This window comes from Thermoleptolyngbya sp. M55_K2018_002 (assembly GCF_015295965.1).
In the GTDB taxonomy this organism is placed as follows: Bacteria; Cyanobacteriota; Cyanobacteriia; order Elainellales; family Elainellaceae; genus Thermoleptolyngbya; species Thermoleptolyngbya sichuanensis.
This window is the reverse complement of sequence record NZ_DVEA01000368.1, coordinates 1-42,530: the sequence shown is the minus strand read 5'-3', so window position 1 is coordinate 42,530 and position 42,530 is coordinate 1. Positions and strand designations below refer to the sequence as shown.

The following is a 42,530-nucleotide window of genomic DNA, read 5'->3' as shown; positions in this document are numbered from 1 at the left end:
ATGACAAAGCGGGGCGCAAGCTGATCGGCGTTTGCGCGACGGATGTGGTGCTGCCAGAAGAGTTTCGCATGTTTTTGCGGAATCTCCAGATCGGCAAAACGGGGCAGGCTTTCATCATGGATCGCAGCGGCAACCTGATTTCCAACTCCATCGACGAGCCGCTCATGCTGGGCGAAGGGCAGGATGCCAAGCTTTTGCCCGCAACGGCGAGTAAGGATCGGCTGGTGCGCGAAACGGCAACTTACCTGACACGGCGGTTTGGCGGGTTTGATGCCAGCGCGATCGCCCAGCCCCAGCGGCTAGATTTTTCGCTCGATGGGCAGCGTCAGTTTCTTGAAGTGGTGCCGTTTCGCGACGGCTACGGGCTAGACTGGCTGATTGTCGTTGTCGTGCCAGAGTCAGACTTTATGGCCCAGATCGATGCCAACACACGCAACACCGGGCTGCTCTGTCTGGGGGCATTGGGGGCATCGATCCTGGGCAGCATCCTCACGGCTCGCTGGATCACCGGCCCAATCCTGCGCGTCACCCAGGCCACAGCGGGTATTGCCGAGGGCAACTGGGGACAGCCCGTTGAACCCATCGGCTCGATTACCGAAATTCAAACCCTGGCCAACACGTTTACCCGCATGAGCCACCAGCTCAAGGATTCCTTCGAGGCGCTGCGCCAGAGCGAAGCCACCAACCGCGCCATCGTCACGGCGATTCCCGACTTGCTGATGCGGGTCAGCGGGGATGGAACCTACATCGACATTGTGGGGGGCGATCGCCTGCTGCAAGTCTACGGCAATGAGCAGTTTGTGCCTGGTTCCAACGTGACGGATTCGCTGCCGAGGGCGATCGCCGAAACTCGCCTCAAGTATATTCAGCAGGCCCTTACGACCGGGCGGCTTCAGGTCTACGAACAGCAAATCGAGGTCAATGGCAAACGGCAGGATGAAGAAGTCCGCATTGCCGTCTTGGGACAAGATGAAGTGCTGATTATGGTGCGCGATATCACTGCTCGTAAACGAGTAGAAGAATCGCTTCGCATTGCCGAAGAAAAATATCGCAGCATTTATGAAAACGCCGTCGAGGGTATTTTTCAGTCCACAACCGATGGGCGATATATTAACGTCAACCCAGCCATGGCCCGCCTCTATGGGTATGATTCATCCGAAGATATGGTGAATTCAGTAAAGGACATTTCGACCCAAATCTATGTCCAGCCAGAGCGTCGCCAAGCCTTCAAAACAGCGCTAGAAATCACCGACCAGATTGAAGCGTTTACTTACCAGAGCTATCAAAAAGATGGGACGATGATCTGGGTGGAGGAAAGCACTAGAGCCGTGCGAGATCCACAAGGAAACATCCTTTATTACGAAGGCATTGTGCAGGACATTACCGAGCGAAAGCGCTGGGAAGAAGAGATTCGCCGCCACCTAGAAGAACTGCAAATTGAAATCGATCAAAGCCGCCGCGCAACGGAAGTAGAAATGATAACCCGCAGCAACTATTTTCAGGAAATTCAGGAAGAAATTTCAGGCTTTGATCTGGATCAATTCTGGAGCTAGTGACCCTATCCGCAGAGCTTGAAGTCCCTAAGCCGGTAGGCATAATCAGACATAATCACGTAACTAACCAACAGGATGCGTGAGCGCTAGCGCAGTGCATCGAAAGCCTCAAAGGGAGCGAATTACGTCTACGCCCACCAGCATCCCAGTAATTCGTCCATCCGACTACAGCTATGTTCTACAGTGCAGCCATCTGATTACAGCTATTTGCTTGGAACGACGGAATTGAGGTAAGCGCTAAGCGCAGTTAGCTTGGGTAGTGCCTTGGTAAGCAGACTGTGGCACGATATCTACACCATGTATTTCAACATCCGTTGCACCAGAAACATTGAGAGAGGCACAGCGAATTTGATGGAGCAATTGCTGGCTGGAAAGCTTACCCGAAAGCATCACCACGGTTCCTCGCTGGCGCACCGTCAGGTTTTGCAAATCTTCGTAGCTAAACTGCTGTTCCAATACTTGCGTGACGCGATTTGCAAGTCCGTTATAGTCGTACTCACCATCGATTCCAACCCGCTCTGGTGGAATCGTTTTGAAGAGAGAATGAGTCGTGTCTTTGGCAGATGAATGGGTGTTCATTCCGGTAGATTCAACGAATGACAAAGCTCCTGAAATCATAAATGCACGTCCTTGTTTATGATTTTCAGCTAGCGAACTGGGGGCTAGCTACGTTTCTGCTGAATCTTCTCGTTAGATTCACTTAATCTGAAATTATGTGAAGCCTAACATAAAGCTTAAGCAGGTGTAACTACTGAGAATCCGCCCGTTGGCCGATCTTTTACGTGTAAACACTTAGGCTGGCTGCAAAAGATACAAAGCACAGATTAAGCAGTCCGGAAGATACGGTCAGCCTTGAGGGGTAAAACCCCTTAATTCCCTCAAATATAACAATCTAAGATGTCTGCTACATCAGGGTTTTAGCCGATTCAGCCAGCTTCCTGAAAAATTCATCGTTTATTGACCCGGAAATACACAGCTACTAGCCAAGCTAAATGAGTCTTTCTACTCATTTCTACTCAGGGGTTGAAACTTGCTTAGGATACCTGCCAGAGCCTGATTGTGCCGTCTCGTCCAGCGCTGGCGAGACGCTTCTCGGACAGAAATGCGACGCTCTCCACCGCAGCCGTGTGTCCTGTGAGAGTCGCTTGCAGCGCCCCCGTTTCTAGACTCCAGATTTTAACCGTAGTGTCGTGGCTGGCGGTAGACAGCAGGCGGGCGGATGGGTTGCAAGAGAGGGCCGTAATCGGCAATAGATGGCCGGTCAGGTTGTAGCGCAGCCCGCCCGCGTGCAGGTTTCGCAGCTTAAGCGACATATCCCAACTGCCGCTGAGGACGGTGCTGCTTTGCGCCGTAGCCGACTCTGGCGGTAGGGCGATCGCACTCACTTGGGCCCCGTGCCCCGATAGGGTTCGCAGCAGTTCTCGCGTGCCAGTATGCCAAATTTTTACCGCGCCCTCTGCGCCACCGCTGACCAGAATCGGCTGCTGCGGGTGGAGAGCGATCGCCTCTACTGCCGCTTTGTGGCTGCTGAAGGTGGCGATCGCCTCGCCGGTGTGGGGCAGCCATTGGCGAATTGTTTTGTCGCGGCTGGCACTGTAGAGAGTGCTATCGGGGGCAAAGGCGATTGCCGTCACTACGTCTGTATGGCCCGCCAGCGTCCGCGTCTGCGTGCCGGCCTGCCAGTCCCAGAGCTTAATAGTGCGGTCAAAGCCGCCGCTGGCCAGCGTATCGCCCAGGGGACTCACCGCCACCGTCGTCACGACCACCCCTGGCTCCTCAAACATCCAGAGCGCCTCGCCGCGATCGCAGTCCCACACCACTAGTCGCCCATTATTGCCGCCGCTAAACAGTAGATCTCGACCAGGGAGGGGGGCGATCGCATTCACCCCAGCCCCCGCCTCCAGCGTCCCCACACAGCGCCAGTGGCTTTCGGGTTCGGGTTTTAGGCTGACCCTGGTTCCCGGACTGCCGACCCCCGATTCCTGATTCCGAATGCCAAGCACGTCCATCACCGCAGCGGCCGAAGAAAAGCGATCGCCCAAGCTCGTGGCCAGCATTTTGTCCAAGACCTGGGCCAGGGTATCGCTGACCGTACCCGCCACCGACCGCCAGTGCCACAGCCCCCGCACGCCATCAAATAGCTCAAACGGACTCAGCCCCGTCAAAAGCTGAATGCAGGTTACACCCAAGCTGTATAAATCGCTGGCGTAGGTTGCCTGGCCCATCAGTTGCTCTGGTGCGGCATACTCGGCGCTGCCCATGAGGGTTCCCGGACGGGCCAGGGCGGATTGGGTAAGGCGTTTGGCTGCGCCAAAATCAACCAAGACGAGGGATTTTGGATTTTGGATTTTGGATTTTGGATTTTGGATTTTGGAGGGTTGCAGCCAGCCCGTTAGCTCTGGTGCGTCTGTTAGTGCCCAACTGGTGACATCGAGTTCTGCCTGCTGCCCGCCGCTGGAGGGCTGCCCTTTGCGAATCAGGTTTGTGGGCTTGATGTCTCGATGGATAATCTGGTGGTCGTGGAGAAATTGCAGGAGGGGCAAGATCTCAGCTAGCAGGGCGCGAATTTGGGATTCGTCGAAGCTGCCGTTTTGGGTCATTTCCTGCGACAGGTTGCGCCCTTCGACAAATTCCTGCACCAGAAATTGGGCATCTTCTCGCTCGAAATAGGCGTAGAGGTCGGGAATTTGGGGATGGCTGCTGAGTTCGTCGAGTCGCGCGGTTTCTTGTCGAAATCGTTCTTCGCCAGTTTGGTTTTGAAAGCGCTTGATGATGCAGCGGTTGTCGGTAATTTTGTGGGTATCTAGCCCCAAAAAGGTGCGGCTCGATTCGCCATTGCCCAGGGGTTGATAGGCCCGATAGCGATCGCCCAGCAGCAGCCGCGCCCCACAGGTCTGACAAAAGCGATGGCTCTGGGGATTGGCGGGCTTGGGACAGCGGGGGTTGAGGCAATACATGGGGGCAATACCGCTTTTGGATTTTAGTATTGACGATTTTGGATTGCCAATCTGCTAAGACTCTTTCTGCACTTTGCGCCCCCGGCTGCGCGACCGCAGTGGCAGAGAGAGAGAATGTCCTCGCAGGGCGATCGCCCGCTGCAAGTGTTCGGTCAGGGGCGCATCCTTGGCAAGCTGGAGCTGGCGGGCAGTCTGGGCGATCGCCCGAATCTCGCCACCGGATACGGCAAGCTGCTTGGCCAGCGCCTCCCAGTCGATGGGGCTGCTTTGCGGAAACAGTTCTGTTTGCTGCCAAAGCTGCCAGCGCTGGGCCGCGTCGGGCATGGCAAACGAGAGAACCAGACGAAGCTGGCGTTGCCAGGGCAGGGCGATCGCCTCGGCGTGGGGCAGGCTGAATAGGGTCAGCGTTCCATCTTCTTGCCGGAGGGAGAGCAGGCGGGAGATTTCTGAAGGGGCGATCGCCGCTGACCGTCGCAGCCAAAGCTGGGCCGATTTCACCAGCAGCAGCGGCGGACGGGTAGACTCGATGTCTTGCAGCAGCAGTGGAAAGTCGGCCGGGTTGACCTGGGACAGATCGACCGTTGCCAAGGGCTGCCCCAGCGTGTGGGCGATCGCCTCGGCAGCAAGGGTTTTGCCGACCCCTGAGGGCCCAGCCAGTACGGCGACGGGCCCGCTGGCGGTCGGGGAGACGGCAGCGGCGCTGGCCAGATCACAGAGCGATCGCAGCCGCTCGACCAGCGATTCTGGCAATACCAGCGCATCCCACGGCACGTCCGTCCGGCGGAGGGTCAAAAACGACTCGACGGCGGCAGGTTGCAGCAGGCGGTCCAGCACCGCCGCCTGGGGCTGTTCGTCTAGCAAAAAGCTGACCAGGGGAGCCGCCAGCCGCAGCGATTGGTTGAGCAGGGTGTCGGTGTTGCGCGGGTGTCGCTCCAGCAGTCCCAACTTTAGCAGGGGTGCGTCATCCAGCAGGCGCGATCGCCCGACTCGCCATTCCTGGTCATTGCGACACAGCAGTTGCAGCGCCAGGTTCACCGTGGGCAGGTCAGACACGGCAGACTCTTCACCCTGCAAAAAGCGATATAGACGGGCGTAGCGGCGGTTCACCTCTGGGGCGATCGCCAGCAAAATCACCTGCTTTTCAAACAGCGAAAGCTGGAGGCGATCGCACAACATCGGCAGCCCCAGCAAAACGCCGCGGGCCTCCGTCGCCCGGATGCGTCCTTCAAGCTGCTGCTGATAGCCGGGTCGGGGTGTGGTTACCGCTGTCGTCGCAGGCGGCTGGCGATATTCGTCGTAGCAAATCTTGCCGTCCAGCGAAATCACGCCCTGCCACCAGTGGCTTGTCACTCGGTCTGCCCGCGACTGGGCCACCCGGTCGATTTCTTTGGCTTCCTTTTTTTGTCGCGCCACCGCCACCATCAACATCCGCTCTAGCCAGCCTAGCTCGGTTTTCAGATAGCTCCAGTTGTCGGCAAATCCGGCGGATGCTCCCGTGGGTGGCTCTGGTAATGACTCGGTAAGGGGTTCTGCGGACATGAGAAGGTTAATGGGTTAGGGATAATGACTCCGCAAGGCTGATGCGAAGAGGGTGGGGGTTGGAACATCAGGCGGGGTGCATCAGGGTTGTAAAAGCGAGCGGTGCTAATCCAACGGATGGATGACCCGTCAACAGGCTTTCCTCAAAATCTCCTGTAATCTCAATCTCCTTCTAAATCTCCTTCAAAAGGAGGATTTTGATCCACTGGCTCTTTTTCCTGAACGCTCACATTGTTTTGAGACTGTTTTGAGATTGTTTTGAGAAAGCGCTAGCTCAAGGCGAAATCCAGGGTTCCAAGTGGCTCCACCCCCAAAACACTAACCTGTAGTATTCCCACTCAGAAACTGTCGTCAACCTTGAGGAATAATGAAGCGCGATCGCCCGATTGGATGAACCGCCGTGATCTGGGAAACTCAGTATGTTGACGGTATGAATCCGTGAAATTAATGGTAAGAATAGAAGAGACAAGTCCTGTTTCTGAAGGACTGCTCAGTGACCTCAAGTAAGCAGTTCTATAGCCGCGCTAGAGGACGATTCAGTGACCAGCAAATGGGGAGTTTCTACCAGCGGTTCAATTTGTTTTGGGTCGATATCCGGTCTGTGTCGATATCCGGGCTGCGTCTGGTCTGTGCCTGTTTCAGGTTGGTGCATGTTGTGATTTGCTTTGTGGCTCTCCGCTGCCCAGCTTCAGGTTCTACTCTGTTCCCTGTTTCACATCAACTAATCCTCAAAGACATCCTATGTTTGAAGTTGGTGCCCTGGTGCTCTGGCTTTCTTTGTTTACGGTTCTACCCTGTCTGACCAGCCATCAAAAACCGAATCCGCCTCGCTAGGTCGCTGGGCGATCGCCCGATCCCGATGCGTAACACGATGCATAACACATGCATAGACGGTTGGCGCGGCATCGCTTTGGGTCTGCTCCCCGCTAGATGGGCTGTGCGGGGGCTGATTGACTGACAAAACTCGAAGCACCCTCACCCCAACCCCTCTCCCAGAGCGGGCGAGGGGCTTTTGACCCAGGTTTGGCAGTTCAAGTCCCTTCGCCCCTTGTGGGAGAAGGGATTTAGGGATGAGGGGAAAAGATTTGTCAGGTAACCGGGTGCGGGGGTGATGACTGACTGCACCCGCAATTTGTTGTCCACTTGTCGTCTACGAGTCGCTTACAAGTCGTTTATAAATTATCGTCTACAAAATTGTCCTACCGTCTGGAGGCTTCTTCCGGACGCTAGGCGCATCCGGAGTTTTCAGCGCAGCATTGTGTATTTCCGGCACTAAATATTCTCTAGATATTATTTTGGGATAGCGATTTTGAGATAGGCCTAGAGCAAACCCCAGGGCAGCGCGGGGTTCTAGGGTGTGCTGTCTGGGGTAGCTGGTTCGCCAGTTACCCATCGCGCCTCTGTGCAGAATCTTCAGTCAGTTGTATTACATCGTGCTACAATCGTAATCTAACTGTGCAGAAGGGCGATCGCCCCTGAGTTTCTGATGAGGCTCTTGGGCACATCTCCGTCTGCCGATTTGGGTGGAGGTCTCCCGAGATGGCGAGTTCACAGAGTTTTCGCAATATTCTGAATTACTACAGACGATACTGGGGCCTCTCGGTGTTTAGCATTACGGCCAGCAGCCTGTTTGAAGTGCTGGATCTGGCCGTCCCCTATGCCATTGGGCAACTGCTGAATGTGCTGTCGGGGCAGCCGCTGGACGGGCCGTTGCAGCGGTTTGTGGCGCGGGTAGGCGCAATGGGCGATTGGGACGTGGGGCGATCGCTCTCGCTGGTGGTGCTGCTGGGCGTGATCTTTTTGGTGACGGTGGTTCGTGCGCCGATTCAGGCCTGGCTAGGGGTCTGGTTTCACTGGGACATCGCCCTGAGGTCGCGCCGCGATCACACAATTCGGGCGATCGCCAAAGTCCTTTCTCTGCCGCTGGAGTTCTATGACGAAAACAATCCGGGACGCATCTCTGGGCGAGTCGCGCGGGGGTTGGCAAACCATACCTGGACCTATCCCGAAATCGCGGGTCAGCTGATTCCCAAGATCGTTCGCGTGATTGGGATCTTTGGAGTTATCTTACTAATCGAGTGGCGCATCGCGATCCTGTTCCTGATTTCGTTCGTGCTGATTCTCGCCTTCCTGCTGCACAACCTGCGGCGACTGATCAAAAAAGAGGAACGGCTCGATGAATACATGGAGAACACCGAAAGCCGCACTTCGGAAATCATCACCAACATCAAAACCGTGAAAGCCTTTGCGACGGAAGCAAACGAGCTAGAGCGGCAGCGACAGCGGATAGAACGCGAGTTTAAGGTGGTGGACTATCGGGTTCATAAGGGCTACGTCACTCTGTTTGCCTGGCAAAAGCTGGTGGTGGAGTCGTCGGTGTTTGTGGTGCTGGCGCTGACGCTGTGGGCGACGGTGCAGGGCAATATCTCGCTGGGGCATTTTGTGACAACGCTCACGGTGTCTAGCATGGCCTATGCAGAGTTGGAACCGATCTGCACCGTGGCGGAGGTGTTTGCCCGCCGCTATGCCTCGATGAACCGCTTTCACGAGTTCATGCAAACTCCGGACGGGCAAGATTCCCATAACTTACTCGATCCGCCCGCAGCGGTGCGCCATTATCAGTTCACAGGTAAGGTTCATTTTGAAAACCTGAGTTTTGGCTATGAGCGCGATCGCCCGGTGTTGCAAAACATCAATCTGCTGATCGAGCCGCGTCAGACGGTGGCGCTGGTGGGTCGTTCTGGTTCTGGCAAATCGACCCTGGTGAAGCTGCTGTTTCGCTATTTCGAGCCGCACAGTGGGCGCGTGTTGATCGATGGTCAGGACGTTCGATCGCTCGACATCACGGGCTATCGCAAGCGGCTGGCGATCGTTCACCAAGAGGTGGATGTGTTCAACGGCACGCTGATGGACAATCTGACCTATGGCAACCCCCGCGTGACGCAGGAGGCGATCGCCGAAGCCTGCCACATTGCCCGCGTGGACGAATTCGTGAAAACCCTGCCCCAGGGCTATCTCACCGTCGTCGGCGAGCGGGGCGTGCGGCTCTCTGGCGGTCAGCGACAGCGCCTCGGCATTGCCCGCGCCCTGCTGATGAACCCGGACGTGCTGGTGTTTGATGAAGCCACCTCCAGCCTGGACTACGAATCCGAGCGATCGATCCAGTTGGCGATGCAAAACATTCTGGGCACGCGCACGACGATCATCATCGCCCACCGCCTGAGTACGGTGCGGGAAGCGGATCAGATCGTGGTGCTGGATCAGGGTCAAATTGTGGAAGTGGGCAGCCATACGGAACTCCTCGCCCACGGCGGCATCTATCACCGCCTCCACGCTTTGCAGGAAACGGGTGAGCTAATGGCGTAATTGACCTGTACTGATTCAGTCGAGCATTGAGCAGGAATAGAACCCAGAGGGGCAGAATGTGTTTAGCTCTGCCCCTTTTTAGGGCTTCAAATTTTAGGGCTTCAAAGATTCCGCAAAAGTGCCCGTTTGAATTGAAGAAGGTAGTGTTCGCCCAGAATGTTTAACCCAGAACGTGGAGTGCTGCCTGATGGGGGCGATCGCCCGATTCTAACGTTTCATTTCAAACCCGGTGGATGCAGGAACCCCCTCCCCAGATCCTGCGTCTCCGGTAGCCCATACAAGAGGTTCGATCTATGAGTAAAAAAGCCAAGGGCAGAGGACGGCAGCGCAACCAGTCTTCTTTCTGGGGCGATGAGCGGTCGTGGGATCAGAGCGACTTCTTACCCACCTGGCTCGATCCAGTAGAGGTGGGCACGGCATCTGGCGGCATTCCCTTCGAGTTTGAAGCCGGCCCCGTATTCTTTGAAGTGTTTAACGACGGCGCACCCGACGGCACCGACTCGGTAGTGTTCACCTTGTCGGAGGGCGACGGCCTGGGCTTTGCCAAATCGACCTACGTGTTTCGAGAACCCGCTGCGGGCAGCCAGCTCTTCAGCATCCGCCTGGCAGAAGGGGCTGCATCGCAGGAAGTGACGATTATTCTGCTGGATGCGGGAGTGGTGCCGGTGCGGTTGGGCCAACAGGGCGATCGCTACGGGGGGTCTGCTGGCGACGACGCAATCTTTGCAGGCAAAGGCGACGACACGATAGACGGCAAAAGCGGCAGCGACACCCTGCGGGGACAGGAGGGCAATGACACTCTGCGCGGTCGTGGCGGCAATGACTCGCTGTTTGGTGAAGAGGGCAAAGATAACTTGCTGGGGGGCGCAGGCAACGACACCCTCAACGGCGGTGCAGGCAACGACACCCTCAACGGCGGCCCAGGCAACGACATCATAGATGGTATGGCGGGGCGAGATTTGCTGATCGGCGGCGACGGCAAGGATATCTTGCTGGGGGGCGCGGGCAACGATACGATTTATGGCGGCCTGGCCGACGGCGCAACGGAAGTCAACTTTGGCAACGACCAGGAACTCAGCGGCGGCGACGGCAACGATCTGATTTTTGGCGGCGAGGATGCCGACCTGATCTTTGGCGGCGACGGCAAGGATACGCTGTTTGGCGGCGACGGCAACGATGAGATCTTTGGCGGCAATGGCAACGACCGCTTGGAGGGACAAGAGGGCGATGATACCCTCAGCGGCGGCGACGGCGACGACACGCTGCTGGGCAACGCGGGCAACGACTCCCTGACCGGCGGGCTGGGCAACGACAGCCTCAGCGGCGGCGAGGGAAATGACGTGCTATTCGGCAACAGCGGCAACGACACGCTGGCGGGTGGCGCGGGCGCAGACACTTTCTCGTTTTTCAGCTTCGACGGCGTGGCGACGATTCAGGATTTTTCTCGTGCCGAAGGCGATAAAATCCAAATTTCCAAATTTGGCACCGGGGCGATGCTAACGAGCCAGTTTGCCTATAGCAGCGCCACTGGAGCGCTGACGTTTAACGGAACGCTGGTGATGCAGCTTCAGCCGGGGTTAACCTTTTTACCCAGCATCGACCTGGTGCTGTTCTAGGCGACCCGGCCGGCTTAGTGCCCATCCTTCCAAGTGGCGCTATGGACGAAATTGCGGAGGCCCAGCGGACGCTGACCGGCAATCCAAAATCGCAAATCCAAAGTCCCAAAATCCAAAATCCAGAATCCAGAATCCAAAATCATAAGCTTGCCTGTGAAGCATTTGCTACATCAGAGAAGGCTAAATCCTGACAGAAAAGAAAAGAGCAGACGGAGCGCACCGCCTGCCCTTCAGGATCACTACTGGTCTTTGAAAATAGTGTATTGGGTTTTCTGTGAAATTACGGAAAAGTTCAAAGTGCTTAAGTAAATATTCTGAGAATTGTTCTGAGAGTTCCTGAGCTTGCTCCTTTCCCCGCGACGCTCTACGAACCCTTTACGATAGCTGAACTATGGCTGGATCGCTTTCCTGGAGGGCGATCGCCGAAATAGGTGATCATGCTCTGGGTTATACAAGCGCGATCGCACGGATGTTTCGGCGCTTTCCTCAGAACCCCTTACCTCAGAACCTCTTGCCGCCGCCAGCGCCGGACTAATCACGTATAGCGTCGTGCGGATCAGGTCTTTTTCCTGCGTGGTTGCTGCCATCTGGCTGAGCGGCGTAAGCCAGATCTGCTCATCGGGCCAGCCCAGCCGAAAGCAAATCGCCACAGGCGTATCGGCGGCATAGTGTTCCATGAGTTGGGCCTGGGCGGCTTCTACATGGCGAGCGCTGAGGTAGAGGCACAGGCTGGCTTTGTGCGCTGCCAGAGAAGCCAGATTTTCGGCGTCGGGAACCTGGGTGCGCCCGCTGATCCGCGTCAGGATAATGGTTTGCACCAGGCCGGGCAGCGTCAGTTCTACCTTTAGCCGCGCCGCCGCCGCCTGAAACGCGCTGATGCCCGGAATCACCTCAAAGGGAATGTCCGCTGCTGCCAGCAGGTGCATTTGTTCGTGGATAGCGCTGTAGAGGCTGGGGTCGCCGGAATGCAGCCGCACGACCGACTGGTGCGATCGCACTCGCGCCACCATCAGCGGCAGAATATCCTCCAGCGTTTTGTTGGCCGTCCGCACAATCTCCGCATCGGGGCGGACGCAGCCCAACACCTGCTGCGGCACCAGCGAATCGGCCACCAAAATCACGTCCGCCTGGGTTAACAGACGATAGGCCTTCAGCGTCAGCAGTTCTGGATCGCCGGGCCCCGCGCCCACGATATACACGGCTGGCTCCAGCGGTTCCGCTGTCCCAACTGCAAGATTTGCCCCGAAATCAGTGACCTGAAGACCTGTCATTGGCGATCGCCCCAAACGTGATTAGAAAACTAGGACGGATGCAGTTGGACAATTTCCCGTGGCGGATAATTTCTCGTGGGCTGCACCCGCGAGAAATCATCCAAAATCCAGCAAACCGATCGCAAGTGTGTCAGTCCTGAAAGCAAAGTGTAGCGAATATTTGCGAATATTTAGGGAATTCACAGCGTTTCCTGTTTGGGCGCGACCGAGACAAAATAGAGCGTCAGCCGCCACACCTGTCACTATTCCGAAAGCTTTCAGCATTCCGAAAGCTTTCAGCGTCATACATTACGCCCGCGCATCGGTCATGGTTATAACCCAGGGGCGATCGCGCTGTTTCTACGAACGCTGTGATATTGACCCAATAGGACAGGGAGGGGCGATCGCCCCCGGGTAAGAATCAACAGTTAGCTTACTTGCTCTTCTTTTTCGGCTTCTTCTGTGCAGTTTCAGCACCAAACCCCTTAGAAGGAGACGCAGGCAGCTTCGACGTTTTCACCCTCAGCCGTTCTGCATCAACCCGATGCCGACGCTCATACACTTCCGCTGGCGAGAGCAAGCCTAAGTGACGCTGCACATCTAGCCAGTCTCCACAAATCGCAAAGTCTACCCATTTCGCAGCATAGGCCTGCTCGATGATGGGCGCAGACTCCCGAGCTGCCAGATCCAGCAGGCTATTGACCAAAACCCCGTTCATCTCTGGGCTGTTGTTGGAATACTGCTCAAGCGGCGCTTCCAGAGCCGCCACACATGCTGCCCTCGTCTCCGGATGGGTTTGACCCAGTTTGACCAGGATATTAGCCGCTGTCCACCGGCAGTAGAGAGGATTCTTTGGATTTTCTAAAAAATCACGAGTTGGAGAGAGTGCTGCTGGGCCAATCAGCGAAAAGACTTCGGGCATTTCTTCATTGAACCAGTCATTCTCTTCCATAGCGCTGAAGATTGAGAGCAGCGGCTCAATTGCATCCTCGGCTTGGAGTTGCCCTAGTGCCCGCCACGCATGAACAGGTGCCCAAGACTCCGGTTTATCCGACTCAGCCCAGTTTAATTCCTGGTCGATCGCCATTCGAGTCAATTCAGGAATATCCGCCTCAGTGAACCCATACTGCTGGGGATAGTCTATCCATTTGTGATGTGGGCGCAGGCGCTTTTCCCCAAGCTGAAGCAGCACGTTGACGGGTGGAGAGTAAGTTTCAGAAGTCATAATAGATAGTGGGTGAAAAATAGTTGGTGAAAACAGGTTACAAATGTTGTAAATGATGTTGTAAATGATAGGTGCGCGCGGTATCGCACATTGCTGCCTAAACGCCCTCGGTGACGGGGATACGCCCCTGTCGCGCTGCCGCCACTAGCAGCTCATAGTCTCGTTCTGTCTGGTCTGCATAGGCGTTGGCAAAGGGAACCAGCGCGTCATCTAGGGCGGCGCTCTTGCCCACGTAGCCCGCCAACATCGCCGCATCGCCAGATTTGGCATGGGCCAGGGCCAGCGCCCAGCCGCACAGCACGCCGTAGTTGGGCAGGGCCGAGGGGGCAAACTTACCGGGTTCGATCTTGAGGGAACCTTTCATGTCGCGCAGTTGGCGAAGGTAGTAATGAACGCCATCCAGCGTCCCCCATCCCAGAAAAATGTCTGGGGCACCCTGGATCAATCGCTGCCCAATCACAACGCGGTGTCCCTGATGATGATCTGGCAGGCGATGCCGACAGAGCGGGTCTTGATTCACTGGGTCTACGTAGGGTGCTAGAACCGAGGGCTGGGCCTCTTTGATTTGCAGAAACAGGGGGTCATTGTTGCCTGTGCCTTCTAGATAAATGACTGAACATCGAGTCCCAACGCTGCCAACTCCCACCACCTTGCGGGCCCCGTCCACAATTCGATATCGAGACAGCAAAAAACGGCGATCGCCACTCAGAGAGGTCAGATAGTCCTGCATGAGGAGCGCGATTGGGTCTACGGGCGATCGCCCACTGCTGGTCGCTTCCAAGCGCACGATCAAAGGCGGCGACTCCACAATATGGCGCTGGTCATCAATCAAGTCTGTTATCTTATCTAGTGTCTGCAAGTTAGTTCTTTCACGCGCCTTAGTCAACAGGCGATCGGTTTTTTTGCGTAGCTCATCGGGCAACTTCTGAAGTAGCTCATCTTCAGAAATCGTTTCGTACCATAGTTCCAGATGCCCCATTTCGGCATAGATTTGCAAATTTTGCCGATAGGACTGCACGACTGCCCGCACTGCTTCTTCACACAGCGTTGAACTGGCTCCCAGCGTCCTTCCCGCCACCACAAAGCTGGCCACCAGCCGCTTCAAATCCCATTCCCAAGCCCCCGGATACGTTTCATCAAAATCGTTAATGCCAAAGATCAAGTTGCGTTCTGCCGAGGCAAATACGCCAAAGTTAGACAGGTGCATATCCCCGCAGGCTTGAACCATCAAGCCCGTTGTTGGCGCTGGGGCTATATCTCGAATCATGATTGCCGCCGCTCCCCGCAAAAACGCAAAGGGAGAAGCCAGCATTCGCCCGTAGCGAATCGGCACCAGGTCAGATAAGCGAGTTTTTGCCTGGGCTTCCAGAATTGCGATCGGGTCTTCACGAAGGTCGGCGGGGCTATAGCTGCCGTGGGCCGAACGCTTGAGGACTTGACGCAGAGCTTTGCCCTCCGCCCGACGTTCTGCTACAGAGCGACTTTCAGTGGAGAACAGCAGCGCTGCTGGATCGACCGAAAGATTTGCAGAGGATGAAAACGGCATTTTCCTTGTTGCTCAGAAAGAGTCTTTGCTCAAAAAGAGTCGGATTGACCTGACCGCCAGACTGGCGCACCACAATAATTGATTAGAGCAGCCTATTAGAGCCTATCAAAACGGAATCAGCCCCAGAAAGCGCTCCATCAGCTTGCGTCGCCATATAAAGCGCAGCATCAGTGCCCAAACGACGGCAACCAGCCCAATGCCGATATATTCCTGCGGTTCCAGAGGAGCCAATTCAAAAAAGCGTTGCAGTGGGGGAAGCGTAATAATCGCAATGTAAATTAACAGCACCAGTCCTGCCAGAATCGTATAGCGCCAGTCTCGACTCAGCGGCTCTCCGCCCGCCCAACTCGGCGTTGGCGGCTTTAGGAACGGCAGCAACAGCAGCCCGCCCAAAACCTGCATTGTCACCATTGCGGATTCTGCAATTTGCTGAGCTTGGCTGATCTGTGCGCGATTGATTTGCCGTGCCAACTCTTCTAGCGAAATTGCGCCGCTCAACCAGTCCATCAACGGGCCGACGTTTTCTGCCAAAAAGTAGAGATAGACTAAAATACTCGCCAAAGAGAGGGTGAGCGCGGCAGGCACGACAAAATGACGGAAGGATTCCCACAGCGACACTTTGGGTCGGGTGGGGCGGGCCCAGAGCGTTACAAAAAAGGGCGGCAGACCCACCGTCAGGAACGTGACAATTGTGCTGGCCTTGATGCTGAAGGGAAACGACAGCGTAATCATGCCGATGGCCACGATCGCCAAGATAAACGAAAAGATCCGAACCATAAACAGCTTGCTGATGTCCACCACTCCGTTGCGGATGCGCCGTCCTTCCGTGAAGATTTTGGGCAAAGCGCTGAAGGTGTCGTTGAGCAGCACAATGTCAGCGACGCTGCGGGTGGCCTGGCTGCCGCTTTCCATTGCAACGCCGACGTTGGATTGCTTGAGCGACAGCACATCATTCACCCCATCGCCCATCATGGCGACATAGTGCCCGCGAGACTGGAGGCTCTGCACCAGACGCGCCTTTTGCTCTGGGGTAATGCGCCCAAAAATCGTGCTTTCTTCGGCGGTTTGAGTGAATGCTGCATCGTCCATTTCTGTCAGATCCTGACCAGATACGGCGATGATGTCTTCACTCAAGCCTGCCTGTTTGGCTAGGGCTGCCACCGTGACCGGGTTATCTCCTGAAATGACCTTGACCTGGATGCCTGCCTGACGAAACTCTGCCAGGGTTTTCTCGGCATCTGATCGCAGTTCATCCCCAAAGAAGAGCAGCGCTAGTGGACTGAGATCGGGCGGCAAGACGGGAGTATCTGACGCATCTGACCAGTCGGGAAGCGTGGGACTGTGGGTAAAGAGCAGCACCCGCAATCCCTGATCTGCGCCTTCTTGAGTGCGCGTGAGCAGATCTTCTGACAGAGACATCGCCATTGCCAGCACCTCTGGCGCACCCAGAACGTATACACCAGGCTGATCTGCGAAGGCGATCGCACTCCATTTATAGACCGAAGAAAACGGGATTTCTTGCTTGACGGAACGCGGCGATCGGGGCAGAAACGCGGCGATCGCATCATTCGTTTTATTACTCGCAGTGGCGCTCGCGGCGTATTCTCCCAGGCGTTCTTCTAAGGCAGCGCGATCGGTGTCAATGGGTTCGAGCGATCGCAGGTTGATTCGATTCGCCGTTAGAGTCCCTGTCTTGTCCAAACACATGACATCTACGTTACTCAGAGACTCTACAGCGTTGGACTGCTGTACGAGCGCACTCTGTTCCGCAATGCGGACTGCGCCCAGTGCATAGGCCAGGGTAATCATGAGATATAAGCCAATCGGCACCAGCCCCACCAGCACCGCCAAGTTTTGTATGCCCGCTGTAATGGAAGTAACGCCCAGCAGCATTCGCAGAAACGTTACCAATCCCAGCACGATCGCCACACCCAGCAACAGGCGAATAATCAGATTAATTCGGCGTTGCAGCGGGGTGAGGACTTTCCGAAATCGACGCGCCTCTGCGGTCATCTTGCTCGACAGGCTGGCGGCTCCCACCTTTTCGGCTTCGTAGTAAGATGACCCGCTGACGCAAAAGCTGCCAGAATACACTGGGTCGCCGGGCCGCTTGAGGATGTGATCCGATTCGCCCGTCAGCAGGGATTCGTCTACTTTAATGTCGCCTTTAATGTCGCCGTCGCCCACCATCACGCCATCCACCACCACCTGGTCGCCCGGCCCAATTGCCAAAATATCGCCCACCACAATCTCTGCTAGGTCAATCTCCTGCGATCGCCCGTCTCGAATCACCGTTGCCGAAGGGCGTGTCAGCAGCGCAATCTTGTCTAGCTTTTGCTTGGCGCGAATTTCTTGAATAATGTTGATGACGACGTTGAGCAGCACTACAAAGGCAATCACCACCACATCGCTGGCCCGCCCCAGGGCAATCAGCACTAGGCTCAGGAACAGATACACGCTGTTGATAAAAGTGAACAGGTTATCGCGCAAGATATCCCAATAGGTGCGGCTGGTTTGCACTGGAATATCGTTTCCCTGCCCAGCAGCGCGACGGGCAAGAACTTCGGATTGGCTGAGACCCTGGAGGGCGGAAGGCGTGGAAGACATGGGCTTAGCTGGGATTTTGGATTTTAGATTTTGGATTTTGGATTTTAGATTTTGGGTTTGGAGGTGTGTTGAAGTAGGTGGACAATCATTAATTTGAAAATATTACCCCCAACGGTGATGCTGAGGGCGTTTTGAACGTGACGTTCTAATGCTTGACGCGGCTGCGGCGACTGCCGAATAAATGGGCATAGACATAGGTAAACTCGCAGCCAAAGAAGAAAATCTGAACGGTCAAGAAAATCCACAGCATCAGAATCATCACGCTGCCGATCACGCCGTAGGAGAGAAACCGCCCGCCAATTGAGATGACGCTATTGCCCACCAGTTGCTGTAATGCAAAGAGCGCAACGGCGGTCAGCAGCGCCCCCGGCCAGACATCTCGCCATTGGATGCCCACGCTGGGCAGGATTTTGAATAGGATACAAATGGCGATCGCCAATATTAGAAAAGACACTCCCGTTTGCAGACCTCGATCCAGCGAGATATCGTCAAACTGAGTGACTTCAAAGGTTTCCTGGAGCGTCTTGACCAGATTCAAAAAAATCCGAATCGCAATGTTGGACACTAGCGAAACCAGCAGCAGCAGCGCTGTTCCTAGCACTAGCAAAAATGCAAATAGCCGATTTTTAATGAAAAACAGCACTGAATCCAGCAGACCCCGCCCGCTAGAGTCTGGATCGGCCGATCGCCAGATGTAGTTTACCGAATAGCGCAACACCCCAAACACGCTGCTCGACGCAAAAAGCAAGATCCCAAAGCCCACCAGTCCTGCGCCGACGCTGTTCTCATTCATCGTGATGATAGTTCCCCTAACCAGCTCATGCGCTTCGGGCGGCAGGGCCCGCGCCAACCCTGCGGCGATCGCCCGAAACGCCTCCGTATCTGGCCCGATCAAGGAACTGATGATACTCAGCATCACCAGCAGCAGGGGAAACATAGCAAACAGCGCATGATAAGACAAGGCCGCCGCCATCCCTGGACAATTGTCTTGATTCCAGCGCAGACCCGATTGAATAAACAATTGAACTAACCTCGACGGCAGGATGGTCGATCGAACGTATTCAATGAACCGCATAGGACTGCTTAGATCTGGACTCTCTGGCTAGAAGTGATCTCGCTTATTGCCACGGTGCTGTAGCGCGAATTGGTCTTGAGCAGACTACTTGAGCAAACTACTTTGAGCAGGGTGTATCCCACTTTTGTAACCCTCACCCTAAATCCCTCGCCCAAAGCGGGAGAGGGACTTCCAATCCGGCTCCCCTTTGCCCTTTTTGGGGAGAAGGGGCTGGGGGATGAGGGCAAACTTGCATAACTGGGATGGGCCCCTTTGAGCAAACTACTTTGAGTAGATTACTTCGAGCAGACGACTTTGAGCAGACTAAATATTAAGACAAGCTGAATATAAGACAAGCTGATAACAATTCATATAACTCAGGGGATTTTAGACCTCTATTCACGGGATGTGCAATTTTGCTGCTCTCTCCCCCTTTTCTGGTATGCCGAAGGCTTTCGCCCTCGCCTGCCCCGGAGCGAGACTTCAAGCTCCTCTTGCTCCCCTTCTCCCGATCTGGGAGAAGGGACTGGGGGATGAGGGCAGAAAAATCTAGACTCAGATTAACGAAGATGCATGAAATTACTTTGTGCCCTGTCAAACGGATTGTCAGTTTGAACTTGCTTGACTTATATCCTCTCCAAGACGCGCTGCGATCGCACCTCCAATCTCAACAACTGGCAACATCGGAGGCTAGGGCCAGTGGCACAGGGAGTCCACAGCAGGCGATCCGCAGGGAAATGCTGTAAGCTATTGCAGAAGTCGGGCGCAAATGGTCAGGCTCAACCCCATACCGTGGCTGTCCTGGCTATGCGTCTCAAAACCACAGCCTCCGATGGGTTCCTTGTCTCAACTATTCATTCCTCGAATATCTGCCTTGCAGCAATTCGCCGCGCGACCCGTTGAGAGGCTGCTCCAATCGCTCTCTACAGGTTTCTTATCGACCTCCGCTGCACTGGGCATCGGCGTTTGGGGTAATCTGCTGGGAGCATCGCCAGCCCTCAGCGCAGAGCGGCTCACGACCTACGTAGGGCCCCTCCAACTCTCGATCTCCGTCGATGCGCTCGAAACCTATGCCCAAACGGGGCAAGCTTCGGGCAACTTGAGGCTATTTCTGGGCTTTTTGGATGCCGACTCTCAAGCGCAACTGCGGCGACTGCTCCAGCACGAAATGAAAGCCGATGTCGCGTTCGTTTCGCGTGTTCTTAACATTCCAATGGCGGAGCAGGTGTTGCAGAGCATCGGCAAGACCCTGCAAACCGATTCTGGACTGAATGGATTTCGCGCGGTGCGCTCGGCGCTCATCCTCTCTGCCGCCAATCACCCAGAGGGATGGACCTGGATCGACTGGATGCGGCAGTATCCTACCTCAGATATCCGAATCGATCTGAGTTCGCTAATGGCGCTTCTGCAAGATTTGAAAACCGTCGTTCTGTATCAGGATGCAGCCGCTCAAGTGGTGATGGATGTCTCTAATCAAGAAGCCGCTGCGGACCCGGAGTTTGCCTATGATCAGCTACCAGACCTGAGCCAGCCCGGCCCCTATGCGTTTCGGCGGGAACAGTTGACGTTTGACATCCAAGCCACTCGCACCACGCTCGATGGTTTCTCTGGACGCTACACCATGCGGGTAGATGTTTACATTCCAGAGAACGCCCCAGCGCCCGCGCCGCTGGTCATTTATACCCACGGCTGGGGTGGTCGTCTCAGCGATGGCATGGTGGATGGCGAACACCTGGCCTCCTATGGATTTGCCGTTGCAGTGCCCGAACACATTGGCACCACAGACACCTATCGCAGTCTGTTTCTGGCGGGTGGGCTGGGCGACCTGACGAGTCCGACAGAGTATGTGAGTCGGCAGCAAGACATCATCTTCCTGCTGGACGAGTTAGAAAAGCTCGATGCGACCGATCCCCAGTGGCAGGGGCAAATTGACGTGCAGCGGGTCGGCATTATTGGTCAATCTCTGGGTGCAATGACCGTTTTGGGAGCGGCGGGGGCCAGCTTCGACCCGGCTCAGCTTGTGCCCCGCTGTGCAGAGGGGTTAACCCAGATCAATCCATCGTTTCTGCTGCAGTGCCACGCTCGCTTCTTGCCGCCGACCCTCTACGACTTTACAGACCCCCGCATTCGCGCTGGGATTGCTCAATATCCGATGGGGGCAACGCTGTATGGACAATCAGGAGTCGGCAATGTGCAAATTCCGATGCTGATTCTAGCTGGGACTCGCGATATCTTAGCGCCATCGGTGTATGAGCAAATTCCGATGTTTGCCTGGATGGATGCCCCCGATCAGTATTTGGGACTCATGGTGCCCGGAACCCACTTTTCCACCAGCCCGCCCCAAAATGAAGAACTGGTTCCTGCGCTGATTCGAGGGCCGGCCTGGGCGATCGGGCGTTCCTATATCCGCAACCTCAGCGTCGCGTTTTTCAAAACCTACTTGGGCGATCGCCCCGAATCGTCTGAGTATCTTCCGTACCTAACCGCCTCCTTTGGACAAGTGCTGACCCAGCGGGCGGCGGCCTTCAGCAGCGACGAAAATCGGCTTTATCTGATTAAATCTTTATCCCCGGCGCAGTTGGCCGCTGCCTACGGAGGGCAAATTCCGGGGGGCGATCGCCCTCTTGCATCCCGTTCTTCACCCGTCGCCGCTAGTCGTTCCGTGCTAGACGATCTAGACGCAACGGGCGTTCTGAGAATTGGGATTCGCTCTGAGGTGGCTCCGCTGGGTTACGTTAATCCACAGTCAGAGTGGACGGGCTTTTGCTTTGACATGGCCAGGCAACTGGCTGACTATATTACGACGACGGAATCAAGGTCGGTGGCGCTGGTGGTGCTGCCGTCTAATGCAGACAATCGCTTTGACCTGGTTCGGAATGGCTCTGTCCATCTGGAATGTGGCCCCAACCCGATCCACACCACGGTCAACGGAATTGTCTTCTCGGAACCTTTTTATGCTATGGGCAACTTTGGGCTAGTGCCCAATGAATCTCTGGAATGCAGTTTCTATGGACTGGCTCTGCCCGATGGCGATCGCCCTTGGCGCTCCTTGGTCAATCGCTATCTGCGCTCGGAACCTGCTCGATTGCAGCGTCGAGAGTATGCCAGGAACTTTGATACCGATAATCTATTTAACCTGGAAATCTGCTTTCGCTGAGTCCTATAAAATGGCGATCGCCCTCACATTCCGGCGTTTCGGGCTGTTAGGAATAAGATAAAAGCAGCATCTCCTGACCAAGCTGAAGTCGTGGCGCTAGTATACTTGAACTGCTTTTGCGTCTCAGATTTGAGTGCCCTAAGTTCTGACAATTTTGACACCTATTTGACACCTATCAGAGCGATTTTGGACTGGTAATTTGCCTAGATCTCAATTCCTCCCTGAAAGGTGAGATATTTTTGCACGCTTTCTTTAGAAATAAGCTATTCTAAGTAAGCTATTCTGTTGAGGCTCTGGTCAAAATTAATGCACAGATTAATGTACACCAGGTTAATGCACGCCAGCTTGAGGCGAAGGTGAGGAGTGCTGTGGGTTGAGCGTATCTCATGCCCACCGCCCCAACCGCTGCGATGGCGGACGATCGGGCGATCGCGCCAGATTGAGCCAAATCGCGCCAGATTGCGCCAAATCGCGCCAAATCGCGCCGCATGGATAGAGCCGCCGCGCCCTACTCACAGTCTTCTGCCATTTTTGCCCCTGAACAGCAGCACACGCCGATGCTCTAATCCGTAAAACCCATGAACCATAAGCAGTTCAGCCTGCGAAGCCTGATCGCTAGAACCAAGGCGGGCGATCGTCCCAATCCCACCGACTCTCGTATCCCATCCGCCATCCCCAGATTTCCAAAACCATCATGACAGACGATTTCATCACGACCGACCAAGACCGAGTAAGCCACACTGACCTGACGAATGCTGCCGAAATGCTTGCCAAACTGACTGCGACGACCACTGACAAACCCCAAATGCCATCTGCCGCTGAGTCTGATGAAAAGCCGTCTAAAACCCGACGCGCCTACCGAAAGCCTGTGATTGTGGATTTGAACCTGCTAAAAGCTGTTGCAGAACAGATCGGCATCAAAGGTAAAAACCGCAGTTCTGAAGATCTATTGCACCAGGTTCTAGAAATATTTTTGGTGCTGGGCGTTGATCCAGCGGAGGCAGTCGAGGCGCACGCTCAGTCCGCCCAACCCGCCTCCGAACCCGTCAACTCGGCCGAGGAGACCGCCGAATCTTCACCTGCCACCGTTGATCTCAAGATTGTGGCAGATCAGGCCAAAACGCTGGCCTGGTTTACCAACGAAATCGAAACCCTAAAAAACCAGGTGAAGCAGCTAGAGCAAGCGCTGCAACAGGGACAAACCCAGCCCAATGCTCAGCTTGCAGCCCTCCAGCAGGAAAACCAGCGACTCCGGCAGGAGCGAGATGCAGCCGTAGAAAAGCTGGAAGCCTTCCGCAAGCTGCTAAACGGCAGCAGCACGCCGGCCCTTTCTACGCCAGCCCTTTCTGAGGAGGTCGAAATAGTCCGTCCAGCAGTGCCCACTGTCTCGCTTGCCGAACCCGAACCCGCGCCTGTAGCGTCGAAAAAAGCTGCGTCCCGCGCTTCATCGACCCGTGGCAAGAAGGCGATCGCCCCCACCGCCACCAAGCCCACCGCCACCAAGCCCACCGCCACCAAGCCCACTGCCACCAAGCCCACTGCCGCCAAGTCTACTGCCACCAAGCCCAAACCTGCCCCAGAAGATGCATCGCTCGATCCGGGCGTGCTAAAGGCGCTGTACGCCATCATGGACTATAACAATGCCCAAACCTCCCATGCAGACAAGTGGGCCATCTCCTTTCCGGTGATGAAAGATCTCTGCAAGACCATCGGCGTGGCCACACAGACCAAAATCACCCAGGTATTTCGCACGAAGGCAGACCTGATCGAGCAGCACCACCAGGAGCATAGCCTGGGGCAGCGCCACAATCGGGTTCACCAAGGACAAAGCATTACCGACGTGATCTCGCTGGGAGTATAAGTGGCTTTATAGCTGCTCCATAACTGGTTCCGCAATTCTTCAAACACCCAAACACCTAGAGCTGGACTTGCAATACGCTCAGAGTATGGGCGATGAGGTCAAAGCTGGCAGCGTGTGCTTGGCATGGCTAAAGTTTGTATGCCACATCAACACCTTACTCAGATTTGCGTCTGAAAGGTCGGCATAGCTAAAGTCTGTTCTCGTCAGAAACGCCCCATCCAGCACGGCCCCGCGCAAGCAGGCCCGATGGAGCCGTGCATCCGTCAGGTCAGTATTGACCAAGAGGCTTTCACTCAAATCTGCATCACTCAGGTTTGCTTCTCGCAGCAGTGCCCCCGTCAAGTTTGCGCCCCGCAGAACTGCGCCCTGGAGATTTGCGCCGCTGAGGTCAGCATAGGAAAGGTCTCGCCCGCTGAAATCTATCCCTGCCAAATCTGCCTGGAGCAGGTTTGCGCCCCTCAAGCAGAGTGGCTCTGGCACAGGGCGGGTTGGGCAAGGTGGAGGCTCCCAAAGCGTTTGTGGCTGAACTTGCGGCACTGGCTCACAGCTCGGAGAACTTAGCTCAGACCCGTTGCCGCGTAGCGCAACATCCGATAGCGCAACATCCGATAGCGCAACATCCGATTCGGAATGGCAGAATGGCTTGGCATTTGGAAAATCGCTTAGCCCGATTTCATACTGCACGGGTAGACCCTCCAGCAGGGTTCGATCTTCGCTGATATGGGGCAGCTTGAGCTGAGAATCAAATATGCCGCGCCGCACCTGGCGCTGATGGAGCGTGGCAAAGCTGCCTGCTGCCAGAACCCGCAGACAAGGCGGAGGCACCTGATCCTGGCGGGCGATGGCATAGAGTAGATTAGTCTGTTGCAGCCAATGTTCAAACCGCATCAGGAAAGAGTACGGACGCGCTAGGGAGTGGCCGGGGGCTAGCTCTATGTTCACCCAGTATCGCGCTGGAAACTCATTGGCAGACAGGGTAATGCAAAAGTCCTGGAGTTTGATGTTGAACTCGCGCTGCACCTGTTCCATGACCTGGATTGCATGAAATTCTGTTGTTTTCTCTGTCGTAGAAGACAGCAGCCCACCCTGCCGATGGCGAAACACAATCAGCGGCGTTTGTTCATAAAATCCAACAACTTCCACAACATCGCCGATGTCGTAACGATAGAAGCCGCTGTAGCTGGTCACCAAGATACGATATCGTTCGCCAACCTTCACCTCCGCAGGCAGGAGGGTTTTGGGCTGTTCGACATGCCACTGATCCTGCGGGACGAATTCAAAAAAGCCACTCTCGATTGCCAGAATGCTGCCGTCGGTGTTGAAGCTGGGATAAACGCCAAAGGTGGCTTCGGCGGTGCCATAAACGCCGCCAAATACCGGGATGTCGCCAAAGTAGTCGGGGAATCGCTCTAGATAAAAATTGGAGGTGCCGCCGCGAGCAGTGGTGAGATAGCTGAGTCCTGGCCAGGCGGCTTTTGGGGTGAGCCGACCGTCGTAGTAGAGGGCAGCCCGCAAGTCTGTGGCCCGCTGTGGAGCCGCCGTAAATCGCCGTTCGAGCTGGGCCCGCAGGTGGGGTTCAAGCTGGAGCCACGGGGCGATCGCTCCCTGTTCTAGGTCGTGAATGAGCTCCTCGGCATAGGTTTCCAGATAGCGGCAGGTCCGCAGCATCAGCATCGGGAAATTTGCAACCCAGCCGCGCAAATCTGCATGTCGCAGCGCAAACAGCAGGCAGACGTAGTGGCGGGCCAGGGTATCGGCGATTTCTAGCGCGTCGAAGGGCTGGCTAAACAACTGCTCGAACAGGAGGCGGCCCTGGCGAATGCTGCCCACGCTGACGGGGCCGGTGGGGATGCCGCCGCTTGTTTTTTGGGGTTTGGGAACCGCATTGGTGAGCAGTCCTTTGCCAAAGGGGAGGCGGCGCTGCTTCATTTCGGCGATCGCAAAGCCCATGCTGGCCAGGTCAGCCCGACGCAGCGTGCGCTGATAGCGTCGAGTCACGGGCACTTGTTTTTTGCGGCTGGTGGTTCCACTGGTGAGGTTGATATAGACCACCGGATCGGGGTTGAGGACTCCCCGATCGCCTTGGGCAATTCTTTCTGTGTAGGGTTCATAGAAGCTGTAGGGCAGCACCGGAATTCGTTCACGAAACTGATCCAGCGTTTTGATCGTTGACAGATCGAACTGTTGGCCTAGCTCTGTGTTTTTATGTGCTTGAATGAATTCTCTTAGAAACAGTTCTTGCGTTTCCATCACCTGCTTGGTCTTGTGGATCAGACGTTCTCGCGCATGAGCAGCGTAGGATTCCAGCAGTGTGAGTGTAAAGCGATGATTCATGGGCCTGATCAAATCTTGCTGAAGAAACTGGGTATTCCAAAAGACCTGCACAAAAAGATTTGCACAAGAAGACCTGCACAGAAAGACCTGCACAAGGCGAGGGCCGCCGTGCAGCACCAGCCTCTACTATGCCAGTCAAAAGTAACAAGAAGGTTTCAGGAATCCTAAGCGGTTTTTCCTTTGCGGCTTCCTTTTTGCCGGACGAGCGGCAACTGAATTTCAAAGACCGAGCCTTGATGGAGCTGGCTGCGGACAGCGATGTTCCCTTGGTGGGCTTCGATGATTTGACGGGCGATCGCCAGTCCCAGCCCCACGCCCCCGGTTTCGCGCGATCGCACGGCATCAGCCCGATAGAACCGATCAAAAATGTGCGGCAGGTCGGCTGCATCAATTCCGATGCCTGTGTCTCTGACTTGCAGGATTGCTCTGGCGGGCTGTTGAGTAAGAACTAGGTCAATTGTGCCGCCTGCGGGGGTATAGCGACAGGCGTTTTGCAGCAGGTTGGCGATCGCCATTTGCAACACTTGCGGCTCTGCGAAAACCAGAACGGCCGTCTGTGGCACTGTGCAGCGCAGGGTTTGCTGACGGTGGGTGGCTTGCGCCTGGGTCGCGTCTACAAGCTGTTTCACCAGTTGCCCCAGATCAACGGACTGCAAAACATGCGGCGGCAGTTGCCCAGAGTGTCGCGCCAAAAACAGGAGTTGACCCACCAAGGCGCTCATGGATTCGGCAATCTCGACAATGGTTTGCAGGCGGTGGCTCTGCTCTTGGGAGTCCACTGGCTCCATCAGCCCGACCTGGGCATTGCTGAGGATACCCGCCAGGGGCGCACGCAGCTCATGAGACGCATCGGCAGTGAATTGCTGGAGTTGCTGATAGGCCTGGTGGATCGGCTGCATGGCCACGCCACCCAAAATCCAGCCTGTGAGGGCGATCGCCCCCAGCGCCATCGGCACGCCAATCGACAAGAACAGCCGCAATTCTCGCAGGGGTTCCTGAACCGAATCGAGGGGTGCTGCAATTTGCAAAAAGCCCAGCACCTCCTCGCCCCGACGCACGGGCAGCGTGAGCTGGCGAAACTGCTGAGGCGGGCCGACCCGTGGCGGACTTGATGGAGCAGTCGGGCGCAATGCCGCACCCGTCAGAGTTACCAGTCCAATAGGTGCCTCCAGCGTGGCAGCGGGAATGTCTCCCACAAACTGGAGGAGCCGTCGATCGGGCGTATACCATCGGGCAAAGTGCAAGTAGGTGTCTAGCACCAGCGTATCGTTTCCCAGCAGGGGCACGCTTTCCAGGTCGATGCGCCGAATCGATTGATACTCAATCTCTTCAACGCCGCCCGCCATGATTTGGGCCGTGTTGTAGAGGTCTGCGTCGAAGGTTTGCAGGCGATCGCGGGCCTCGCGCCAGTACAACAGCACCGCAAAGACGACCAGAATGCCGCCCATCGAGAGCGTAAACCAGGTGGCTAGATTTTGGCGGCTGCGGTTGAATAGCATGTCAGCGGCATTTAGAACGCGGCATCAGAAAGCGGCATCAGAACCCGGCATTAAACGCGGCATCAGAATTAGCATCTCAGTCAGTTGCCTCTGGCACGCTCAGGCGATAGCCCGTACCATAGACCGTCTGCACCCAGGTTTCTGCACCCAGGGGTTGCAGGCGCGATCGCAGTCGGTGGATTAAAATCGCGACTGCCTTACTTTCGGGCTGCATGTTCCATTCCCACAGCGCTCGCTCAATCTGGTCACGGGTTAGGACTTGCTGAGGATGCCGCATTAGATATTCCATCAGTTGAAACTCTCGCGTCGAAAGCTGAATGCTCACGTCTTGCCGCTGCACCGTCAGCGTGGCCAAATGCAGTTGCAGATCCGCCAAGTGCAGGATGTCGCCTGTCCAAAGGGGCGATCGCCGCCCCAGCGCCCGCACCCGCGCCAGCAGTTCTAGAACATTCACCGGCTTAACCAAATAGTCATCTGCGCCTGCGTCCAGCCCCGTCACTCGATCCATCAGCCCATCTCTGGCCGTCAGCATCAAAATTGGCGTGCCTTTGCCCGTCTGACGATGCTGTTGACACAGATCTATCCCGCTAATCTTGGGCAACATCCAGTCCAAAATCAGCAGGTCGTAGGTGTGTTCCTGCATGAGCCACTGAGCGGTTTCCCCGTCCAGCGTGGCATCCGTGATGTGGCCGGCTTTTGCAAGGGCGGCATAGAGCGGCTCCAGTTGAATCGGATCATCTTCGGCCAATAGAATCTTCATAACCCTGCTCTGCTCAGGAAGCTCGTCCTGCGGCTGCCTCCAGGTTTCAAATTCTACCTGCTATGACTCCATTTCGCTGGCTGCGTGCCCGGTTCTCCCAAGGCCGAATTCTATCTGCTCAGGACGGGCAGACTGCTCCAAAGCTGAGGAGTTCGTCACCCCTGCGATCGCCCGCCAACAGCCCGCCGCTCCCCTCGCGCCTGAGGCCGGCCCTGCTTCTCTTGGCGCTACCTGCCGTCGGTGCGCTCTTCTGGCTGGGAACAGGCTGGCTCAATCAGCGCGTTTTGGGGCAATCCTATCGCCTGCCAGACCAAATCATTCTGCCCAATCCGCAGCAGGTGGAGCTAACGCTGCGGCTGACGGTGGTTTCGATTGATGTGGAAATTGACCGGCGCGAGGGCACGTCTGAGGTGGCCGTCCAGGTGCGCGGTTCGACGTTGCAGGCGCTGGAGTTTGAATATCCGCTCACAGACTATGCCACGGTGGAGCGGGCCATCGCCCAAGAGCTAAGCCTGCCGCCTGAGCAGGTTCGCCAACTGATTCGCTATCGAATTGAGTAAGCGTCGGTGTTGGACGCTAATACGGTTGGGCCAGCAGCCAGTCGGCAAATTGGGCGATCGCCGCTTGATAACAATCGGCTCCCAGTTCGCGGCAGAGGTTGACCAGTGTGCCCTGAGGAATGGGGCGATCGATCTGAATGGTGGAGCGGGCGGTCGGGTCGATCTGATGGTCGGGCGATCGCACCAAGCGCGACTGAAAGCTGGCCAGCACCGGACATTCCTCATCAGCCGCAAAGACATGCCAGCGCATCGCCTCTTCCTCATCTGCTGACAGCACGAGGCAATGAGTGGATCGCCGCAAGATTTCGGCGTTCTCAGCCGTGCGCTTGCCACCCAAATCCAGCAAAATCAGGGACAACTGAGAGTTTCTTCCTAATTGCTCAATCATGTGCAGCGTTGAGCCAACAAACTCTTCCGAAAAGGCAGCTTTTTTGCGGATTTGTTGCACAACTGCTGGATCGGCTTCATTGGACCACATGCCCTCTCCATCGGGACAGGCGCGGTGCAAAAACACACCCGACGGCTGTCGCTGCAACAACTGTCGATATAGTTCTGCCAAAAAGACGGATTTTCCTGAATGCGGCGGCCCCCCTACGGCAATCACTCGACCGTGATAGTGGACACGGGGATCAGTTGCAGAAGAGGGTTGAGACAGGGGGCTATGGGGAGTCGTCATGGTAGATGGGGGCACACAATTGGAGATTCAGAGGTTTGGAGATGAGAGGTTTGGGAGATAAGAGGCTAGAGATAAGAGGCTAGAGATTAGAGGCTGATGGTCTTGCCGACTTGAAAGCGTTCATCATGCGTTTGCACAATGACATAACCCAGGCGGGGGTCGTAGGTGGCGATCGCCGGACTGGGGTGCGCTGCATGAAAAATCATGCCGTATCCCCACACCGGGCCGCGGCCGTTGATCAAAATTGGCGATGAACCCACGAGTGCTGGTTCAATCTCTCGCACAGCTTCTGCAAATTGCTCTGGTGTCGTTACTCCAGTGGGAATTTCAAACTCCACCAGTCGAAAGACTAGCCCATTCTCATGGGGGCGATCAGTGATTGTGAAGACGGGTTTTGCCATGAGAGTTTACGTTTGAGGTGAGAGGATGTTTGAAAAGCCCTACTGTTTGTAGCAAAGCGTGCAAGATCCCCCTAAATCCCTCTTAAAAAGGGGGACTTTAAGGCGGTTTCCCCCCTTTTTAAGGGGGGCTAGGGGGGATCTCTGAGTGCTTAACATTACAGGCGATACTTTTCAAACACCCTCTGAGATTGTCTAAAGAATTTTCCAGGTTTGTAAGCAGCGTGCGGAGTTCTATCAGCATCGGGCTAGAAAAGCGATCGCCCACGGCATCCAGGCAAGCCCGATAAAACCACAGAATATCGGCAGGGCTAGCATTGAAACGCTGCCACACGCGATCGCCCTGACGCTGCCAGTCTGCCCAAATACAGCGCAGGTTGTGCAGCTTGTCGGCAAGGATCACACGCTGAATGGTGGGTTCGGCTTGCTGGAGCTGGGCGATCGCCCGAAGTTTTCGTTCTTTCCAGGATGGTTTTGGCGTTTCGTCCGATTCCGTGCAGGCATCCACAATGCGTAGCACGGCATCACCAAACTGTTTCCGAATCTCATTCCGAGTGGCATTCCCGCCCTGATCTTCTATTGCGTCATGAAGCAGCGCGGCGATCGCAGCATCTTCATTCCCGCCATCCTCCAGAACCAGCGCAGCAACACTCATCAGATGGCTGATATAGGGGACGCTGCTGCCTTTCCGCAATTGATGTTGATGCAGGTGAAAGGCATAGGTGAGGGCGTGTGCAAAGCGAGGGCTAAGAGGTCGGGATTGGGTTTGTTTTTCAGGAGTCATTGTTCTTGATTGCGCCTCCCCAATGCGGATGATTATAGGGACAGGACTTCGCACTTGCGAGAAGTTTTTGGGTTTTTCTGCGGGCGCATTTCGTGAGAAACGCCCAACTTAATGGAGTCTCTTTATTCGATCAGGTCGCCTTTATACAGCCTCCAGGTTTCTTGCATATCGTCCGTCATACGCTGGCGCAAGCTCAGCGGCAGCAAGACTTCTACATTAGGCCCCCACGCCCGCAGCCGCATGACGACGTTGTTGTCGCCGAGGCGATGTTGGGCGGTGCAAAAGACGCTGCTCTTGTGGCGGGGGCGATCGCCAAACAGCTTGGTTAACGATAAGCCCTGCCTGCTAATCTCTGGATCAGCCCGAAAGCGCTTTTCTGCTTGGGCAAAGCCCATTTCAGTAAACAGCTTGGCGCGTTCGGTGTTGGCAATGTAGTTGCCGTAGAAATAGCGCTCAAATCTGAGTAATAAAGGGGCGATCGGGCGATGAATTTCGACACCCATGGCCAAGGCGACCTCCTGCTGCACAAATTCCGGTGTTTTCTCAGCAAATCGCTTGGGTAAGCCTGAGGCTGATGCTGCTGACTGTGCCAATGACTGTGTCCAGGACTTCCCCTGTGAAGTTTTGAACTGCCATTCGGCAGGCAGGGATGGATCGTTCCAACTCAAAAGCTGGAGAGACAAAATTCGATCGAGTCGATAGTCATACCAGCTCAAATGCTCCGGTTTACCATCATCTAAATGCTGCGGCGTTTGACCAAAGGCAAACAGGTATGGCGCACGCTGAAAGTAATAAATGCAAACGGGATACGTTAGGATGCTAAACTCTGCCTCGTAGTAGCGAATGCTGCGATAGACCAGCCGCACGGGAGGTACGGGAGTCTGCTGCCAGCCCTCCTTTAAGGTTTGGAGTAATTGCTCCACTTGGCGAGACACAGCCTGAGAAATAATGTATTCCGTATCCAGGATAAACCGCTGGATGCCGTTGATGGGCTGAGGAAAATGCTCAACGACGTTAGCCAAATCATTCGGGATGAAATGGATCAACGCTGGCTCGTCCGCAGATTCGGCGGCGATCGCAGCAATCCAGGGCAAGGTCGGCAAGATGCTCACCTTGTAGTAGCGCCGCTGGCTGCCTGTGCCGCTAGCCTTGAGCCAGCCCAATTTTTCCAGCGTGGCAAAGTCGTTTCGCAAGGTGCGGTGATCGACTTGAAACGGAATCGGCTCTTCATCTGCTGGCGCATCTCCCAACAGTGCAGAAAGGCGATCGCGCTCGATGCCATAGCGATTCACAAATGCTTGCCGCCACAGCGTTTCATTTATCTCAGGCTGATCCTGAAAGAGCCACTGCTTGAGGGTTTTTTGCTGCTGCTCTGGCCGCAAGAACGAGTCTCGCCATTGGGCATTGCTAAAGGAACCCACTGCATCGGTAGAGAGCAGCATGGGTTTTTCGCTGTAGAGCGATCGCAAAATTGCCCACAGCCGCACGGCCTTCAGCAAATTGCCCTTTTGCCCCAACACGCCAGGTACTAGATAATCCAACAGCTCTACCGTCGGCGGATAGTCAAACGAAGATTCCGTGCCCATGAATCGATTTTGGAGTTTGGATTGGCAATTTTGGATTGGCAATTTTGGATTGTGAATCCGGTGTGCTATTCCCAATAGGGCAAACCTGTTTCTTTCCAGAGCGGCGGGAGCGATCGCTTGTCCTTGCTCTCATTTTCGGTAAACCATTTGTAGTTTTCGCCGTCTGGGTCTGGCTGTGGTTTCATTCTGGGATAGTGAACCGGCCTGTCCAGCCCTTTTGCAGCCTGCTTAAAGGCTTTAATAAACAGAACTTCTTCAAAGTCCTCTATGTTCTTTTTCGGTGAGTAAGCAAGTGCTACTGCCTGCTTAAACGTATCAATACATTGCGCTGCCTGCTCTGGATCAGGTGGATCGATCGGCAGCAGCGACTCATAATATTGCTTCCAGTCTTGCCCAAGGCGCAGGTCGGTTTGCTTCCAGTCCACCTGGAGCTGCACGCTGCCAAAGCCGAGGGGCTTGCCGCCGCCCAGTCGGTGGTAATGCTTGTCTGGCAAGGTCAGCAGCCAAAGCAACGCGCCCAGCTCCACAGACGACAGATTCGTAATGTCAATGTCAAACTGAAACTGAGTGTTTTGCTTTACCCAGGCTTGGATCGAGCGGTTTTGGCTATCGCGCTGTTCAGTGCCATCTTTATTGGGGCGGCGATATTCCTGATAGCAGCCGTTGACAGATTGCCCAGTGCGATCGCTCATCGGGTCGTTCCAATAGTCGGCATTTTTGGCGATCGCCTTGTGATGGGGATACACCTTTCGTCCACGCAAAGCTTGTTTGGCAGATGCATATCCGTCTTGTTTAGGCGTGCCATTACTTAAAGCACCACCTTGTTTATCCTTGGCAACATAAAACCGAGACTGCTGCGGTTTCGGTTGCCCTAGAATCGTCAGCGGTAATCCAGGACTATTCGCTGGATCGTCCGTGAACTCTTGAATCGCATCCGTTGATAAACATTTCACCGAATGAAGCCGCAGCTGACCTTTATAAGCACCTTTGCCCTTCTGATTTACCCAACCGAAAACGCGATCGGCAGGCGAAAGCTCATTAAATGTGCCAGGGGGTTTCAGCGACTCAGGCAAAAGTGAATCAGGATCAACCTCAAACAGCTTCCTGGCAATCATGACCGGATAAAGCGCAGTCACTTTCAGATTTTTTCCATCCTTCTCAATAAAGGCATAGCAGAGGGTGCCGTCTTTCAGTTGAGCTTCCTGACTTCCCCCAGTGATGTGTCTTGACCACTTTCCATAGCTGGTTTGGGGCGGGCGTTCTGAGCCTGCTTCAATTTCGCGTTTGTGTTCCTCTTGATAATTCTCAATTAGCTCTTTCCAAGCCTTTCTAAGTCCGTCAGCTTGAAGCTCATCTAAGCTCACGCTCCATTTATTCTCATCTGCTGGGCGGATGAAAAATACCCGCTCATTGTATTTATTCTTGATGTTTTGGTTGGTGATACATAGATAGGCATTTTCAATTTTTAATGTTTCCGAGGTTAACCTATGACTCCTGCTTAAATTCGGTGGAGTTGGACGCTCAGGAAGTGTAGATGAACTGGGCACAATGTCACAAACTACCCAATAAAAGAAAGGTTTTCGCTCCACTTTTTGCAGCCAAACCTTAACAGCTTGCCCATGCTGCATTCCGGTAAATTTAGGAGCATCGAGAGAAAGGCGATCGCTCCCTTTTCTATATCGAGGCAGCCATGCAGCATACATCAAATTGCCAGGAATATTCCAGCGTTCATTCCCAGTATTCCAGGTTGGTAGCCCTGGGGTGGTTCCAGGTAGAAGTTGAATGCGATCGCAATCGCCCTCAATTCTGGCGGGCACTAAACTTAGTCCTTCTGTTGCTGGCATTCGATAGGCAAGTCGATCCTGATGATTTTGGAATACCCCAAACCGAGAGTTCGTCACAGCCTCATAAGCGGTTCTCAGCATTCCTTTAACAGACGTAGGAGGTAGATAGGGCTGATTGCCAAGTTTTCGTATCGGATAACTCTTATGCTTTTCCTGACCGCTTTCATTGAGATTTGCAGCATCAGGAATCAGCAACGGTGTGATGGTTTCTAGAGAAACACGAATGCATCCACTCCACTTATTTTCTAAATAGCTTGCGTGACCAGAGGGCTTGTCATCGCCGAGTCCTTCAGTTTGTTTGCGATTGGGAGCAGGGATGAAGTTGTAAGGATTATGAAAATCCTCTTGAAAAGCGGATTCACGCTCAATCGCTGCCTCTGGTGCTACATCGCCCTCTTCTTCTCCAGGTGGCAATTGAGCTTTGAGCTGTGCCAGTTGTGTCCAATCAATTCGCTTCTGATTCACGACTATTCTCCTTCTAGGTCTGCCAAGTTAAGTTCATCAAGCGTTCTTCTTGGACTGCGACATTGCCGTATGGTTCAATCTCGCCCAGATATTCACGGCTACGAAGTTCAACAACGGTTTGGTTGTTAGAGCCTGGTGCAATCGGAACGGGCATAGTCCCAATTCGAGCAGCAGATAAAATACTCCAGTTGGCTGGTGCTGCCTGCTTCACCTTGTTCAGGGGTTCACCCCAAAGCAGATATGTCTGTTCGGCAGCTTTGAGATAGCTCAACTCCCCTGTGTCGTCTGCAAACTTTTTTCCCAGTTCCGTTTCCGAGATCAGCACGGCTTTTCCTTTGCTGCCGGGAATGCTGAGCCAGCGCAGTTCAGCCTGTTCGTCAAACACTCTGGCTTCAAACATTGGGGATAGATCCAGGGTCTGTTCTTGCCAACCCTGTTTACCGTTGCGGCAAATTGTGACTCGCCCATCTGACTCTAATCTGCCAAAGCTGCAAGCTTGGGGACTATAAAGTAGTGCGATCGCCCCTGGCATCAGATCTTTAACCTGGTTCAGCGCGTCTTCCAAAGAGATGTCCTGCTGCGATTGTCTATACAGTTTCGTTTTGGTAGCGACTGCCTCGCTCATGATGCGACCTCCTGAGGAATTGTTGATTCGATCCAGGTTTTCCAGGCATCGTTCAAACCTGCAAGGCTGCTAATCTGAGCGAGATGCTGAGCAGTAAGATAAGTTTGCGATTGTTCTGGTGCAACCTTTAGCGTGACGTTGTGAAGGGCTTGAATGTCGTCAGGTAAGTTCGTGCCGCTGACTGAAAACGAGATAGATTTAATGGCGATCGCCCCCATCCCTCGATTCACGCCATAGCCCAGCGGAATTCGCCCTTGAATCAGATCTCGCAACACCAGCAGCAGCAGTGCCACGCCCTGTTTTTGCAAGTCCGCTCCTTCCAAGCGAGACAGGTTTAGCCGGAGGGCGATCGGCTGCCACTGCACCCCCATCGGCTCCAGCGTGCTATACAGAAACTGATCCGCTGCGCCACCCGTCCAGCGATCAATTGCAACGTGAAACGCCTGCTGCACATCATGAAGCTTCGCCTCTTTTAGAGCCTGTAGCAACTCCGCAGAATCCTTGGCGGTCTGAACCTTTTCCCATTGCTGTCCTGATATTTCGTAGTCAGCGTAGCAATCGGCAACAGACAATGCACCCATGCGCCCTAGCTGCTGTTTATCCTCGGTTTTGGCAGCTTTGCCAAACAGGTTTTCAATCAGTGGAACCTCGACCTGCTGCAAAAATGCTTTTTTGGAATCGACTGGCTTTGTTGCTGCGGCATGATTGAAAGCAGGGCAAACCGTGCGAACAATGCGCTCTGCCTGGGTTCGCAACGCCCCTTTGATGGAGCTTCCCGGCAGCACAAACGCAACGTGGTCACCAATGCCGCTTACCAAAGGCAGCATATCGACTGCGATACCTTCGCGCTCTGCCTTTGCCATCAGGGGCGAAATGGGTTCCCAGTCAATGGTGACTGTTAGAGCAGGACGCGCCTTTCGCGGTGTGTTTGCCTCTAGATCAAAGATCGACGAGTTGCCAGATTCCCCTTTGAGCAGTGCGAGAATGCCTGCACGAGAATTGAACAGTTGCTCTTTGACTTCCAACTCTTCTAACTTTACGGTTCCCAGTCCTCTTGTTTTGGCAGCGCCCAGGCTCAGTTCGCCCTCTTGCAGCGATCGCAATAGCCCCGCCCACAACTGGCAAACCAGCACCCATGCAGCGTCATTCAGCGCCAACCTTGACTCTGTGACCCGATCTAACGTGATTTGCAACTTGAGCTTGCTACCTTTCGGCAAAATCGCGCGATCGAACTTGATGTATTCTGCGGCGCTGCCGCCAAAGCGATCGATTCCCACCCCATCGCGCAGTTCGGTTTGCACGTCGCCCTGAATCACGGCATCTTCTATCAGCACCCAACTCGCGTGGCCGTCGTCGCTCTGCGTCCTGCCGTTTTGCCCCAGGCGCGGCCCCCAGAGCATGGAAATAATTTGGGAATCTCCTTCCAGTTCCTCCATCCAGCCGCGCAGCGCCCCCGCAAGGCTGGTGCCGGGAATGTAGTAGTCTCCGGCTCCGTTGACTGCCAGCGTTAAATCAACCATTGGATCATTGTTGACACCGCCAACGTGAAGGGGGCTTTCGGCAATGAGTGTACCTGTGATGATGTATCGAGCGTCTATCTTACGCGCCATGATTTGCTCCTGCTGCAACGCCTGCTTGCTCCTGCTTTTTCTCTAGCTCCTCTAGCTCTCGCTTGTGAGCGCGAATGCAGGCATCAATGACAACTTGAACTGCTTCTGCCCAAAGCTCTTGCTTCAAATCTGATTCGCCCGTTTGGGTCAGGGTGAGTTCCTGAAGAGAGGGATGGTTGAGGCTGTTTTGATTCGGATCAGCATGACAAAGTGCAGCGCTAATCCCTTGCCAAATCTGTGTCTCTTCATGGATCAGACGCTCAATCTTGTCCAGTCCATCTTTTGTTGCATCCCACTTGCTAGAGCGCTTCTCTCGAATGTTTTCGATCCAGGACAGAACTGGCTCTTTTTGATTGAATTTCAGTTGAGAGAGGACTGAGCGCAAACCGCCAAGCTGGCTCATGCTGGGCTGGCCCACAAACTCACCCTGTTCGGTTTGGTGTATCCGAATGCCTAGCAGGCTTTCACGGCGATCGCCCTCACTGGCTAAAAACAAAGCAGCCCTGCGAATGGCTTCGCGCCAAGCAGCTTTCTCGATCAAACGGGCGTAGTCAAAAACGTCAGAATTGCGGTTAGATGCACTCAGCAATGGCGGCGGTGTATCTAGCTCAGCTTCTTGAGATTTCAAGGCTTCCTCTGTTTTGCGGTTTGGTTTCTTTGCGCTTAACGGTTCGCTGAGCAATGGATGGTTAAAGCAAAGCTGCCCGTAGCCTTCGGCAGTTCGCTCGCCAATGCCCGATAGCTCAAGCTGCCTGAGGCGCTGAGGATCGAGCGTTCCAGATTTTACCTCAAAGACCATGCAGCTTCCTGCCGCAATGCCCACCAGAGAGGGACGAGGCAAATTCCACTGCGTCTGCCAGGACTCGACCCGGTGCGATCGCAGCATGGCGGAAATCAACCCCTCACCAGGAGTAGAGAGTTCTAGCTGAATAGATGATTCATCTCCCCCAGCGTTGAGCGTCTGCTGGTTAGCGCTGAGTGTCTGCTGGAGTGCTTGCCGAAAGTCTTCGACCGATGCCGTCGGCCGCAGCGACTCATTCCGCAGAAGCATATCTGAAAGCAGCCATATCCAAAGTTTCTCTGTTTGTTCTGTTTGTTTTGAATCCTCCGTTGAGATATCCGTTTCGTATTCCGGTTGAATGATCTTTACAGTGATATCAACGGCTCCGTAGTCATCTTTTTTAGATTGTCCAATCCGGTGATTTCCCTGCAATTTCTCATACCAGTTAGGATGTTTTTGACACAGCGCATCATAAATAGACTGTCGCATCCGTAGCTCAGCCCGGAAGCAGGTTTTAGGGGCGATCGCCTCATAGCTATAGACCCCGCCGACCTCGCTGGTAGGGCGCTGGTATGGGTCTTCGATGGTGTTGTGTGTGCCAACGAGCGTATTGACTGTTTTGTATTCGGGGAGCGTTTCCACGGGCTTTGTGAACTCGATATAGCCTTTTCGATAGCCCTTGATCTGAGAGGATTGCTCCGGTTCACAGAAACGGTTGTAAACCTTGCCTCCTTTGTCCAGTCCACCGCCCGATTTTTCGTAAAACAGGCAAGCAGGAATCGGCTGCCCTGGCTGGTCGGCGATCGCAACCGTGGCATTCGTCACGAGCAGGTCGCCCCGCGCCACCGCATCGCCCAGATCCACGCCGAGCGATCGCACCTGTTGCAGCACCAGCCGCAGCAATTGCGTGCCCGGAATATAGTCCAACGTTTCGACGACGTTGCCAATCGTGCGGGCTGGAATGACCAGAGGCGTTAGGGCTTCTAGGGCGATCGTGATTCGCTGCCACCCAGATTGATCACTGCGAATTTCCAGAGAATTCGTCTTTTCTGAAATATCTTCTGAGCCATCTGAGCTATCTTCTGAAGCTTCGGGAAGTTCAGGTGCATCTCGCGCCAGAATGTCCCACACCGCTTGCTGAATTCCAACCTCCTCAGGCCAATCAATCTTGAACTCGCAGCGCCCTGCACCGCGCCGCCGCTTGCCGCCGAGCCGTTCCACCACCGTTGCACCTGCTGCCAACAGAGTACAAGCTGCTTGCTGCTGTTCTGGATTCAACGCTGCCAGCAATTCACAATCTGCCGTCAGCACCGCACCAATTCGCGCCATTTCTTCAAAGCGCAGAAAATCTTCCTTCGCACATCCTCTGTCATCAATGCTGATTCCGGGTTTGATAAAGGTAAACGCACTTTGCAAGGCTTGATGTGCAGGATTGGAGGCTTTGGCCCGATGCTTCAGCAAATTTCTCAGGGATTTTGGCAAGTGGGCGGCTCGGATGGAAAGAGCGGCGGGCTGGGGCGCAGTTGAAAGTGCAGCGTTGGCGATCGCAGGCTGATCTCCGAATAAGAAATCAACCCACTGGTTCCAGGATGTGGATGTACCTCCAGCGCTATCCAGCCCATTGGCAATGAGTTCGCAAGCATCTCGCCAAATGCCCGTGAGCGTTTTTGCAGGCAAGTAAGGTAAGCCGTCGGTGTCGCGCTGAATTAGCCGATCGATATCGCCTCGCCGCCCAGCGCCAGCGCCCACATGCCAATCGCTCTGCATCGTAATGGTGAGTTGAAATTTCATTTAGCCATCCTCCTGGTCGGCAGCGCGTTGAAAAGTTGGGTCGGCAGAGAGATCAGCGGGTAAGAAATCAGCCGCATCCAGCGCATCGAGTAAGCCAGTTATTTTGAGTGATTTTCCTGTGGCAGGATCAGTAACTTTGGTGAATAAAGACCTGGGATCTCCTTCCAGCGCTCGGATATCAATAGTAGAGCGATCGCCATTCTCAGTAGCATCCTGATCTGGCGAATCAGCGCGTGAATTTTCGGATGAATCAATTAAATCAACGTAGCGATCGCGAATCAGTCGATACTGTGCATCTGCCAAATCTGCACCTTGCGACAATGCATTCCGTAGGTTGTGCATCTGGCTATTCGGCAGTTTGCGCCGCCCGTCCTCATCCTTGGCATTGAGTGCATCAATTCGACGCTCTAGATGTTCCCATTGATGCGGCTTTGCCCATTGCGTCATCTGGTTTTCAACTGGCAGATCGTCAGTTGGAGTGACGATGTAAGGCGCGATGTAGAGCTGGGTGTCAGACGTTGGCTGGAGGCGATCGCGGATCTGTCCTAAATTCACGCCGCTCGTGTCATACAGCACATGGAAATCTAGCGCAGAGCAGGGATAGGGAACAGCTTTTGTTTCATTAGGCAACACATGGGTCAGCTTTTGCTTCACCGCTTTTGCCGATTGCATGAGGGATTCCGAAAGCTCGTAGGCAACCGAAAAGGGAAAATGGGGCTTGATAATCGCTACGCCTGCACAGGAGGAGAGACGATTCACGCCCAGCGCTGCCTTAGCAATTTCAGGAAGAATACCGTCATAGTGAGCGTTATCTGTCTCCTTTGTTTCGGCATCAAAGGCGAGGAGAAACTGCTGCGTAAACCGCAACGCCGCTTTTCCATCGCACACCACCGTCAGGTCGTCGCCGCCCAGCACCAGGGGTACGATCGGCAGTTTTTCAATCCCTGTTCCAAACGATTGCAGCGCTGTGATAAACGCCCGCTCGGTGCAAACATCGAGTGCTAGGGAAAAGCGGCGCAAAGCGCCAACATAGGTGCGATTGTTTTGGCTAATATCACCTGTCATCTTCCCTAGCTTGGTTAGGTGCGTTCCAAACTTGAGGAAAATTTCGCCAAGCCCGTTGCCATCGGCATGAATCACGGCTCGCCAGGAACCCTGCTTGCTTTGCTGTTCGTCCTCGTCGTCCAAGGCTTTAATGCTCTTTGCAAAGCTTTGAGGAATCTGATTTCGCTTGAGTAACTCTTCAATGCGTTCAATATTGCTGTCGTAATTCTTGCGCTTTGCCAGGGAGACGTGCGATCGCAGCACAGGCTTTCCTCCGGCCGCTTTCGGATCTACTTCATTGGCGGGCAACCCGCTGGTGGCGCACTGATCGACCACGGGCAGCCGCAGAAAGCGGAGATGATGGGTCGCATTGTGCGATCGCGCTTCTGCAAATTTTCGATGCACCCGCTCATTCACATCCGACAGGTCTTCACGTTCCCAGTTGAATTCTTCAAATACACCAAAGATATCCAATCCGGGTGCTTCTTCCAGCGCCTTCAGCGTGACGGCTTGAATGATTTTTCTTGCTTTCTCTTCATCACGAGTAAGAATTAGAGCCTTGCCAGAAGTCGCCAAAATGATTTCAGTATTAATGCCTGGCGTTGACTCCAGCGGCGGATTTAGTGCTGAGTCCATCAGCTTTTTTCGGATTTTATCTTCTCGGACTTCTTCTGTACCCTGCGAATTTTTCCAGATTCCTAAACGGGGATGTCCACCGTTCTGAGCGACAGCATCCAGTACCCATTTTGTGCCAGCGCGGAAGGTTAGTTCGGATGCACCGACGTTTTCACGCAGCTTGTTGGTCGAAAAGATATAGCCCTGGTTGCCAGACGTTTCCAGAAGGACGAGAAACATAGCGCTTACTCAAAGATGAAAAAGACAGAAAACCGGACACTAGAATCTAACGCGGCACCCCAAACTGGCGGCAAATAGCGCCAGAGTTAGCTTGCCTTTTGCCGATCGCCCTGGCGCGATCGCCCCACCACCTGCATCCCCAGCCTCACGCGAATTGGCTCATGGGAACCTATGATTTTCCCGGTTTTGTCATCCGTTCGGGCGGGGGTATATTGCAGGGGACGAGCCGTGTTGATGCAGGCCAGCACTGCCCCCACCGTGGCGTGAGCGGTCATGCCCGTATAGTCAGTAATTACGTCTTGCTCAGACCAGCCCTCAGGGAGGCGAGTCCGATATACTCCATCCACGCAGTCGCGAAACTTCAGCGGATCGTAGACATCATTCATCACGATGGGATCATCAATACACACTTCAGGAAATTTGCGACGCAGTTCCAGTGCCTTTTCCAAACTGTCGCGGGAGCAAACCAGCCAGCACCGTTCCAGCCGAGGCAGATGAAAGCGGAGGGCTGTTTCGCAGGCTGCTGGATTGCTGACCAGCAGAATCAGCCCCAGATAGGTTTGTTCCAGCTTTTTCTGCTCTACCTCAAACGGGACATGGGCCGGCAACAGCGCAATTTGCCGGGAGATCAGCCACGACACCGTGGCGATCGCCCCCACCAAGATCAGCAGCGAAATTAGCGCAATGCGAACCAGCGCCGTCGCATCATCCCCCAGCCACGACTGGAGCAGATCGTATACTGCATTGCCAAAGATTCCCAGGCAAACTGACCCAATAAAAAACGGCAGAATCGTCTCTGCATTAAACACAATCTTGATGGCTTGGGAGATGGCTTCAGTCAGCGTGTTTCGCATGGCGTGGGGCAACCCTCAATCTCTAAGTCAATACCTAACTGTTTTACACCCTCTTGGAAAGGGAGCCTTCCAAGCCCGTTGAAAATATGAACTGAAAACATGAACCAGACCAGTTGCCAAAGCTATGCCATCTGCTGATTTCTAAATCTCAGGACTTACGCCGTGAGATCCCCCTAAATCCCCCTTAATAAAGGGGACTTTGAGGCCGGTTCCCCCCTTTTTAAGGGCACTAACATACTTCACGCAGCAATCCTAGCCCTCACCCTAAATCCCTCTCCCAAAGCGGGAGAGGGACTTCAACTCGTCATCCGGCTCCCCTTCTCCCCGCTTGGG

At 54.7% G+C, this 42,530-nt stretch carries 28 protein-coding genes; 6 read left to right on the top strand and 22 right to left on the bottom strand.

What is annotated here, in order from left to right:
• Positions 1 to 1,553, top strand: a 1,553-nt coding sequence (locus IGS51_RS19110; protein ID WP_297080384.1) for a PAS domain S-box protein, incomplete at its 5' end; no start/stop codon positions are given.
• A gap of 237 nt (positions 1,554 to 1,790) precedes the next feature.
• Here the strand turns inward: IGS51_RS19110 and IGS51_RS19105 are convergent.
• The 3 genes from IGS51_RS19105 to IGS51_RS19095 form a co-directional block, all read right to left on the bottom strand.
• Complete coding sequence (locus IGS51_RS19105) at positions 1,791 to 2,132, bottom strand: phospholipid-binding protein (protein ID WP_297080383.1); 342 nt, start codon at positions 2,130 to 2,132, stop codon at positions 1,791 to 1,793.
• A gap of 455 nt (positions 2,133 to 2,587) precedes the next feature.
• Positions 2,588 to 4,510 carry a serine/threonine-protein kinase gene (locus IGS51_RS19100; RefSeq protein WP_297080382.1) on the bottom strand — a complete coding sequence of 641 codons (1,923 nt, stop codon included), beginning with the start codon at positions 4,508 to 4,510 and terminating at the stop codon, positions 2,588 to 2,590.
• A 54-nt stretch (positions 4,511 to 4,564) separates the two neighbouring features.
• A complete protein-coding gene (locus tag IGS51_RS19095) occupies positions 4,565 to 6,049 on the bottom strand; it encodes an AAA family ATPase (protein WP_297080381.1) in 1,485 nt (494 codons plus the stop codon).
• A 1,539-nt stretch (positions 6,050 to 7,588) separates the two neighbouring features.
• Here IGS51_RS19095 and IGS51_RS19090 point away from each other — a divergent pair.
• Entirely contained in the window at positions 7,589 to 9,415 is a 1,827-nt protein-coding gene (locus IGS51_RS19090) for an ABC transporter ATP-binding protein (RefSeq protein ID WP_297080380.1), read from the top strand.
• 293 nt (positions 9,416 to 9,708) lie between these two features.
• Positions 9,709 to 11,031 (top strand): calcium-binding protein, encoded by a 1,323-nt coding sequence (locus IGS51_RS19085; protein WP_297080379.1) that lies wholly within the window; start codon positions 9,709 to 9,711, stop codon positions 11,029 to 11,031.
• Positions 11,032 to 11,420: 389 nt separating this feature from the next.
• Here IGS51_RS19085 and cobM read toward each other — a convergent pair whose 3' ends face one another.
• From cobM to IGS51_RS19060, 5 genes are all read right to left on the bottom strand, one after another.
• Complete coding sequence (gene cobM, locus IGS51_RS19080; protein WP_297080378.1) at positions 11,421 to 12,302, bottom strand: precorrin-4 C(11)-methyltransferase; 882 nt, start codon at positions 12,300 to 12,302, stop codon at positions 11,421 to 11,423.
• A gap of 412 nt (positions 12,303 to 12,714) precedes the next feature.
• The gene (locus tag IGS51_RS19075) at positions 12,715 to 13,506 is read right to left on the bottom strand and encodes a DUF1186 domain-containing protein (protein ID WP_297080377.1); all 792 of its coding nucleotides are present in this window, start codon (positions 13,504 to 13,506) and stop codon (positions 12,715 to 12,717) included.
• A gap of 97 nt (positions 13,507 to 13,603) precedes the next feature.
• Complete coding sequence (locus IGS51_RS19070) at positions 13,604 to 15,052, bottom strand: DUF2252 domain-containing protein (RefSeq protein ID WP_297080376.1); 1,449 nt, start codon at positions 15,050 to 15,052, stop codon at positions 13,604 to 13,606.
• A 105-nt stretch (positions 15,053 to 15,157) separates the two neighbouring features.
• A complete protein-coding gene (locus tag IGS51_RS19065; protein ID WP_297080375.1) occupies positions 15,158 to 17,659 on the bottom strand; it encodes an HAD-IC family P-type ATPase in 2,502 nt (833 codons plus the stop codon).
• Between the two features lie 145 nt (positions 17,660 to 17,804).
• On the bottom strand, positions 17,805 to 18,680 hold the full coding sequence (locus tag IGS51_RS19060; protein ID WP_297080374.1) for a YihY/virulence factor BrkB family protein: 876 nt from the start codon (positions 18,678 to 18,680) through the stop codon (positions 17,805 to 17,807).
• Between the two features lie 907 nt (positions 18,681 to 19,587).
• Between IGS51_RS19060 and IGS51_RS19055 the strand changes: the two genes are divergently transcribed.
• A complete protein-coding gene (locus tag IGS51_RS19055) occupies positions 19,588 to 21,870 on the top strand; it encodes an alpha/beta hydrolase (RefSeq protein ID WP_297080373.1) in 2,283 nt (760 codons plus the stop codon).
• Between the two features lie 384 nt (positions 21,871 to 22,254).
• Here IGS51_RS19055 and IGS51_RS19050 read toward each other — a convergent pair whose 3' ends face one another.
• Entirely contained in the window at positions 22,255 to 22,386 is a 132-nt protein-coding gene (locus IGS51_RS19050; protein WP_297080372.1) for a hypothetical protein, read from the bottom strand.
• A gap of 178 nt (positions 22,387 to 22,564) precedes the next feature.
• Between IGS51_RS19050 and IGS51_RS19045 the strand changes: the two genes are divergently transcribed.
• Positions 22,565 to 23,731 carry a hypothetical protein gene (locus IGS51_RS19045; RefSeq protein ID WP_297080371.1) on the top strand — a complete coding sequence of 389 codons (1,167 nt, stop codon included), beginning with the start codon at positions 22,565 to 22,567 and terminating at the stop codon, positions 23,729 to 23,731.
• A 78-nt stretch (positions 23,732 to 23,809) separates the two neighbouring features.
• Here IGS51_RS19045 and IGS51_RS19040 read toward each other — a convergent pair whose 3' ends face one another.
• The 3 genes from IGS51_RS19040 to IGS51_RS19030 form a co-directional block, all read right to left on the bottom strand.
• Positions 23,810 to 26,065 (bottom strand): GH3 auxin-responsive promoter family protein, encoded by a 2,256-nt coding sequence (locus IGS51_RS19040; protein ID WP_297080370.1) that lies wholly within the window; start codon positions 26,063 to 26,065, stop codon positions 23,810 to 23,812.
• Between the two features lie 164 nt (positions 26,066 to 26,229).
• The gene (locus IGS51_RS19035) at positions 26,230 to 27,564 is read right to left on the bottom strand and encodes a cell wall metabolism sensor histidine kinase WalK (protein ID WP_297080369.1); all 1,335 of its coding nucleotides are present in this window, start codon (positions 27,562 to 27,564) and stop codon (positions 26,230 to 26,232) included.
• Positions 27,565 to 27,640: 76 nt separating this feature from the next.
• Positions 27,641 to 28,324 carry a response regulator transcription factor gene (locus IGS51_RS19030; RefSeq protein ID WP_297080368.1) on the bottom strand — a complete coding sequence of 228 codons (684 nt, stop codon included), beginning with the start codon at positions 28,322 to 28,324 and terminating at the stop codon, positions 27,641 to 27,643.
• 62 nt (positions 28,325 to 28,386) lie between these two features.
• Between IGS51_RS19030 and IGS51_RS19025 the strand changes: the two genes are divergently transcribed.
• Positions 28,387 to 28,884 (top strand): hypothetical protein, encoded by a 498-nt coding sequence (locus IGS51_RS19025; protein ID WP_297080367.1) that lies wholly within the window; start codon positions 28,387 to 28,389, stop codon positions 28,882 to 28,884.
• Positions 28,885 to 28,900: 16 nt separating this feature from the next.
• Here the strand turns inward: IGS51_RS19025 and IGS51_RS19020 are convergent, their stop codons facing one another.
• The 10 genes from IGS51_RS19020 to IGS51_RS18975 all read right to left on the bottom strand — a co-directional run bounded on the left by IGS51_RS19020 (position 28,901) and on the right by IGS51_RS18975 (position 42,197).
• Entirely contained in the window at positions 28,901 to 29,560 is a 660-nt protein-coding gene (locus tag IGS51_RS19020) for an ATP-binding protein (RefSeq protein ID WP_297080366.1), read from the bottom strand.
• An 86-nt stretch (positions 29,561 to 29,646) separates the two neighbouring features.
• Complete coding sequence (gene crn3 / locus IGS51_RS19015; RefSeq protein ID WP_297080365.1) at positions 29,647 to 29,961, bottom strand: CRISPR-associated ring nuclease Crn3/Csx3; 315 nt, start codon at positions 29,959 to 29,961, stop codon at positions 29,647 to 29,649.
• Positions 29,962 to 30,079: 118 nt separating this feature from the next.
• Positions 30,080 to 30,742: an HD domain-containing protein gene (locus IGS51_RS19010; protein ID WP_297080364.1), complete on the bottom strand. Its 663-nt coding sequence runs from the start codon at positions 30,740 to 30,742 to the stop codon at positions 30,080 to 30,082.
• Between the two features lie 122 nt (positions 30,743 to 30,864).
• Positions 30,865 to 32,328 (bottom strand): TIGR03985 family CRISPR-associated protein, encoded by a 1,464-nt coding sequence (locus IGS51_RS19005; protein ID WP_297080363.1) that lies wholly within the window; start codon positions 32,326 to 32,328, stop codon positions 30,865 to 30,867.
• A gap of 65 nt (positions 32,329 to 32,393) precedes the next feature.
• A complete protein-coding gene (locus IGS51_RS19000) occupies positions 32,394 to 34,637 on the bottom strand; it encodes a TIGR03986 family CRISPR-associated RAMP protein (RefSeq protein ID WP_297080362.1) in 2,244 nt (747 codons plus the stop codon).
• A 13-nt stretch (positions 34,638 to 34,650) separates the two neighbouring features.
• Positions 34,651 to 35,262 carry a CRISPR-associated protein Csx19 gene (gene csx19 / locus IGS51_RS18995; RefSeq protein WP_297080361.1) on the bottom strand — a complete coding sequence of 204 codons (612 nt, stop codon included), beginning with the start codon at positions 35,260 to 35,262 and terminating at the stop codon, positions 34,651 to 34,653.
• Positions 35,259 to 36,872 (bottom strand): RAMP superfamily CRISPR-associated protein, encoded by a 1,614-nt coding sequence (locus IGS51_RS18990; protein ID WP_297080360.1) that lies wholly within the window; start codon positions 36,870 to 36,872, stop codon positions 35,259 to 35,261. Before IGS51_RS18990 ends, csx19 begins: the two co-directional genes overlap by 4 nt.
• Positions 36,862 to 39,444, bottom strand: a complete 2,583-nt coding sequence (locus tag IGS51_RS18985) for an RAMP superfamily CRISPR-associated protein (RefSeq protein ID WP_297080359.1) — start codon at positions 39,442 to 39,444, stop codon at positions 36,862 to 36,864. Before IGS51_RS18985 ends, IGS51_RS18990 begins: the two co-directional genes overlap by 11 nt.
• Positions 39,445 to 41,343 carry a hypothetical protein gene (locus IGS51_RS18980; protein WP_297080358.1) on the bottom strand — a complete coding sequence of 633 codons (1,899 nt, stop codon included), beginning with the start codon at positions 41,341 to 41,343 and terminating at the stop codon, positions 39,445 to 39,447. It lies immediately after the preceding gene.
• An 86-nt stretch (positions 41,344 to 41,429) separates the two neighbouring features.
• Positions 41,430 to 42,197 carry a hypothetical protein gene (locus IGS51_RS18975; protein WP_297080357.1) on the bottom strand — a complete coding sequence of 256 codons (768 nt, stop codon included), beginning with the start codon at positions 42,195 to 42,197 and terminating at the stop codon, positions 41,430 to 41,432.
• Positions 42,198 to 42,530: the final 333 nt, after the last annotated feature.

What these genes read in the sequence shown, in the direction of transcription:
- IGS51_RS18990 (WP_297080360.1), bottom strand. Translation starts at nt 36,872, where the DNA reads ATGGCGCGTAAGATAGACGCTCGATACATCATCACAGGTACACTCATT.
- IGS51_RS19025 (WP_297080367.1), top strand. Translation starts at nt 28,387, where the DNA reads ATGACTCCATTTCGCTGGCTGCGTGCCCGGTTCTCCCAAGGCCGAATT.
- IGS51_RS19020 (WP_297080366.1), bottom strand. Translation starts at nt 29,560, where the DNA reads ATGACGACTCCCCATAGCCCCCTGTCTCAACCCTCTTCTGCAACTGAT.
- crn3 (WP_297080365.1), bottom strand. Translation starts at nt 29,961, where the DNA reads ATGGCAAAACCCGTCTTCACAATCACTGATCGCCCCCATGAGAATGGG.
- IGS51_RS19010 (WP_297080364.1), bottom strand. Translation starts at nt 30,742, where the DNA reads ATGACTCCTGAAAAACAAACCCAATCCCGACCTCTTAGCCCTCGCTTT.
- IGS51_RS18980 (WP_297080358.1), bottom strand. Translation starts at nt 41,343, where the DNA reads ATGTTTCTCGTCCTTCTGGAAACGTCTGGCAACCAGGGCTATATCTTT.
- IGS51_RS19095 (WP_297080381.1), bottom strand. Translation starts at nt 6,049, where the DNA reads ATGTCCGCAGAACCCCTTACCGAGTCATTACCAGAGCCACCCACGGGA.
- IGS51_RS19100 (WP_297080382.1), bottom strand. Translation starts at nt 4,510, where the DNA reads ATGTATTGCCTCAACCCCCGCTGTCCCAAGCCCGCCAATCCCCAGAGC.
- IGS51_RS19070 (WP_297080376.1), bottom strand. Translation starts at nt 15,052, where the DNA reads ATGCCGTTTTCATCCTCTGCAAATCTTTCGGTCGATCCAGCAGCGCTG.
- IGS51_RS19040 (WP_297080370.1), bottom strand. Translation starts at nt 26,065, where the DNA reads ATGAATCATCGCTTTACACTCACACTGCTGGAATCCTACGCTGCTCAT.
- IGS51_RS18975 (WP_297080357.1), bottom strand. Translation starts at nt 42,197, where the DNA reads ATGCGAAACACGCTGACTGAAGCCATCTCCCAAGCCATCAAGATTGTG.
- IGS51_RS19045 (WP_297080371.1), top strand. Translation starts at nt 22,565, where the DNA reads ATGACAGACGATTTCATCACGACCGACCAAGACCGAGTAAGCCACACT.
- IGS51_RS19090 (WP_297080380.1), top strand. Translation starts at nt 7,589, where the DNA reads ATGGCGAGTTCACAGAGTTTTCGCAATATTCTGAATTACTACAGACGA.
- IGS51_RS19030 (WP_297080368.1), bottom strand. Translation starts at nt 28,324, where the DNA reads ATGAAGATTCTATTGGCCGAAGATGATCCGATTCAACTGGAGCCGCTC.
- IGS51_RS19075 (WP_297080377.1), bottom strand. Translation starts at nt 13,506, where the DNA reads ATGACTTCTGAAACTTACTCTCCACCCGTCAACGTGCTGCTTCAGCTT.
- IGS51_RS19085 (WP_297080379.1), top strand. Translation starts at nt 9,709, where the DNA reads ATGAGTAAAAAAGCCAAGGGCAGAGGACGGCAGCGCAACCAGTCTTCT.
- IGS51_RS19035 (WP_297080369.1), bottom strand. Translation starts at nt 27,564, where the DNA reads ATGCTATTCAACCGCAGCCGCCAAAATCTAGCCACCTGGTTTACGCTC.
- IGS51_RS19005 (WP_297080363.1), bottom strand. Translation starts at nt 32,328, where the DNA reads ATGGGCACGGAATCTTCGTTTGACTATCCGCCGACGGTAGAGCTGTTG.
- IGS51_RS19065 (WP_297080375.1), bottom strand. Translation starts at nt 17,659, where the DNA reads ATGTCTTCCACGCCTTCCGCCCTCCAGGGTCTCAGCCAATCCGAAGTT.
- csx19 (WP_297080361.1), bottom strand. Translation starts at nt 35,262, where the DNA reads ATGAGCGAGGCAGTCGCTACCAAAACGAAACTGTATAGACAATCGCAG.
- cobM (WP_297080378.1), bottom strand. Translation starts at nt 12,302, where the DNA reads ATGACAGGTCTTCAGGTCACTGATTTCGGGGCAAATCTTGCAGTTGGG.
- IGS51_RS19105 (WP_297080383.1), bottom strand. Translation starts at nt 2,132, where the DNA reads ATGAACACCCATTCATCTGCCAAAGACACGACTCATTCTCTCTTCAAA.
- IGS51_RS18985 (WP_297080359.1), bottom strand. Translation starts at nt 39,444, where the DNA reads ATGAAATTTCAACTCACCATTACGATGCAGAGCGATTGGCATGTGGGC.